Here is a 55620-nt window from a genome sequence, read left to right on the forward strand (position 1 = left end):
CCGTGCAGGTCGTCGTCCTCGACGTGGATCGCCTTGTCGGCGCCCATCGACAGCGCCTTGCGCAGCGCGTCCTTGGCGTCCTCGGGACCCACGGTGACCACAGTGACTTCGGCATCGTCCGCCGCGTCGGCGATCTGCAGGGCCTGCTCGACCGCGTACTCGTCCAGCTCGGAGAGCAGACCGTCCACGTCGTCCCGGTCGACGGTCAGGTCATCGGCGAAGTGCCGGTCGCCGGTGGCGTCGGGCACGTACTTCACAGTGACAACGATCCTCAAACTCAAGGTCTTCTCCTGATTCGTGCGAGTGGGAAGGCATCAGCGTCCGCTGCGCCGCAGCCGTACGCGATACGAGTAGTGCTCGGGCAGGAAGTGACTGACGGCCAGCTCCACGAGCCGTCCGGCCGCCGACTGGTAGACCCGGTCGATACGCAGCAGCGCACGGCCCGGTTCGCACCCGAGGTGTCCGGCGATCCCGGCGTCGGCCGCCGCGACCGTGATGCTCTGCTCGGCCTCGGCGATCGGCTCGGGCAGCCGCTCGTCGAGCAGTCCGATGACGGTGGTGGCACCGGCGGTGCCGGGCTCGGCCAGTTCCGGGACCGACTCCAGCAGTCGGCCCACCTCCGGCGGCAGGAACACCGACGTGTGGCAGAACGCGGTGTCCTCGTGCAGCCGTAGGAAGGCGACCTGGTGCACCCGGTCGCTGTGCAGGCCCAGCCGTCCCGCCGCGCCGACGTCGACCCGTCGGTGCAGAGGTGCGACGACCTGCATGCGGGTGTCGATGGACAGACCCATCAGGTCGTCCACCGAGCCGAACTGACGCAGGTACTGCTCCTCGCGGGGGGTGGCGAAGGTGCCCCGGCCCGGCACCCGGTGCACCAGCCCTTCGGCGACGAGGTCCTGGAATGCCCGCCGTACGGTCTGGCGGCTGATCCCGAACCGGTCGGCCAGCTCGGCCTCGGTCGGCAGCCGCACCCCTTCCGGGAAGTCCTGGCGCAGGATCGCCGCCCGCAACTCCCGTGCCAGCCGCAGGTAGATGCTGTCCCGCTGGGTCTGCTCAGCCATCCAGACCACCCCGTGCCACCAACTGGGCCGCGATCACGTTGCGTTGGATCTCGTTGGTGCCCTCGCCGACGATCATCAGCGGCGCGTCCCGGAAGTACCGTTCGACATCGAACTCGGTCGAGTATCCGTAACCGCCGTGAATGCGGATGGCGTTGAGCGCGAGTTCCATCGCCGTCTCGGACGCGAACAGCTTGGCCATGCCGGCCTCCATGTCGACCCGGCGTCCGGCGTCGGCCTCCCGGGCCGCGTACAGCGTGAGTTGGCGGGCGGCCGTCAGCTTGGTCGCCATGTCGGCGAGGTAGTGGGCGATCGCCTGATGGCGCCAGATCGGCTTGCCGAAGCTCTCGCGCTCCTGGGCGTAGCGCAGCGAGTCCTCCAGAGCGGCCCGCCCCACTCCCAGGGCACGGGCGGCGACTTGGAGCCGTCCGGTCTCCAGCCCCTTCATCATCTGGGCGAAGCCGCGTCCCTCCGTGCCGCCCAACAGGGCGTCGACGGGGGCCCGGTAACCCTCGAAGCTCACCTCGCAGCTCTCCACGCCCTTGTAACCGAGCTTGGGCAGGTCACGGGAGACGACCAGGCCGGGGCCGTGATGGGCGAGCAGCACGGAGATGCCCTTGTGGCGCGGTTCGGCGGCCGGGTCGGTCTTGCAGAGGAGGGCGATCAGCCCGGAGCGGCGGGAGTTGGTGATCCAGGTCTTCACCCCGTCGACGACGTACTCGTCGCCCTCGCGGCGCGCGACGGTGGTGATCGACTGGAGATCGCTGCCACCACTCGGCTCGGTCAGCGCCATGGTGGCGCGGAGCTCTCCGGTGGCCATCCTCGGCAGACAGCGCCTCTTCTGCTCCTCGGTCCCGAAGTGGAGGAGCAGCTTGGCGACGACGGTGTGCCCGCCCATCGCCCCGGCCAGGCTCATCCAGCCGCGCGCGAGTTCCTCGGTGACCAGGACGAAGCAGGGCGTGGAGACGGGGTTGCCGCCGTCCTCCTCGGGGATGGCCAGGCCGTAGACGCCGAGTTCCTTCATCCTCTCGATGAGGTGCTCGGGGTAGGTGTCGCTGTGCTCCAGCTCCCGGACGACGGGCCGGACCTCCTTGTCGACGAACTCGCGCACGGTCCGTACGACGAGACGCTCGTCGTCGGAGAGGATGTCCAGGACGCTCATCGCTCGTGTCTCCTCCGGTCCAGTGCCTCAGACGACCGCGTCGGCACGCAGCGCCGCGATGTCGTCGCCGGTACGGCCGAGCTCCGTGAGGATCGCCTCGGTGTGCTCGCCCACCGCCGGGACCGGGTTCATACGTGCGGGCAGTCCCGCGAGGTCGGCCGGGGGCAGCAGCGCCTCCACCGTTGCCCCGCCGGGAACGGCGACCTCCTGCCAGCGGCCGCGGGCGGCCAGGACCGGGTGGTCGAGGAACGCGGCGACGTCATTCACCCCGGCGCAGGCGATCCCGATGTCCTCCAGGTCCTTCAGGACCTGCGCGGCCTCGGAGCGCGCGATCCGCTCGGCGACCACGGCGTTGAGTTCCTCGCGGTGGGCGACCCGGGCGGAGCCGGTGGCGAAGCGCGGATCCCCGGCCAGCTCGGGCCGTCGTAGGAAGTGCGTACAGAGGGCGAGCCACTCGCGTTCGTTCTGGATGGAGAAGAGCACGTCGTTGCCGTCGGCGGCCGTGAAGGCGCCGTACGGGGCGATGGTGGCGTGCTGGGTGCCCAGACGCGGCGGCTGGCTTCCGCCGTACCGCGTGTAATGGGCCGGCTGGCTCATCCACTCGGCCAGTGCCTCGAACAACGACACCTCCACCGGGTGGGCCCGGCCGGTGGTGGCCCGGGTGTACAGGGCGGTGAGGACGCCGCTGTAGGCGTACATCCCGGCCGCGATGTCGGCGACCGAGATCCCGACCCGCGCGGTCTCCTCGGCGGTCCCGGTCAGCGACACCAGGCCCGTCTGGCACTGGACGAGCAGGTCGTACGACTTGCGGTCCGCCCACGGCCCGTCGGTGCCGTATCCGGAGATCGTGCACGGGATCAGCCGCGGCCACCGCTCGGCGAGGACGTCCACGCCCAGGCCCAGCCGGTCGGCCGCGCCCGGAGCGAGGTTCTGTACGAACACGTCGGCGCCGTCGAGGAGTTGGTGCAGGATCTCGATTCCGCGCGGGTCCTTGAGGTCGAGGGTGAGCGACTCCTTGGACCGGTTGAGCCACACGAAGTAGCTCGAGTGGCCGTGCACCGTCGTGTCGTAGCGGCGGGCGAAGTCACCCTCGCCCGGCCGCTCCACCTTGATCACCCTGGCGCCGAGGTCGGCGAGCTGCCGGGTGGCGTAGGGCGCGGCCACGGCCTGCTCCAGGCTGACCACCGTGATCCCGGACAGGGGAAGCTGCGGCACGCTCATGGGCCTTTTGTACGGCCAAATCCAAGAGAGTGTCAACGGCCGCCGCAGCCCCACGACCTGTGCTCTTCACCACCTCGGGACTGTCGGCGAGATCACCCCCGCCACTTTGTACGGCCTTTCGGCCGTGGGCGCGGCTCAGCTCTGACGACCCGGATGGCACAGGACCATGACCGCGCGGGCGACGAGCTCACCCGCCCCGCCGAGCTCCTGGCGGTAGCGGTCCGTGATGTCCCGAACGGCCTCCACGAAACCGGGGTCGACGGCGCGGGCCCGGGCCGGGGCGGGGAGTTCCCGAGCCATCTCGCGTCGGCGCGCGAGCAGCGCGATGATCTCCTCGTCGAGACGCTCCAGCCGAGTGAGTGAGATGTCCTCGCCCGGGGCGGTGGCCTGGTTCGTCGTCACGCTGAATCTCCGTTCGTCGGCGCGAAACGCGGCGCTTTCCCTCACCGCTGGTCCTTCAACACCTTGCCCGTGGCGGTCCGCGGGAATTCCTCCGTGAACTCGACGGTCCTCGCATTCTTGAGCCCGGCGGTGCCCTTGCGCCGAGGCGCCGGCCGATGCCCTGCGCCTCGTCCGCCCAGCACCCCGCCGGAAGCCCAAGGCCGCGGACGACGATCTCGGCGTCTCGCGGCGGGTCGGTCGCGTTCAGATGTCGCTGGGCCGGCCGATGCCCTGCGCCTCGTGCTCCCGGCAGTCGGTGTCGCCCGGCACCCCGCCGGAAGCCCAAGGCCCCGACGATTCCGAAGGTGAGGTGCAGTGGGCCGCGGGACGAGGCGGTCGCCTTGATGGACGGCGTTCGCGTCAGGCCGGCACGCCGTGGGCCTCGAGGGCCCGTACGAGGGGGGCGAGTTCGGGGTTGGTGGCTGCCTGGTCGAGGGCTTCGCGGAGGGCCTTCTCGTTGGTGGGGCGGGCTTGTTCGAGGAGGGTGCGGCCGGCGTCGGTGACATCGGTGTAGATGCCTCGGCGGTCGGTGGGGCAGAGGTAGCGGGAGAGCAGGCCGCGGTCCTCGAGGCGGGTGACCAGGCGGGTGGTGGCGCTCTGGCTGAGGACGACGGCGTCGGCGACCTGCTTCATCTGCAGATGCCCGCCCTCGCCGTCGTGCTGGCGGCCCAGGACGTCGAGCAGGGAGTACTCACGCACACTGAGGTCGTGTCCGGCCTGCAGGGCGCGCTCGATGTGGGCCTCGATCCGTCCGTGCAGCAGCGACAGCGCGCACCAGCCCTGGGCGAGGGCGGTCAGTGCGGGGTCTGTGGCGGTCATGGGGCCTGCTTCCTCCGTCCGATACGGATCCGTCCCGATACGGATACGCCCAGGATATTGCATCGCCGAAACTTCCAGCGTCTGCTTCTATAGTGCGCGCGCAAGCAACCGGCCCGCACCCGCAGAGAGCGACTCCGATGACGACCCGGCCCTCCACCACGACCCTCTGGCGCCCGACCGGCCCCAAGGAGCTGGACCTGGTCCGGGAACTCGACTGGCGTGCCTGGCCGCCGAGGCTGCCCGAGCAGCCGATCTTCTACCCGGTCCTCAACGAGGACTACGCGATCAGGATCGCCAGGGACTGGAACGTCAAGCATGACGGCGCCGGCTTCGTGACCCGCTTCGATGTCGAGTCGGATTTCCTGAGCCGCTATCCCGTCCAGCAGGCGGGTGGCCGCACGATCCTCGAACTGTGGGTCCCGGCCGAGGAGCTCCACGAGTTCAACGCGCACATCGTCGGCGTGATCGAGGTCGTGCACGAGTTCCGCTGACCCCTGAGTTCCCGCTACGACCGTGCCAAGTGCCGCATCGTCAGGGCCAGTTGCAGCCGCAGTCGCCCCTGAGGTGTGCGCAACGGCCAGCCCAGCAGCTGCTCCGCGTGGGACAGCCGGTCCTGGAGCGTGGAGTGGTGGACGTTGATCTCGGCGGCAGCCGCACGCAGGCTCGCCGTCGACACCACGGCGTGCAGCGTGCCGAGCAGCCAGGGCGTGGCCGCCCCCGCCGCCTCCAGCGCCTGGACGTCGGGCGGCGGCTCGGAACCCGGCGCGACGAGGCCGGCCAGGAGCGCGACGCCGCCCAGTTCGTCGGCGTACACGATCTTCGGTCCAGGATCCTGAGCCGTACCCTCCGCGGTGAACCGCAGCGCGGTACGGGCATCAGCCCAGGACCGCGGCAGATCGAGCACCGGTACGGCGGGCCCCACCCCGACCCGCCCCGCGGGCAGTACGGCGTCCGCCCGCCCGGCCACGATCCGGGGCCGCCCGTCGAACGGGGCCAGCGCACGCGCGGACGCCGTGATCTCCAGTCCGAGCCCACGCGTGGCGTGCAACCGGGCGGCCTCCGGGGCCGAGGCATCCAGCGCGGTCTCGACCAGCGCCGGATCATCGACGGGCGCGCGTCCCCGCGTACGGTCCAGCACCAGCCGTACGGCCCCCGCGGCCCGTTCCAGGATCACCGCGTCGACCACACTGGGCGCCGCCTCGGTCCGCTCCAGCCACAGAGCGGCGGTCCCACCGGGGGCGAGCGCGGTCGTGGGCCAGCCGGGATCCGGCGGCGCACCGGAGTCCCGGCGCGTCCCGTCGGCCTCGACGCGAACCTGCACCCGCCGCTCGGCATCGACCAGCCGGGCAGGCACCCCGGCCAGTACGGCGGCCCCGCGAACCAACGCCTCCAGCCCCGCGCGAGCCTCGGACAGCCGATCGAAGTAGGCGATGACCCGGACGGCGGCACCGGCATCCGGATCCAGCGCGGTGAGGCGCCCGGCCAGCTCTTTCATACGCCCATGGTGCGCCATGGGGCACGCCGAGCGCCCCCATGGGACGCGCGACTGTGACATGGCTGGTCGCGCGCCCCCGTGGCGGAGTCACACGTCCCCCGTGGCGGAGTCACACGTCCCCCTGGGTGGAGCCGCACTGCAGCCGCCCGATGGCCGCGCGAGGAGCTTCCTTCCGCGCCTCCGCCCGCATCAGCCCTAACTGCCCAGCAACCTCCGCAGCCATCCCACATGCGCCGCCCGCGCCGCCTGGGACAACGCCGCCTGGGGAGCGAACCCGTCGAACCCGTGGAAGCCTCCAGGCCACACATGCAGCTCCGCCACCCCGCCCGCCTGCCAGATCCGCGAGGCGTACGCGACGACCTCGTCCCGGAACGTCTCCGCCGACCCCACGTCGAGGAAGGCCGGCGGCAGTCCCGACAGGTCCTCGGCCCGGGCCGGCGCCGCGTACGCCGGAACGTCGGGACCGCCCCGCAGTTCACCCAGCAGCGCCGTCCAGCCCGTCTCGTTGGCCGTCCGGTCCCAGACACCCAGCCCCGCCATCTGGTACGTCGACGGACTGTCATTGCGGTCGTCCAGCATCGGGCACATCAGCAGCTGCCCCATCGGCCGCGGCCCCTTGCGGTCCCGGGTGAGCAGCGCCAGCGCCGCCGACAACCCGCCACCCGCGCTCGCACCGGCGATCACGATCCGCTCGGGATCGCCGCCCAGCTCCTCGGCGTGCTCGGAGGTCCACACGAGCCCGGCGTAGACGTCCTCGACCGGCGCCGGATGCGGATGTTCGGGCGCCAGCCGGTACTCCACCGACACCACCACCGCGTCCAGTTCCTTCGCCCAGGCCAGCGGACCGTCCACCCCGACCCGGTTGTTGCCGAGGATCATGCCGCCGCCGTGGACGTGGTAGATCACCGGACGCCCGGTGCCCGCCGGCACCGGACCGGCGGGACGGCAGATCAGCAGCGAGATCTCGGGGGCGCCCTCAGGTCCCGGCACCGACCGGTCCTCCACCTCGAAGAACCCGTCCAGCGTCAGGTCCAGGTCGGCCAGCATCTCGATGCCCGCTCCCTGGCGCACGACGTCGATCTCGTCCACGGTGAGACCGGGCGAGATCACGTCCTTGATCAGATCCAGGGCGGCACTGAGCTCGGGGTCGAACGGGGGCGGCACATGGGTCATGGCTTCTCCTCACGCGGGGCGCGGCGGCTCGTGGCGTCATGATCGGGGCAACAGCGTCCGTTCCGGACGCCGCCGTACGGCGGAACCTGCCCGCCGTACGGCGGGTGGTGAGCGGCGAGATTCCGCCATGTTCCCGCGTGACCTGCGGCTCCTTGTCATCGCGTGACCTGTTGTTCACCTGTTGTAGGTGGAAGGAATCCGCGGTGGTGACAACGCTGTCGATGCCCCCCACGCATCAGGAGAACCAGTGAACGTCTCTCTCACCGTCTGGTTGCTGACCATCGTCGCCCTGTGCGTCCTGGTCGGCGCCGACTTCTTCATCGGCCGCAAACCCCACGACGTGTCGGTCAAGGAGGCCGGCGTCTGGACCGTCGTCTGGGTCGTGCTGGCATGTCTCTTCGGACTCGGGCTGCTCCTCTTCGGCGGCGGGAAACCCACGGGCGAGTTCTTCGCCGGATACGTCACCGAGAAATCCCTGAGCGTCGACAACCTCTTCGTGTTCGTCCTGATCATGGGGAAGTTCGCGGTGCCCTCGCAGTACCAGCAGCGAGTGCTGATGGTCGGCGTCGTGATGGCGCTCGTGCTGCGCGCCGGGTTCATCGCGGCCGGAGCGGCGATCATCTCCGCGTTCTCCTGGGTGTTCTACCTCTTCGGCGCCTTCCTGATCTGGACCGCCTGGAAGCTCGTCCAGGACGCCCGCAAGGACGGACACGACGAGGAGTACGAGGAGAACAAGCTGCTGAAGATGGTGGAGAAGCGTTTCGGCGTGGCGGACCGCTACCACGGCACCAAGCTGTGGATCGAGGAGAACGGCAAGCGGGTCATGACCCCGATGCTGGTCGTGATGCTCGCCATCGGCTCCACCGACGTGCTGTTCGCCCTGGACTCCATCCCCGCCATCTACGGGCTCACCCAGGACCCGTACATCGTCTTCACCGCCAACGCGTTCGCCCTGATGGGGCTGCGCCAGCTGTACTTCCTCATCGGCGGCCTGCTGAAGAAGCTGGTCCACCTCAGCTACGGCCTGTCGATCATCCTGGGCTTCATCGGCGTCAAACTCGTCCTGCACGCCCTGCACGAGTCCGGCGTCCACGTCCCCGAGATCGGCATCCCCTTCTCCCTCGGCTTCATCGTCCTCGTCCTGACGATCACCACACTGACGAGCCTGCGGGCCGCGAAGAAGCAGGGGGAGACGGAGGCGGCACGGGTGGCGTGAGAGGCGCGGTGGCCGGAGCATGCATGCGCACGTCACCCCTTGACTTCGAGAGTGCTTCAAGTTCTACCGTCGGGCTGGTCGGCAAAAGTCCCGTGAACGGAGACGGACATGCGTGTGGGCGTGCACATCAACCGGTTCGACCACCCCGCGGGCGCGCCCGCTCTCGGTGCCGAGCTCGCCGCCGCGGGTGCCGCGGCGGAGGCGGCCGGGGTGAGCTGGCTGTCGGTGATGGACCACTACTTCCAGATGGAGTTCAACGGCGGCGCCGAGGACCCCATGCTGGAGGCCTACACGACCCTGAGCTTCCTCGCGGCCCACACCGAGACGGTCCGGCTCGGCGCGCTCGTGACCGGAGTGACGTACCGCCACCCCGGACTGCTCGCCAAGATCGCGACCACGCTCGACGTGCTCTCCGGCGGCCGGGCCACCCTCGGCATCGGAGCCGCCTGGTACGACCGGGAGCACGAAGGGCTCGGCGTGCCGTTCCCGCCCCTCGCGGAGCGCTTCGAACGGCTGGAGGAGACCCTGCGGATCTGTCTGCAGATGTGGGACCCGGCGGCGAACGGCCCCTTCGAAGGCACCCACTACCGGCTCGCCGAGACCCTGTGCGTACCGGCCCCGGTCAGCCGCCCGCACCCCGAGATCATGATCGGCGGCGGCGGCGAGAAGAAGACCCTGCTCCTGGTCGCCCGCTACGGCGACGCCTGCAACCTCTTCGCCACCTCCCCGGAGGAGGTCACACACAAGCTCGACGTACTGCGCGGCCACTGCGACACCGAGGGCCGGGACTACGACGAGATCCGCAAGACCATCGCCTACACGGGCGAACCGGCCACCGAGGGCGACCTGGAGGCTTTCACCCGGGACATCACCGGCTACGGCAAGCTCGGCATCGACACCGTCATCCTCGCCCCGCGCATCGGCGCCCCCGCGGCGTGGATCGAACACTTCGTCGCACCGGCCGTGGAGCGGCTCGCGGAACTGGACTAGAGCCTGGCCGGCGGATCAGGCCGACTTCAGTCAACGGGTGCCTGATCGGTCCAGGTGAGCGGGTTAGAGGGCCCCGCTCGACAGAAACCGAGTGTGGGGGAGCGCGCATCTGCAAGGCGAGGGTGAGCCGGCGCGGGGCGATGGGGCCGCCCCTCCGGCGCGAGCGAAGTCGAGAGCGGAAGAGAGTGACGACAGCGCGGCTGGGGCCCCCTCCGGGGCAGTGCGTGCCAGGCCCGCGATGTCGGCATGATCCGCCGGACCGGCCGTGGGCCTGTTGCGAAAGTGGCCTCTGCCGCGCGAGGCCCGGCACGCTCCCCCACTGCCCTAGGCGTGGGAGGTACCCCCACTCGCCGCACCGCCCGAAAGCCCGAGTACGCCCCGTACGAGGGCTTCCGTGCGGCACTTCCCCCAGCCTTCGGCCGGTGGGACCCCCAGAGCACGTACCGGACGCCGCGCGGCCGCCCTCCGGGCGACGAGGCCACTTTCGCAACAGGCCCTAACCGGCCCGCGCGGCGGAGGGCCTGCTGCGGGAGACGACGCGGGTTCCGCAGCCGTCGGTCACGCGGACCTGCAGCGAGCCGCACGCGCAGCGGGTCCACACCGTCCCGCCCGTCGCCGTGCCGTGCCGGGACACCACCTGGAAGGGCTCGGCGCCGTCCGGCCAGCCGCAGTGGGGGCAGACGGCGCGGATCGTGCTGGTCATGGTGACTCCTCGTACCTCGTGGCTGTTACGGCCGTCGCGACACAGCCCAGAGTGCAGCGGAGTCTTCGTTCACGTCCAGGTTGACTTCCTGGACCCAACCTTGAAGCGTGGGCTTCATGATTGACCTCCGCCGGCTCCACGTCCTGAGGGCGGTCGCCCACTACGGCACGGTCACCGCGGCCGCCCGCGCCCTGCACTTCACCCCGTCAGCCGCCTCCCAGCAGATCCGCCAACTCGCCCGCGACCTGGGCGTCGACCTCCTCGAACCCCAGGGCCGCGGAATCCGTCTCACCCCGGCCGCCGAGAGCCTGCTCGCGCACGCCGACGCCATCCAGGCCCGCTGGGACCAGGCCGAACTCGATCTGCGCGCCGACCACAGCGAGCCCGCCGGACCGCTCAGGGTGAGCGGTTTCCCGGTGGCCGTGTCCGTGCTGCTCGCCCCGATGGCGGTCCGGCTGCGCGAGCGGCATCCCCGGCTGACCGTCGGCATCCAGGAGTTGGGCGTGACGGAGAGCTTCGACCTGCTCTTCGAGGGGGAGATCGACCTGGCGGTCGTGGAGGCGACCCCGTACAACCCACCCATGAGTGACGTCCGCTACGACCAACAGCCCTTGCTGGACGACCCGTTCGACCTGGTCGTCCCCGCGGACCATCCCCTCGCCGGACGCGAGCGCGCCGACCTCGCGGACGCGGCGCACGAGGACTGGATCGCACCGGTCCCCGACAGCCCCTGCCGCCCCCATGTGCTCTCGGCCTGCGGCGCGGCCGGCTTCACGCCGAGCGTGGTCCACCACGCCCTGGACTGGAACGTCACGGCGCACCTGGTGGCCCATCGCCTGGGCGTCGCCCTGATCCCCCGCCTGGCCCACCTGACCCCCCACCTGCCGATCACACGGGTGCGCTGCGAAGGCAACCCCCACCGAAAGCTCCTCACCTGCACCCGCGGCGGAGCACACGAACGCCCGGCGATCACGGCAGCGCTGAGAGTTCTCCGGGATCTGGCTCCTACGGCAGTAGCTTGATGCGGCGCGCCCCCGAAGGGGCGCGGGGCTGGGTCGATATGCGGCTCCGCCGCGTGGGCGCGACCAGCCCCCACCGGCCCGCGGCCAACGAACAAGCGGGGCCGGAGTACCAAGACTCCAGCCCCTCAAGAAACGCCGCTCTGCTGCCGCAGGCGTCAGGCCGCGGCGACCTCACCCGCGTTGCTGTGCAGCTGCGCGACGACCTCGGCCAGCTGCGCGGCGACCTCGGCGTCGTCGGCCGGGTGCGTCTCGGCGAAGCGCACCAGCGAACCCGGGATGGACAGCTTGACGTCCTCGAGCACCTTGCCGCCGGCGATACCCACGGACTTGCGGGTCTCGTCCTGCGCCCACACGCCGCCGAACTGACCGTAGGCGGTACCGACCACGGCGACCGGCTTGCCGCCGAAGGCGCCGGCGCCGAAGGGACGCGACAGCCAGTCGATGGCGTTCTTCAGCACGGCCGGGATGGTGCCGTTGTACTCGGGGGAGAAGAACAGGAACGCGTCGGCGGCCTGTGCGGCCTCACGCAACTTGGCGGCGGCCGCGGGGACGTCGCCCTCCACGTCGATGTCCTCGTTGTAGAAGGGGATCTCGCCGAGGCCCTCGAAGAGCACGACCTCCGCGCCCTCGGGGGCGTGCTTGACGGCCGCCTCGGCGAGCTGGCGGTTGGTCGAACCGGCGCGAAGGCTTCCGACGAGCGCGAGAATGCGAACAGACATGCGAACTCCAAGGGAGGGTGAAACATTGCCGTTACGATGCGGACCGAGGTCCGGTTATTAGTTGTACCCCTTTAACCGGACCCTGGTCCAGTTTTCTTCCCGCTGCTTTACGCTTATTTCATGTCCGCCGTCCTGCCGCCCCTGCCACCGCTGCCGACTCCACCTGATCGCACTGAGCCCGAGCTGCTCCAGCTGGGCCTCCCCGAGGACGAGCCCTGCCTGCGTGCCGACGCCGCGCGCAACCGGGCCCGGCTCCTGGAGGCGGCCACCCGCCTGGTCGCGGAGCACGGGGCGGCCGGGGTCACGATGGAGGCCGTCGCCGCGGCCGCGTCGGTCGGCAAAGGCACCGTCTTCCGCCGTTTCGGCGACCGCACCGGCCTGCTGACGGCACTGCTCGACCACTCCGAGCGCAACTTCCAGGCGGCCTTCCTCAGCGGCCCCGCCCCGCTCGGACCCGGCGCACCGCCCGTCGACCGGCTGCGCGCCTTCGGCCACGCCCTCCTGCGGCGGTCCGGCGACGAGATGGACCTGATGCTGGCCGCCGAGCCGAGCCCGGAGCGCCGCTTCACCCCCGCCCCGCGCCGGGTGCACCACAGCCATGTGACCCTGCTGCTGCGCCAGGCACGCCCGGAAGCGGACTGCGAACTGCTCGCCCAGGCCCTGATGGGCTACCTCGATCCCGCCACCATCCATCACCTCACCCGCAGGTGCGCCATGCCGCTGGAGCGCCTGGAGAAGGGCTGGGACGACCTCGTCGCCCGGCTCACCTGCACCGATCCGCCGCGGTGAGGTCGGGCCGCCCCCGGTCCGGTACACCGTCACAGCTTCTGCAAAGATGACGACCGTCATGGTGCAGATACCGAAAACGCCCGCGCCCGTTTCCCCGGCGACGCGCTCGGTTCCCACGAGCGCCGATGTGGCCCGCCTGGCCGGCGTCTCCCGAGCGACCGTCTCCTACGTCCTCAACAACACCAGCGCCGTCCGGATCAGCGAGCCCACGCGCCGCCGCGTCCACCAGGCCGCGAAGGAACTCGGGTACGTGCCGCACGCGGCCGCCCGGAGCCTGCGCGCCGGCCACAGCCGGATGGTCCTGATGCCCGCCCCGTCCATCCCGGTGGGCCCGCTCTACAGCCAGTTCATCAGTGAACTCCAGTGGGCCCTGGGCCGGTTGGACTACACCGTCGTGCAGTACGGCAGTGTCGGCCTGCAGGGCGACGAGGCCGCCCGCGCCTGGGCCGAGCTGCGCCCGGTGGCGGTCCTGGTGCCCGGCGCGGGACTCGGCCCGCAGGGCGTGGCCCTGCTCCGGCGCTCCGGTGCCCGGGCGGTGGTCACCCTCGGTCCCGAGGCGGTCGAGGGGGCCCACGCCCTCCTCATGGACCACGCGGGCGTCGGCCACAGTGCCGCCGGCCACCTGTACGCCCGCGGCCGGCGCCGCATCGGTGTGGTGGTGCCCGAGGAGTCCGGCCTGGAGGCCTTCTCGCTGCCCCGCCTGGCAGGTGTGCGCAGGGCCCTGCACGGCACCGACGCCACGCTGACCGAACTGCCCCTCGCCTACGAGGAGCAGGCCGCGGCCAAGCTCGCCGTCCGCTGGCGGGACCTCGGCCTCGACGCCGTGTTTGCGTACAACGACGAGTACGCGATGCTGTTAATGCGTGCCCTCCAGGACGAGGGCATCCGCATCCCGGAGGACACCGCGATGATCGGCGCCGACGACCTGCTCCTCGGCCGGCTGCTGCGGCCCCGGCTGAGCACGGTCCATCTCGAGCTGCCGTCCGGCCGCGACCTCGCCGAACTGGTCGACCGCGCGGTGCGCGAACCGGGCGCCGCGACCGAGACGCACACGGTGCTGGGTGCCACGGTGGTGCACCGCGACTCCAGCTGACGCAGGGAGGCCTGCCCATGCGCACCACGGTCGGGATCATCGGTGGCGGCCCCGCCGGACTGCTCCTCGCCCGCATGCTGCATCGCGCGGGGATCGACTGTGTGGTGCTGGAGAGCAGGACGCGGGAGTACGTCGAGCACCGTCAGCGTGCCGGGATGCTGGAGCAGGGCACGGTCGACGCCCTGCGCGCGTGCGGCGCCGCCGGGCGTCTGGAGACCGAGGGGCTGGTCCACCAGGGCATCGAGCTGCGGTTCGCGGGGGAGCGGCACCACATCGACTTCCCCGTCCTCACCGGTGGCCGTACGGTCACGATCTACGCCCAGACCGAGATCGTGAAGGATCTCGTGGCGCTCCAACTGGCCGAGGGGCCACCGCTGTTGTTCGAGGCGGAGGCGCTGGCGGTCGAGAAGCCGGAGAGCGACACCCCCGTCGTGCGGTTCCTGCACGAGGGCCGCGAACAGACGCTGACCTGCGACTGGATCGCGGGCTGCGACGGCTTCCACGGCATCTCCCGGGAGGCCTTCCCGGCGGCGACGAGCCGGACGTACGCGCACGACTACCCGTATTCCTGGCTCGGGATCCTCGCCGATGTCCCGCCGTCCTGCGAGGAGTTGATCTACGCCCGGGGCGAGCGCGGCTTCGCCCTGCACAGCATGCGCTCGCCCGCCGTCTCCCGGCTCTACCTCCAGGTCCCGAACGGTACCGATCCCGACGACTGGCCCGACGAGCGGATCTGGGACGAGCTCGCCGCCCGCTTCGCGATCGACGCGGACTGGGCCCTGGAACGCGGACCGATCACCGCCAAGTCGGTGACGTCCATGCGCAGTTACGTCCACGAACCGATGCGGCACGGCCGTCTCCTGCTGGCCGGCGACGCCGCGCACATCGTGCCGCCGACCGGGGCCAAGGGCCTCAACCTCGCCGTGTCCGACGTATCCGTACTCGCCCGGGCCCTGACCGAAGCGCACCGCACGGGATCGACACAACTGATCGATGAATATTCGACATTGTGTCTTTCTCGTGTGTGGCAGGCCACGCGGTTCTCGTACGACATGACTAGGATGTTGCACGCTCAACCAAATGGGGATGCGTTCGAGAGCCGGATGCAGCTCGCACGGCTGCGCCGCATCACCGCATCCCGCCACGCGGCCGCCGAACTGGCCGCCAACTACACGGGGCTACCGCTCCCCGTGTGAGTCCCACCGGTGATCGAACGGAGAGCCGTCATGTCATTGCTCGACCCCAAGAGCTGGCAGCCCCACCCCCTGTCGGGACCTGAGTACGCCGTCACCGAGCCCGCCACCGGCGACACGCTCGCCACCGTCACCCTCGCCGGCGCCGAGGATGTGGAGCGCTCCGCGGCGGCCGCCCGCGCCGCCCAGACCGAATGGGCCCGGCTCCCGCACTTCGTGCGGGCCGGGGTGCTGCGCAAGGCCGGTGATCTGTTCTCCGCCCACGCCGACGAACTGCGCGAGTGGCTCGTCCGCGAGTCCGGGTCCATCCCCGGCAAAGCCGACTTCGAACTGCACGTGGCCGCCCAGGAGTGCTACGAGGCCGCCGCCCTCGCCTCCCGCCCGGCGGGCCAGGTCCTGCCCAGCGAGGCACCCCGCCTGTCCTACACGCGCCGGGTCCCGGTCGGCGTCGTGGGCGTGATCGCGCCCTTCAACGCCCCGCTGATCCTCTCGATCCGCTCCGTCGCCCCGGCCCTGGCGCTGGGGAACGCGGTGATCCTGAAGCCGGACCCGCGCACCGCGGTCTGCGGCGGCCTCTCGCTCGCCGCCGTCCTCGCCGAGGCCGGGCTGCCCGAGGGGCTGTTCCATGTCCTGCCCGGCGGACCCGATGTCGGCCAGGCCCTGGTCGCCGACCCGCGCGTCCCCGTCATCTCCTTCACCGGATCGACCGCGGCGGGCCGCGCGGTGGGCGAGGCGGCGGGACGACACCTCAAGCGCGCCCATCTGGAACTCGGCGGCAACTCCGCGCTGATCGTCCTGGAGGACGCCGACATCGAGGCCGTCATCTCCACGGCGGCCTGGGGATCCTTCTTCCACCAGGGCCAGATCTGCATGACGACCGGCCGCCACCTCGTCCACGACTCGCTGTACGAGGAGTACGTCGAGCGCCTGGCCGCCAAGGCCGACTCCCTCGCCGTCGGCGACCCCAACCGGGAACAGGTCCACCTGGGCCCGATCATCGACGACAACCAACTCGCCAAGATACGCGGACTGGTCGAGGCCAGCACCGCCCAGGGCGCCAAGCTGGCCGCCGGTGGCACGCACGAGAAGCTCTTCTACCGCCCGACGGTCCTCGCGGGCCTCGACGACAGCACGCCCGCCTACGTGGAGGAGGTGTTCGGCCCTGTCGCACCCGTACGGTCCTTCAGTACGGTCGACGAGGCCGCCGCCCTGGCCGCCGCGGGGCCGTACGGCCTCTCGCTCGGCATCGTCACCGGGGACGCGGCCCGCGGTCTCGACCTGGCGGAGCGGATCCCCACCGGCATCGTGCACATCAACGACCAGACCGTGAACGACGAGGCGGTCGCGCCCTTCGGCGGTATCGCCGCGTCCGGTACCGGCGCCCGCTTCGGCGGTGAGGCCAATGTGGAGGCCTTCACCGACGTGCGCTGGACGACGGTACGCGCGGACGTGGCGACGTACCCCTTCTGACCCGGGGCGTTACTCGCCGTTCTGCTCGGCCTGGGCCTGCTGCTCGGCCACGGACTTGCGGACCTCGTCCATGTCCAGCTTGCGGGCCTGCCCGATGACGTCCGTCAGGGCGGATTCGGGCAGCGCGCCCGGCTGGGCGAACACCGCGACCTGGTCGCGGACGATCATCAGCGTCGGGATCGACTGGATACCGAAGGCCGCGGCCAGCTCCGGCTGTGCCTCGGTGTCCACCTTGCCGAACACCAGGTCGGGGTTGTCCTCGGCGGCCTTCTCGTAGACCGGCGCGAACTGGCGGCAAGGACCGCACCAGGCAGCCCAGAAGTCGATCAGGACGAACTCGTTGTCCGTGACCATCTGGTCGAAGTTCTCCTTGGTGAGCTCCACGGTGCTGCTCATGACGTGATCCCTCTTCCTGGTCTCGGAGCGAAGCCGTCGGCACAACACGGCCTGTCCGCCGGGTATTCCACAGCTGTCACCACTCGGTATTGCGGCGCGCGTACCCCTGGTGGCCCGAGCGCACACCACCCACCAGACTGGGCCCATGACGGAAACGGAAAACATCTCGAGCAGCGTCTACGACGTCGTGGTGCTCGGTGCCGGACCCGTGGGGGAGAACGTGGCCGACCGCACCCGTGCGGCCGGCCTCTCCACCGCGGTCGTGGAGAGCGAGCTGGTCGGCGGAGAGTGCTCCTACTGGGCCTGTATGCCCAGCAAGGCCCTGCTGCGGCCGGTGATCGCCCAGGCGGACGCGCGCCGCCTGCCGGGCCTGAGCGCCTCGGTGCAGGGCCCCCTCGACACGGCCGCGGTCCTCGCCCGCCGGGACTACTTCACCTCGAACTGGAAGGACGACGGCCAGATCGGCTGGCTGGAGAGCATCGGCGCCGACCTCCACCGCGGCCACGGCCGTCTCACCGGAGAGCGCACGGTCACGGTCACCGGGCCCGACGGCGTACGGAAGGTGCTGACCGCCCGGCACGCCGTGGCCGTCTGCACCGGCACCCGCGCCGTCCTGCCCGACCTGCCGGGCCTCGACGAGGTCAAGCCCTGGACCAGCCGCGAGGCCACGAGCGCCAAGGCGGCGCCCGGACGGCTGGTCGTGGTCGGCGGGGGAGTGGTCGCCACCGAGATGGCCACGGCCTGGCAGGCACTCGGCTCGCGGGTCACGCTTCTCGTGCGCGGGAAGGGCCTGCTCAACCGCATGGAGCCCTTCGCGGGCGAACTCGTCGCCGAGGCGCTCACCGAAGCGGGCGTGGACGTCCGCACCGGCACGTCGGTCGAGTCGGTCAGCCGCCAGAACGGCACGGTCGTGGTCGTCACCGGCACCGGCGACCGTATCGAGGCGGACGAGATCCTCTTCGCCACCGGACGCGCCCCGCACACCGACGACATCGGCCTGGACACCATCGGCCGGGAGCCCGGCACCTGGCTGGAGGTCGACGACAGCCTCCGTGTCACCGGCAGCGACTGGCTCTACGCGGTCGGCGACGTCAATCACCGCGCGCTCCTCACCCACCAGGGCAAGTACCAGGCGCGGATCGCGGGCGCGGCGATCTCCGCCCGGGCCTCCGGAGCGCCGGTCCAGGAGGACCCCTGGGGCGCGCACGCCGCGACCGCCGACCACGACGCTGTACCCCAGGTCGTCTTCACCGACCCGGAGGCCGCCGCGGTGGGCCTCTCCCTGGCGGAGGCCGAACAGGCGGGCCACCGGGTCCGCGCGGTCGACTACGACCTCGCGTCGGTGTCGGGCGCCGGCCTCTACGCCGACGGCTACCGGGGGCGGGCCCGCATGGTCGTCGACCTGGAACGCGAGATCCTCCTCGGCGTCACCTTCGTCGGCCCCGGCGTCGGCGAACTGATCCACTCCGCGACGATCGCGGTCGCGGGCCAGGTCCCGATCAGCAGGCTCTGGCACGCGGTCCCGTCGTACCCGACGATCAGCGAGGTGTGGCTGCGGCTCCTTGAGGCCTACCGGGACAACTAAGGCAGCTCGAAGCCGAGGGACGCGGCCGCCTGCTCCGGCGTCGGCTGCGTCCACCGCTCGGCCATCGCCTGGTTCGAGGACAGCGAGCGCAGCTCGGCGCGGTCGAGGTACAGCATGCCGTCGAGGTGGTCCGCCTCGTGCTGGACGATCCGCGCGGGCCAGCCGCCGAACACCTCGTCGACCGGGCGGCCGTTCTCGTCCTCGCAGGTCAGCCGTACCTGGGCAGGCCGTGCCACCACGGCCTGCCAGCCCGGCACGCTCAGACAGCCCTCGAAGAACGCCACCCGCTCGGTGTCGACCGGCTCGTACGACGGATTGACCAGGACCCGGAACGGCTGCGGAACCCGACCGCGCGCCTCCCGCACCTCCTCCGGTACGGGCGCCGGGTCCTCGATCACCGCGATGCGCAGCGGGACACCCACCTGCGGGGCGGCCAGCCCCACGCCGGGCGCCGCGTGCATCGTGATGCGCAGGGCCTCGACGAAACGGGACAGGAGGACGGCGTCCAGCTGGCCGTCGTAGCGCTCGGTGGGGCGCCGCAGGACCGGTTCGCCGGCCGCCACGATCGGCAGCGGACCGTCGGTGGCCAGGAGTTCCTCGACCAGCTCGGCAAGGGGCGCGCGATGACTCGGAGTTGCCATCGCGCCAGGATGCCATGGCACCGGGCGAGCCGCGTGCTCCTTATGTGATGCAGGTCACTTCACGCCCCGGGAACTCGACGCCCCCTTCCTCCGACTACTGGACCGCCACCGTCCCCAGCCCTCGGAGAAGCCGCCGATGTCCATCGCCCCCTCGACGACCACCGACGAGGCCCCGCAACCGGCCGCCCCGGCGCCGGCCCCCAGCAGCTGGGCCCCGCTGCGCCCGCTCGTGCTGCGCCTGCACTTCTACGCCGGCGTGTTCGTCGCGCCCTTCCTCCTCATCGCCGCCGTCACCGGCTTCCTGTACGCCGGTGCCTTCCAGGCCGAGAAGATCGTCTACCGGGACCAGATGACCGTCGCCGCCGTCGGCGACAGCAAGCTGCCCATCTCCACGCAGGTCGCCGCGGCCCGCAAGGCCCACCCCGAGGGCACCGTCTCGGCCGTACGTCCCTCCCCCGAGGACGACGCGACGACCAGGGTGCTGCTGGCCGGGGTGACGGGAGTCGACCCGGACCACACCCTCGCCGTGTTCGTCGACCCGTACACCGGCAAGGTCCGCGGCGCGCTCGAGCAGTACGGCTCCACCGGCGCGCTGCCGCTGCGTACCTGGATCGACGAGTTCCACCGCGACCTCCACCTCGGCGAGAACGGCCGCCTCTACAGCGAGTTCGCCGCCAGCTGGCTGTGGGTGATCGCGGGCGGCGGCATCGCGCTGTGGTTCTCCCGCCGCCGCGCCCTGCGCAAGGTCCGCGGTACCAGCGGGCGGCGCCGCACCCTCGGACTGCACGGCAGCGTCGGCGTCTGGGCCGCGGCCGGCTTCATCTTCCTGTCGGCGACCGGACTGACCTGGTCGACGTACGCCGGCGCCAACATCGACGAACTCCGCACCTCCCTGGGCCAGTCCACGCCCTCGGTCTCCGCGGCCGCGGGCGGCGACCACTCGGGCCACGGCGCGTCCGCCTCCGCCGGGGCCGCCGAGCACGGCGTCGGCCTCGACAAGGTGCTGGCCGCCGCCCGCACCGAAGGGCTCGGCGATCCCGTCGAGATGGTCCCGCCCGCCGACGAGTCGTCGGCCTATGTCGTACGGCAGGTGCAGCGCAGCTGGCCCGAGAAGCAGGACGCGGTCGCCGTCGACCCCACCAGCGGTGAGGTCACCGACACGGTGCGGTTCGCGGACTACCCGCTGCTCGCCAAGCTGACCCGCTGGGGCATCGACCTGCACACCGGCGTCCTGTTCGGGCTGGTCAACCAGATCGCCCTGATGCTCCTGGCGCTGTCGCTGGTCCTGCTGATCGTGTGGGGCTACCGCATGTGGTGGCAGCGCGGCCGCGGCTCCGCCTTCGGCCGGCCGATCCCGCGCGGCGCCTGGCAACAGGTCCCGCCGCAGATCCTGGTGCCCGGCGTGGTGGTCGTCGCCGTCCTCGGCTACTTCGTGCCATTGCTCGGCGTTCCGCTGGCCGGCTTCATCGTCGCCGACGTGATCCTCGGCGAGGTCGCCCACCGGCGGGGCAGGAAGGGAGTGACGGCGACCTGACACGTACGTGCCGTTCGCTACGTGTTCAGGGCGGCGAGCTCCTCGTCGGCCCGCTCGGTGATGAGGCTCAGTACACGTCCGGCGACCGCGAGGTCCTCCTCGGGAATGCCGGCGTAGACCCGGGCGGTGAGGGGGGCGGTCTCGGCGGACGTCGTCTCGAACAACTGCCGTCCGGTGTCCGTGATCCGCACCTGGGACGGCTCATGGCCGGCCAGCAGTCCCGCGGAGATCAGCTCGTCGACCACGGAGTGCGCCTCCGTCGCGTCGATCTTCAGTGCGCCGACGAGGTCCTCGACGATGCGGTCACGCTCGACCGGCCCCTCCGCGACGGCGGCCAGTCGCAGGGTGACGGACTGCTGGAAGGTCGCGCCGTGACGGGCCAGGACGCGCTCGAGAAGTGCACGGGCGGCGTAGTGGGGCAGGGCGATGACTCGGGGGTTGAGGACGGGAGTGGTGGTGGTCATGACTGCTCCTCGATGTTCGCGTTCGTCGGGTCGAGAGGTGCGTCGAGCAGGGTCGCCAGCTCGCGCTTGAACTCCCGCGTGCGCGCGCTGTCCAGGCCTCCGAGCGGTGCCAGCAGTTGCTCCAGCAGCCCCTGGACGACCTTGATGGCCCGCAGGGTCCGCTCACGGCCCTCCTCGGTCAGCGCCAGTTGCACCGCGCGCGGGTCGCGGGGGTCCCGGGTGCGTTCCAGTAGCCCGGCGCTCTCCAGGGAGCGCGCCAGCTTGGATACGTAGAGCGGTTCGAGGCCGGTGTGGTCGGCGAGGCGTCGCTGGCTCGGGCGTTCGCCGCCGCGCTGCATGCCGTACAGCGATGCCATCAGCGAGTACTGGGCGTGGGTCAGGCCGAGCGGCGCCACCGCGCGGTCGACCGCGACCCGCCACTTCATCGACAGTCGCCAGACCAGAAAACCGGGCGTCGCGCCCTCGGATGCCGTACTCATGCTCGATACGGTACATGGCTACTATGTCCATGGCTACTATTTTTGGGCAGGGCGCCTGACGGGGATCGCCTCACGGGTCTAGGTTGGGCGACATGAGCAATCTTGATCGCGAGCCGGTTCCCGCCCGGTGCGGCGGCCGCGGCTTCGTGGTGGCGGAACCCGTGCGCGAACTCCTCAGCCCTCGGCGCGTCAAGCTCGGTGAGTCCAGTGAGGTACGCCGGCTGCTGCCCAACCTGGGCCGCCGCATGGTCGGCGCCTGGTGTTTCGTCGATCACTACGGCCCCGACGACATCGCCGACGAGCCGGGCATGCAGGTGCCCCCGCACCCGCACATGGGCCTGCAGACGGTGAGCTGGCTGCACCAGGGCGAGGTGCTGCACCGCGACTCCACCGGCAGCCTCCAGACCATCCGCCCCCGTGAGCTGGGCCTGATGACCTCCGGCCGCGCGATCAGCCACTCCGAGGAGAGCCCGAAGTCCCACGCCCGCTTCCTGCACGGGGCCCAGCTCTGGGTCGCCCTGCCGGACGGCCACCGCCACACCGACCCGCGCTTCGAGCACCACGCCGAGCTGCCGCAGATCACGGCACCCGGCCTGACGGCCACGCTCATCCTGGGCGACCTCGACGGCGCACGCTCGCCCGGAACGGCGTACACCCCCATCGTCGGCGCCGACCTGTCCCTCGCCCGCGGCGCGGACGTACGCCTGCCCCTGGTACCGGACTTCGAGTACGCCGTCCTGTCCATGTCCGGCGAGGCCCACGTGGACGGCGTGCCGCTGCTGCCCGGCTCGATGCTCTACCTCGGCTGCGGCCGCACCGAACTCCCGCTGCGCGCCGAGTCGGACGCGGGCCTGATGCTCCTGGGCGGCGAGCCGTTTGAGGAGGAGCTCGTCATGTTCTGGAACTGGATCGGGCGGTCCCAGGAGGAGATCGAACAGGCCCGTGAGGACTGGATGGCCGGGTCCCGTTTCGGTGAGGTGAAGGGCTACGACGGCGCCCCGCTGCCCGCTCCGGAGCTGCCGCCGCTGCCGTTGAAGCCGCGGGGGAGGGTGCGCTGACCCGCAGGAACGCCTGCGTGTTGGTGGGCGGGCAGCGGCTCGACGGTGTGGGCGTCCTGTCGGCACCTGTGGCAGAGCCGTTGCTGACTTTACTGACGCCTCGTCAGTCCAGGTTGCGACGTTCCTTTCGAAGCCCGGTCGCTTGCGCAGGTCACGAGACGCCCCTGCGGGCGCCGGTGTTCACGCCGTCAGCCCGCTGCGGTGATCCTGATCGCGGCCACTATGCCGTCGCCCCGTAGAGTCAGCGCCGCCGGGCCTTCGTGACGCATGCAGTCGAGACGGCCGAGCGTGGTTTCCCGTCCGTCCGGTTCGCCGACGGCGATCCCCTCCGTGACGGCCATGACGAGTAGGGTCTCGCCGTCGGGGCACGCCATCTCTGCCCCCCGCGCGACGGCGAGAGTGACGATCCGCACCGTTGCCGCTGCCCGGCTCCTGCGGGTCATCACATTCATAGTGCGGACCGCGCCCGCCGTCGGCCGACAGTCGGTCGCCGCGTCGCCGGAGAAGGCGAAGGGACTCAACGGTCCGACCGCATGAGGTGCTCCGTCCACAGTCAGCACCATGCCCTCGCCCTCGACGACGGTGATCACGCGGTCGATCCCGGGGAAGGCGGAGAAGGAGCCTCCCGCGTCCACGTCCGCGACGCTCACCCGCCAGTCGAAGCCGTCCGCGGTTTCCGCCGAGGCCGGCGGCGCTTGCACGGTGCCCGACGCAACCTCCCGGGTCCTACCGCCGCCGTTCTTCCACGGCACACTGCGGTATTCGCTCCAGCGCAGAGCATCTCCGCCCATCCGCTGCCGCCTCCTTGCTCGTCACCCAGTCGACCGCCTTCACCTGCGAACCTGGGCCACTGGTCGCTCGGTCGTCGGACGGCAGGAGCGTCCAGGCACGTGATCATCGAGTGTGGGCAAGCCTACGCGTCGACCACGTGCGGAGGTCGGGGGCGCCTCACCGGACGGGCCGGCCCACGACGCTCAGCACGATGGCGAGCGCCGGGCCACATGGAAATGAGGCTCGGCTAGTTCATGAACGTCCCGGTAGTGGTCGTAGAGGCCGACACGGCGACTTCCGGAGCCGGCTCAGCCGGGTCACGCCTCTGTGGGGTGACTGGCTCCTATGCGGCCACCTTGCTCGGTGCGTCGGGAAGCAACCCTGCCTTCGCCTGGCGGTGCAACTCGCGTGCCGATTCGATCAGCTCAACGGCATCAGGTCCCCACATGACCCGCATGATGCGCTGCTCCACGTGAGGCTGCTGCGCCAGCCAGATGAGCGGCAGCATGAATTTTGTCGACGCGACGGCAACCTTGCCCTTCAACGGCCCGACGCCCATATTGCGCCGAGTCTTCCTCGAGACGGCGCCCATGACCGGGTACTCGAACAGCTTTTGGGTGAGCAGGAGCCGGGCCTGTACTCGCAGCTGGGAGATGTGGAAGTTCTGCTTGATGGATTCCTTCTGAATCCGGTGGAAGCTCTGCCCCGTCGCGGGGATGACGTCCATCGTCCAGCTGGGCCTGAACAGCTCGTCGTACTTCTCATACAGCGTCTTCAACTCGGCCATCGTCGTGGGGATCTCTCCCTCGGGCGAGTCGAAGAGGCGGCAGTATTCGGCGACTTCGGCAATGAACCGGTCCCGCTGTTCGGGGGGAAGGCGGTGAGGGGCCTTGCCGTCGCGGAAGGCGAGGTTCTCGTAGACCCACAGCATCGTGTGCATCTCCGTGAGGGCCGCCCACATGGCGTCACGCGGACCATTGGCGTCGTAGCCGCCGAGTTCGGGATGGGCGATGTCGATGACATCCCCGGCCACCTTGCCGTGGATGTTGCGCAGATGCTTGGCGACCCGCTGGGCGGTGGGAGTGTCTCCGAGCCACATGGGCGTGTGGATCCCGGAGTTCCGCTGGGCCCGGTCGAATAGGTCGAAGATGGTGAGCTCGCCCTTTCGGGCCTTGCGGGAGATCGGGTCCCAGTCGCGTACGCCGGCCACGATCGGCTTGTACGTCAGCTGAAGCGCGAACTGCGCGGGGCTCTGGAAAAAGATCACAGCCGGGTGGAGGAGCACTTCCCAGACAACGCTTCCCGGCCCGAAAACGCCGAAGTCCCGCGTCCCGTCTTCCTTCAGCGAGCCGCCCGCAGGTGTGGGCTCACCGAACCGTCGCCACCGCGACTCGGTGCCGAGCAGACGTTGCTTGGTGACGACCCGGTTGACTCGGCCGACCGAGTCAGGGCTCTTCTCTGTGGCAGCCATGTCGGACACTCCTTTGTTCACTGATGGACGACGGAGCAGCTGAAGTTACTTGTTAAGCGTTTAGCAACTGTTTTCAAGGTAGGTAATCTCTTACCATGTCGTCAACCCCCCGGACCTCCGCGACCAGCGCCTTTGAACCCGCCGGACAGGCCAAGACGCCACCCCGCACCAAGCAGGAGCGGCGCGATCAGGCGGAGCAGTCACTTGTGGAGGCCGCCAGCCGGCTCGTCGCCCGCCGCGGGGTCGACCAGACCTCGGTGGCCGACGTCGGAACGGAGGCCGGATACAGCAGGGGCCTGGTGAACCACCACTTCGGTTCCAAGGTGGCGCTGCTTCAGCGCGTGGCCCGAGAGAGTCAGCGCAGTCTCGTCGATGTCGTCGAGGCCCTGACCGGGGACCCGCTGGAGTCACTGGTTGTGTTGATCCGGTCGTACCTCACGTGGATCGACCGGAATCCCGCCGAAGCCCGTGCGTTCTTCGCGCTGTGGGGGGCCGCGCTCCCCGAGGAGTCGGTCCTGAGAGAAGTGTTCGCCGAGTTCGACAGCCGGATTCGCACCCAGATCGAGGAGTACGTGCGCGCTGGCCAAGAGCACGGGATCATCAGGATCGATGTCGAGCCCGCTGGTGTGGCGGCTGCGATCACCGGCATGTTGCGCGGTACGGGTGCGCAGCTCCTGGTTGCCCCTGGGCAGATTGATTTCGAGGCCGCATGCACCGCGTGCGAGCAGTTCGTCCGGCGCGCACTGACGGTGCCTGGTCCGTCCTCGCCCCGGGTTCGGGACTGACCCGGGGCTGTTCGATGGCCGTGAGGCGGCCGATTTCCGGTCAGGCGTACGGGTCGAAGCTGATCCCCGACGGCTTGGCGCGGTCGAGGGCGTACGGGAAGTCACCGTCGTCGATCTTGAGGGTCGCCGAGCCGAAGTCCGCGCCGATGAGCTTGTCGCGGTACCCGGCGGGATAGCCGTTCCAGCCGACGAGACGCGGGAAGAACCAGCCGCCGGTGGCGTTCTCCGGCGGCTCGTCGTTGCCGCTCGCGAACCGGAAGCAGTGGGTCGAGAGACCGTCCTTGTGGTAGACGATCTTCGGGTGGGTGCCGTCGAAACGCACCGCGGAACGGGCCGCCACCTGGTAGCCGGAGTGCTGCGAGACGGACACGTACTGGACCTGGTCGCCGAGGACCCACACCACGACGTGCTCCCAGTCGTGGGTGTGCCCGATGGCCGCCGGACCCAGGGTCGCCTGGTCCTTCTCGAAGTAACTGGCGTACATCACGGCACACCAGCCGTTGTCGCACTTCGCCCGTGAGTAGGTGTTGGCGTTGGCCAGTTGGGCGTAGTCGTGGCACTTGCCGTTGACGTCGCCGCCGAGTTTCAGTCCGGGATTGATCGTGCCGTCGGCGCCGATCGCGGCGGTGGCGTAGCAGCCGTCGCCGTCGTAGTCGTAGGCGGGGGAGAAGGTCTGCTCCAGCCCGTCGGCGTTCTGGGGCAGCAGAGTCAGGACGTTCGCGTGGGCGGTCGCGGGGATCGCCACGATGAGCGCCAGTGCGCCCAGAACCGTGGCCAGGGATCTCAACTTGCGCACGATGTCTCCGTGTTCAGCAGTAGAGGTTGGCGCCGGGGCTCACGCCGAGGATCGAGGTGAAGCGGTTGTAGGCGTCGACGCGGCTCTGGACCTGGGCCGGGCTGCGGCCGTCGCACTCCAGGGAGCCGTTGATGCTGCGGATCGTCTGGCCGAAGCCGGCCTGGTCGACCATGGCGTTGTGCGGGGTCATGGTGCCGGGGCCGGACTGGGTGTTCCAGTACCAGAGGCCGGTCTTCCAGGCCACGGCGGAGTCGTTCTGCACCAGCCAGGGGTTGTTGAGCAGGTCGAGCCCCAACGCGTCGCCCGCGGCCTTGTAGTTGAAGTTCCAGGACAGCTGGATCGGGTCGCGCCCGTAGTACGCGGCCTGTCCTGCCGGGCAGCCGTACGGCTGGTTCCCGTCGCAGTAGGTGGGGTAGTTGGCGGTGTTCTGCTCGACGATGTGGACGAGACCGCCGGTCTCGTGGTTCATGTTGGCGAGGAACGCCGCGGCCTCCTGATTCTTCACCGTGTCGCTGCCGGTGGTCGCGAATCCGGGATAGGCGCTCAGCGCCGCGACCAGGCCGCCGTACGGGTAGAAGGATTCCCGTTCGGGAACGTCTGGTTGAAGTGCGCCTCGGTGACGACGAATCCGGACGGTGTGCCGCCGCCCGAGCAGTCCCAGAGTTGTACGGCGGCTCCGTCGGCGGTGCTGCGGTCGGCGACGTCCAGACACTTGCCGAGCGCCCGCAGGGTCCCGTCACCGGAGTTGGACCAGATCTGCGCACCGGTGCCATTGCAGTCGTAGAGCTGTACGGCCGTGCCGTTGGCGGTGCTCGCGCCCGCCACGTCGACACACTTGCCGGCGAGGCCGGTGATCGTGACGGATGCGGCGTGTGCGGGCGTCACCGTGAACAGCGCGGTGAGCACGGCGGCGAGGACGGGGAAGACCGCGAAGCGACCGCTGCGGAGGGATAAGGACATGGATGAGCACGCTCCTTGAGGGGGTGACGGAGGCCGCCCCCCGACTACGAGGGGCGGCCGAAGGACGGAGCTCTACGGGTAGCTGGTCAGGTTGGCCACGTTGGTCGAGGAGTTGGACGGGCCGCCGGTGCCGTTGACGACGTGCCGGATGGTGCCGGTGCCGCCGAGGGAGACCGTCACCATGCTCTGGAAGCGCACGCCCGCCGTGCTGGGCGCCTCGATGGCCCGTTCCGCGGCCACTCCCGGGTTGACGTTGAAGTAGCAGTAGCTGCCGAGGCCGTAGGCCTGGTGGCTGGTGACCGAGTCGGCGACCTTGTAGGCGGCGTAGCCCTGGGTGGAACCGTTCGTCCAGGCCGCCTGGTTGGGCGGGTCGTAGGGCATCTCGTTCTGGTAGAAGTACGTGCGGCCGCCGTTGCCGTTCCAGACGGTCTGGTACTTCTCGTAGTGCTCGACGAACAGGCCGTATGCCGTGACGTTGTCGCCGTTGACGATCAGGCCCGTGTCCGCGGTGTTGGTGGTCCAGCCGACACCGCTGCCGTGGTCGGCGCGCCAGATCCACATGTGGTCGCCGATGACGTTGTCGCTGTTGATCACGAGGCTGGTGGTCGCCTTGCCGACACCGGCGCCGCCGACGCGGAAGTACACGTCGTGCAGCGAGGTCGGGTTCGCGGCGTGGGAGGCGGAGGAGCCGGCCGGTCCGACCTCCATCAGGGTGGGCGAGTTGGTGGTGCCCGCGTCGAAGAGGACGCCCGCGACCTTCACGCCGTCGACGTCGGCCACCTTCATCGCGGTGATCCCGTTGTCCGGGACGAAGGTGGCGAGGCCGAGGCCGAGTACGACGGTGTCGGGGCGGTTCACCTGGAGTGTCTGGTTGAGGTGGTACACGCCGGGGGTGACCAGGAGGTTCTTGCCCGCCGCCAGCGCCGCGTTGATGTCCGCGGCACTCGCGCCCGGCTTCACGACGTAGAAGGTGTCCAGGGACAGGGAGCTGCCCGGCGGTGAGCCGTTGGCCCAGCTGGTGCCCGAGGAGTTGGACCGCACCGACGGCACGAACACCTTGTACGCGCCGTCGCCGTCGACGTACAGGAAGGGCTTCTCCCGGCTCACCGGGGACTGCGCGACCGTGGTGTGGGGCGGGTTGGGGAAGCTGGTGCCCGGGACGCCCTGGCTGCCGACGAAGACCATGTTCCAGTTGGCGCCGGTCCAGCTGCCGAGTTGGGAGTTGCGGGTCAACCACTGTTGCTGGCTTCCGGAGTTGACCTGTCCGTCGATCTTCGTGTCGGCGAGCAGGCCGCCGCTGGACCAGCCGTTGTCGTCGAGGGCAAGGTTGCCGCGCAGGTGCATCCGGCGGTATGCCGCCGCCTGCGAGACCGCCCAACGGTCGCTGCCGTTCGTGGGGTTGACGGACAGGTTCTCGGCCCCGCGCCAGAAGTTCTGCGTCGCGTTGCCCTGGAACCAGTCGGCCTCGGCGTGCACCGCGCCGTTGACCGTGACCGAGTCCGGGCTCAGGCCGAGCCCCGCGACCTGCGTGTAGAAGCCGACGTTGACGTCCGCGCTGTAGGACCCCGGCTTGAACAGGACGGCGTAGCGCTGGGCGCCGAACTGGTTGGTCTCCTGCTGCTGGAAGATCGAGTTCAGCCGCGACTGGATCGTCGAGGACGACATCGACGGGTCGAAGACGACCACGTTGGGCCCCAGGTCAGGGTTGGTGGCCGACTGGGCCGCGGGGACCACCTGGAAGCGCTGGGCCGCGCTGCCGTTGCACGGGTACTGCACGAACTGCACGCTGTCGGCGGTCGAGGCGCCCGGATCGTCCAGACACTTGCCGCTGTTGCGGTTGACGAAGTGGTAGGCCCCGCCGCCCTCGTGGACGGGAAGCCACTGCTGGTTGGCGCCACCACCGTAGGCCCAGAGGTGGACAGGCGCGTTGTCGGCGGTGGAGACGTCGGCCACGTCCACGATCTGACCGGTCGCGTTGCGGTTGCCGATACGGACGTAGCCGTCGCTCGTGGCGGTGAAGCTCCACTGCTGGGCCGTGGTGCTGTTGCACGCGTACTGCTGGACGACGGTTCCGTTGGCGGTGCCGGCCGACCTGGCGTCCAGACACCGTCCGCTTGCCGCGTTCATGACAGTAGAAAAGCCGGTGGGGAGCGCGGTGGCGGCACCGGCGGGTGTGGAGAGGGAGGTCAGGAAAGACGCGGCGGCCACCGTGACGAGGGTGGCGCCGGATCTGCGGAGGCGCGTGAGGGTGTGCATGCGCAGAGCCCTTCGTGGGGGGTGAGGGTGTCGCGAGGTGTCTGGCTGACCCGTGAACCTAAAGGTATGGACCACTTACGTCAAGAGATGAAGTAAGGTTTGAGGGAAGGAGAGTCACCCTCACGCCTCGGCGTTCTGATTGGGTGGGCGTCCGGGGGTACCCGGCCGGCATGAAGCTGCATCTTCCTATACACAAAGAGAGTCACGGCAGCGACGAGGCTCCGGAACGCGAGGTCCCGCGGGCTGAGGAGGTGGGCCCCGGACCCGCCGTGGAGCGGCGTGCGCCGGATACGCCCTCGCAGCTGCCGAAGCCGGCGTGGGGAGCGGTGCTGCGGGGCAGCGTGCGGGAGTTCAAGGACGACGAGCTGACCGACCGGGCCGCCGCGCTGACGTACTACGGCCTGTTGTCGCTCTTCCCGGCCCTGCTGGTCCTGGTGTCGCTGCTCGGCCTGACCGGCAAGTCCGCCACGGACACGGTGCTCAAGAATCTCAAACAGTTCACTCCGGGTTCCGCCCGCGACATCATCACCGGGGCCGTCGAGCAGCTGCAGAACAACGCGGGTGTCGGATCCCTCATGGCGATCGTCGGCATCGTCCTGGCGGTGTGGTCGGCGTCCGGGTACGTGGCGGCGTTCATCCGCGCGGCCAACCGGGTCTACGACATGCCGGAGGGCCGCCCGATCTGGAAGATCCTTCCGGTGCGGGTCGGCCTGACGGTCGTCCTGATGGTGCTGGCCGTCGTCAGTGCCCTGATCGTGGTCTTCACCGGCACTCTGGCCCGCAAGGCGGGCACGGCGCTCGGGATCGGTGACACCGCCCTGACGGTGTGGTCGATCGCCAAGTGGCCCGTCCTGGTGGTCCTGGTCACGATCATGATCGCGCTCCTGTACTGGGCCACCCCGAACGCCAAGGTGAAGGGGTTCAGGTGGATCACACCGGGCAGCTTCCTCGCCCTGGTCATCTGGCTGCTCGCGTCTGCGGGATTCGCGTTCTACGTCGCCAACTTCGCCTCGTACAACAAGACCTACGGCACCATGGCCGGTGTCATCGTCTTCCTGATCTGGCTGTGGATCAGCAACCTGGCGATTCTTCTGGGCCTGGAGTTCGACGCCGAGACCGTCCGGCAGCGGGCCATCGCCGGCGGCCTGCCGCCCGACAAGGAGCCCTACACGGAGCCGCGTGACACCAGGAAGTGGGACGAGCAGGACCTGCGCCGACTCGACGACTCGGGACCGGCGCACAGCGGGTGACGGATGGATCCGTACTCGGACGGCCTATCTCGGGGAGCATGAGGACAACCGCAGGTCATGAGGTTGCAGACAGACTTGCTCGACGTCGATCGGGCTCTCACACGGCAGGTGGCTTCCCGGATCCCGTCGGGCGTGGCCAAGGCGCTGTCGGCGGTGGAGGAGTCCGCGGAGAGCAGCAAACTGTGGTGCGGTGCCGCTGCCGCGATGGCGTGGCGGGGCGGGGTGCGCGGCCGCAAGGCCGCGGCCGCCGGACTCGTGGCCATGGTGGTCGCCCAACTGGCGTCGAACGGCCTGTGCAAGCAACTGGCCGACCGCCCCAGGCCACCCGCGGAGTGGATCCCGCACGACGAGGTCGCCGACCGCCCCGACTCGTCCTCGTTCCCCTCCGGGCACACGGCGGCCGCGGTCGCCTTCACGGCCGCCGTCGCCCCCACCTGGCCGGCCGCGGGCGCGCTGTGCGCGGTGCCGACCGCCCTGGTGGCCGTGGAACGGGTGCAGTCGGGTGCCCACTACCCCAGCGATGTCGCCGCCGGCGCCGCCATCGGCCTGGCCGGCGCCTGGCTCGCGCGTCGTGCTCCGGCTCTGCTCCTGCGCGTCCTGCTCCACTGAAACGCCAGGCCAGGACCCAGCTCTCAGCGTCTCGCCGCCCCGCTGCTCGCGCGGATCACGAGGTCCACGGGGACGAGTGACTCGGGGTGCGGCGGTTGTGCCGAGTCGTCGATCCGGCTCAGCAGGAGCCGCAGCGACCGGGTGCCGATCTCCGCGAAGTCCGTGCGCACGGTGGTCAGCGGCGGCAGCAGATGCGCGGCCTCGGGGATGTCGTCGTAGCCCACCACGCTGATCTCGCCCGGCACCGAGCGCCCCGCCTCGTGGAATGCGTGCAGGACGCCGAGGGCCATCTGGTCGTTGGACACGAAGACCGCGGTGACGTCCGTACGCCGGGCCAGCCGGCGCCCCAGGTGATAGCCGGAGTCGGCGCTCCAGTCGCCGAACAACGGCTCGGGGATCCGCGCACCGGCCGCCTCCAGCGTGGAGCGCCAGCTCGCCAGCCGGTGGTCGGCGGAGGTCCAGCCGCTCGGGCCCGCGATGTGCCAGACGGTCCGGTGGCCGAGCCCCAGCAGATGCTCGGTGGCCTTGCGGGCGCCCTTGCGGGAGTCGCCGGTGAGCCGCTCGGTCTCCGGGTCGAAGCCGTTCTCCAGCACCACCAGCGGGGTGTCGAACCGGGTGTCCGCCAGGGCGTGGCCCACCCACAACTGCGGGGCGATGGCGATCACGCCGTCCGCGCCCTCGGCCGAGAGCCGGTCCACGGCCTCGACGACCGTGTCGTGCTCGGCGGTGTCCAGGGAGATGGAGCTGAGCAGATAACCGGCCTCCTGGGCGGCGGTGTTGATCGCGGTCAGGATCGCGGACGGTCCGTAGCGCGCCGCGTCGAAGGTGATGACCCCGAGCATCCGGGTCCGCCCGCTGGCCAGCGACCGGGCGCTGCGGCTGGGCCGGTAGCCGAGGGTCCGCATGGCCGTCAGGACCGCCTCGCGGGTCTCGGGGCGGACGGACGGATGCTCGTTGAGTACACGGGAGACGGTCTGCTTGGAGACCCCGGCCAGCCGGGCCACGTCGTCCATCACCGGGCGCGAGCCGGCGAAGTTGCGTCGGCTGCGCCCCTTCGGGACGGCTCCCTCGGCGGCGCTTGGGGTCATGGTGGCGGTTTCCTCGACGTGTGGTGGCGGTGGTACGGCGGTGCCGGCCCGCCCCGGGCCACAGCATAGGCGGGGCGGTCCCGGGGATCCGGCGGCGGCATCCGGCTCCGGGGCAGGTCAGCCCGCCCGGACCGACCAGGTGTGCCGGGTGATCCACTCGGCGTGGGTGACGGCGGCCGCCTCCCGCTCACCACGCGCCTGCTCCGGCAGATACACCGGCGCCCCGGCGTGCAGGGGCAGCACCCGCAGCCGCAGACCCTCGGCCCGCAGGGCGTCGGCGGGCAGCCGGTCCAGGCCGATGTCCCAGACCTCTCCCGAGCAGAACTGGTCGGCGACGAGCGTGTCTCCCACGTACGCCCGCCCCACGTCCCCGCTCCAGTGCAGCCGCAGCAGGGTCCCCGGCGGCAGCGCGTCCGGCACCTCGACGCGGTACTCGGCGGCCACGGTGTCGACGTACTTGTCGGCCGGCGCGCTCGCCCGGCCCAGGACCCCGGTGACGGTCTCGGCAGGGGGCCCGGCGGCCCGGACGAGGGTCACCTTCACCGCGGAGCCCTCGCCGGCCGACGCCTTCGGGGCCGCGTACCGGGTGAACACCCCGTCGGTGACCGCCTCCGCCGTCACCCCGTCCACCACGGGCGCCCGCTCGGGTGCGGGCAGCACGGCGAACGACGTCGCCGTCCCCGAACCGTGCAGCCGTACCTCGTCCCGGTCGAAGACCACACCGTCACCGCACAGCACCAGCCGCTCGGCACCCCACGCCCGGCCCCGGTAGGCGGTACGGGCCGTCGCCGGGTCCAGCACCAGCAGGCCGACCCGCCCGCCGTCGGCGGTGTCCACCTCCACCAGGGCGTCGGTGCCGGGACGCAGCCCGGTCACCAGGAGCCGGTCGCCGACCGGGGTGACGTCGCCGCTGGGCGTGCGCAGAGCGGATACCGTGACCGCGTCCAGGGCGAGTTCGGGCGCGATGCCGTCCGTCGCGGCCAGCACCAGGACCGTACGGCCGCCGACGTCGACCGTGCAGACCGGCTGGGCGGTGGCCCACTCCAGCCGCAGACCGGCCACGTCGAGACGCAGCGGCCAGCAGAAGTACGCGCCGCTCGGAACCGTGACAGGAACGCTGGGCAGGGTCAACTCGCCACTGCCATAGGGGAACTCGACCGTGAACGAGGTCTCCGGGTGCTCCGGGAGCTGTTCGTGCGGCTGGTGGTTGTTGACGAACAGGAAGCCCGAGGTGCCGTCACCGCGCACCGCCCAGCGCAGGGTGTCCCGGTCGAACTGCCCCTCCGGCCGCCGCTCGGGCAGTGCCGACTCCATGGGGGCGATCAGATGCCCGAAGTCCGCCAACAGCAGGTGCTGCATCCGGAGTTCGTGGTAGGTCCGCCGGTACTGGCCGTACTCGCCGAGCGGTGCCTGGAAGTCGTACGTCAGGACGGGCAGGTCGTTCGGATAGCCGGTGGCGTGCGACTCCTGCAGGGTGCTGAGCTCACCCGCGGGGTTGGTGCCGCCGTGGAACATGTAGTAGCCCTGCCAGACCGAGCCGCAGCCGATCTTGGTGAGGCCGAGCGCGCCGATGTCGTCGGGATCGACGTACGGCCGGCGGTGGTACGAGACCGCCATGCCGCCGCCCAACTCACAGGTGGCCCAGGGGAACCGGTCCGCGAAGGCGTCGGGCTCGCTGCCCCGCACGCTGACCGGGCGCAGGTCGGATCCGATGCCCTCGTCGTCGCGCTGGTGGGTGAAGAAGAAGTGCTTGCGGCAGGTGTCGGGCCAGCCGCCGTCGGCCTCGGTCCAGAAGGCCTCGGTGTAGCCGCCGTACAGCGGAAGCAGCTCGTCCGGCGGGAGTCGGACACCGCCCCAGGCGGTCGACGTCCACAGGGGCGCGCTGAGGCCGGCCTCCTGGGCCATCCGCTTCAGCGTGAGCAGATGGCCGGGCTGGTCGTAGAGCTCGTTCTCGATCTGGATCGCCACGATCGGGCCGCCGTGGGCCCGGTCGAGGCCGCTCAACTGCTCGGCGATCGCCGCGAACCAGGGGCGTACGGCGTCCAGGTACACCGGGTCGTCGGTGCGGGGGGTGCAGTCGCGGGCCAGGACCCAGTCGGGCAGGCCGCCGTTCCGGACCTCCGCATGGGACCAGGGGCCGACGCGGGGGATGAAGTCCAGGCCGTGGCGGGCGCACAGCTCGGCGAAGCGGCGCAGGTCACGGTCGCCGTCGAAGCGGACGCGGCCCTCGATCTCCTCGTGGTGGATCCAGATGAGGTAACTGGCGACGGCCGTGACCCCGCCCGCCTTCATCTTCAGCAGCTCCTCCTCCCACTCCCTGGCCGGATAGCGGGAGTAGTGGAACTCGCCGGACACCGGGAACCAGGGATGGCCGCCGCGGGTGAGCCAGCGGCTGGTCACCTCGATCGGGTCGGGCACCCCGGGAGCGTCCGCGAAGGGCAGGTGCCCGGTCAGCGGAGGCCCGGCGGGAGACGGGATGCGCAGGTGGTGCGGGCGGGTCATCAGTCGCTCTCCGGTCCGAGGTCGGGCGTGTCCGTGAGCCGGGCACGCGTGCCCGTGGTGGCGTGCAGTTCCAGCAGGACCAGTTCGTTGGTGCCGGGGCGGAGGACGGGCGCGGGGACGTACAGCGTGTGCTGCGGGCCCCGGTTCCAGTAGCGGCCGAGGTGGAAGCCGTTGACCCAGGCCTGGCCCTTGGTCCAGCCGGGCAGGGCGAGGAAGGTGTCGGCCGGGGTGTCCACCTCGAAGGTGCCCCGGTGGAAGGCGGGTACGGCGTCCGTGGTCGCCCCCGACGGGCCGAACGGCACGGCGGTCAGGTCGTCCAGCGGCACGGCCCGGCACTCCCAGCCGCGCAGGTCGGTGCCCTGGAAGGACACCGGGCCGAGCAGCCCCTTCGGTGCCCCGATGCGCGGCCCGTAGTTGACGCCGCCCATGTTCTCCACGAGCACTTCGAGGACGGCACCTGTGTGCGGGACGCGCACGGGCAGTGTCTCGTCGTGCCGCTCCCGCTCCAGTACGCCCACCGAGGCGCCGTCGACGAAGACCTGAGCCCGGTCGCCGACCCCGCCGGGGAAGTGCAGCAGACCGTCACCCGAACCGGGAAGCGTGGTGCGGTACAGGACGTAACCCGTGTGCACGCCCAGCTCGTTCATCGTCGCGGGGGTTTCGGTGCTGGTCGGCGGAAGTCCTCGGACATACGACAGCAGCGGCGCCCGGTGGTCCAACTCGACCTCCGTGAGCGGGAGTTTGGGCGCTGGTGCCGGAGCCGGCTCGTCCGGTGCGGCCGTGTGCCGGGCGATCACCTCGCGGAACGCGTGGTACTTGGGGCCGGGGTCGCCGCTCTCGGTGAGCGGGGCGTCGTAGTCGTAGGACGTGACGGTGGGCTCGTAGGCGTGCTTGTGGTTGGCGCCGTTGGTGAAGCCGAAGTTGGTGCCGCCGTGGAACATGTAGATGTTGACCGACGCGCCGGCCGACAGCAGACGGTCCAGGTCGGCCGCGGCGTCGGCGGCGGGCCGTACGTGGTGCGGGCCGCCCCAGTGGTCGAACCAGCCGACCCAGAACTCCGAGCACATCAGCGGACCCTCGGGCTGATGGGCGCGGAGCGCGGCCAGGTTCTCCTCGACCCGGCTCCCGAAGGTGACCGTGGCGAGCGTGCCCGGGAGGGTGCCGGCCGCCAGGTGCTCGGGGTTGGCCTGGTCGCAGGTGTACAGCAGCTCCTCGACGCCGCGGTCCCGCAGTGCCTGGTGGACGTGCTTGAGATACGCGGTGTCGTCGCCGTACGCCCCGTACTCGTTCTCCACCTGCACGGCGATCACCGGACCACCGTGCGCGGCCATGAACGGCCGTAGTGCGGGCAGGAGTCGGTCCAGATAGCCGTCGAACGCCGTCGTGAAACGGGTGTCGCTGCTGCGCAGCCGGATGTCGGGGTCAGCGAGCAGCCAGGAGGGCAGACCGCCGTCGTCCCACTCGGCGCAGATGAACGGCCCCGGGCGCAACAGGACCTGCAGACCCTCCTCCTGGGCGAGGTGCAGCCAGCGGGGCAGATCGAGGAAGCCGTCCAGGACCAGGGTGCCGGGTTCGGGCTCGTGCAGGTTCCAGGGCAGATACGTCTCGATCGTGTTGAGACCCATCAGACGTGCCTTGCGCAGCCGGTCGGTCCACTGGTCGGGATGGATCCGGAAGTAGTGCATGGCCCCGGAGATGATCCGGAACGGCTCGCCGTGCAGGAGGAAACCGTCGGAGGTCGTCGTCAGAGCGGGCATGCGGGGCATCCCTTCGAGTCAGCGGGAGTTCAGCGGGTCCGGGTACTGCGGATGAGCCAGAGGGTGGCGGCCAGACACAGTGCGGAGACTCCGCTCAGCAGGAGCGGAACGGCCCGGATCCCGGACCATTCGATGGCCTTGCCCAGCGCCGGTCCCGCCGCCACACCGCCGATCATCGAGGCGGCGATGACCAGCGCGCCGGCGCGTCGGGCGCCGGGGGCGGCCCGGTGCAGCCAGGGCAGCCCGGTGGGGAAGATCGGCGCGATGAACAGACCGACACCCGCGTACGCGTAGGGCGCCAACTCCCGTACCGACGCCAGGAGCAGACAGACCGTCATGCCCGCGCAGGACACGGTGATGATGGCCTGTGCCGAGTACCGCAGGGCGATCGGGGCGACCAGGAAGCGGCCCAGCGTCATCATCAGCCAGTAGACGGAGGTGGCGGTCGCGGCCACCCCGGCGCCGTATCCCACGGTCTCCAGATGGGTGGGCTCCCAGCCGCCGACGCCCGCCTCGATGCCCACGTGCAGGACGTAGAGGGCGACGAACACGGAGAGCACCGAGGCCAGGCTGCGGCCGAGAGCGCCGGGGGAGTCGGGAGCCGTGCCGGACGGCTGGGGCGCCCGGTTGCGTACGCCCTTCAGGCACAGCAGCAACGGCAGGTTGGCGAGCGCGAAGCCGAGGAAGACCGCCGGATAGTGAGCGGCACCCACCACACCGATCAACGCCGGACCGAGGATCGCGCCCACCCCGAAGTGCGCGTTGAGGATGTTCAGCATCGCGGTGGAACGGTGGCCGAAGCCGACCGCGAACAGCTGGTTCAGACCGTAGTCGATGCCGCCGAAGCCGAGACCGGCGAGCAGCGCGGCGGTCAGGGCTGACGGCCAGTTCGGCGCCAGCGCGAAACCCGCCGCGCCGAGCGCCATCAGCAGGTAGGAGGCGCCCAGGATCCGCCGGTTGCCGATCCGGCCGAAGAGCCGGTCGAACAGCAGGACCCCGGCGACCCCGCCGACGAAATGGGCGCTGAGACCGAGTCCGGCTCCCGAGGGAGACAACCCGAACTCCTCGCGGAACGCGGGGATCGCCGGGCCGTACAGCGCCTGGAGTGCGCCGATGAGCACGAAGCCGACGCAGGAGGCGACCACGGCGGCCGGGCTGAAGACCGGAGCGCGCGGGGGCGCCAGTGTGGAGGACATGGATGTCGATGTTACCGGTAACATGCCGACCGTCAAGATCTCCGGACAAACAGGGAGCGGGGAGCGGTCTTGGACTGGTGGTCCAGTGATTGGATTGCTAGTCTAGAGTTGCTGTCGGAGGCGGGAGGACGCGATGGAGGCCGAGCGGGACGCGATCGTCGCCGCGCTCAGATCGGTGGTCGACGGGATCGCGGCGACCTTCGGGCCGGTGTGCGAGGTGGTGCTGCACGACTACCGCAGGCCGGAGAAGTCGGTGGTGGCCATCGCCGGCTCGGTGACCGGGCGTACGGTCGGCGGGGCGATGAGCGAGATCGGCATGCGGATGGTCGCCCGTGGCGACGAGGCGGCCGACGAGCTGAACTACGTCACCCGGACCGATGCCGGCAAGCTGGTCAAGTCGTCGACGATGCTGCTGAGGGACTCCTCGGGCGCGGTCTTCGGCGCGCTGTGCGTCAATGTCGACGTCACCGCGGCGAGCGAGGTCCATGCCTTGCTGGGAGCCCTGGCCGGGATCGGCACAGCCCCCGAGGAGCCGCCCGTCACCACCTTCGGCGACGACATCGACTCCGTCGTCGACGTCATGCTCGACGCGCACCGCCATCAGTCGTGGGCGCTCCTCGACCGCGCCGGGCGCCTGGACCTGTTCCGCAGCCTGGACGAACGGGGCGTGTTCGCGGTCCGGCGGGCGATCGAGCAGGTGGCCGGACGGCTCGGGATCTCGCGCGCCTCCGCCTACAGCTACCTCTCCCAGTCCCGAAAACAGGCGAACACAGGAGGGCACTCGTGACGATCATTGGAGGGCACTCGTGACGACCACCACCCCGCCGGTCACCCTGGACGCCGTCCGGGATGCGGCCGCCCGGCTCCGGGGCGTCGCGCACCGCACACCGGTGCTGCGCTCACGGACCCTCGACGCGCTGGTCGGCGCCGAGGTCTTTCTCAAGTGCGAGAACTTCCAGCGGGTCGGCGCCTTCAAGTTCCGCGGCGCCTACAACGCGGTCTCCCGGCTGACCCCGGAGCAACTGGCCCGGGGCGTCGCCGCCTACTCCTCGGGGAACCACGCCCAGGCCGTCGCCCTGGCCGCCCGCGAGCTCGGCACCACCGCGGTGATCGTCATGCCCGAGGACGCCCCGCCCTCCAAGCGGGCGGCCACCGAGGGCTACGGCGCCGAGATCGTCACGTACGACCGCTACACCGGCGACCGCGAGGCCATCGCCGAGGCCCTGGCCGCCGAGCGGGGCCTGGCGCTCATCCCGCCGTACGAACACCCGCACGTGATGGCGGGACAGGGTACGGCAGCCCTCGAACTCCTGGAGGAGACGGGCGAGTTGGGCGCGCTGCTCACTCCGGTCGGAGGCGGCGGACTGATGGCGGGCAGCGCCACCGCCGCCAAGGGGCTGCACCCGGGTATCCGCATGGTCGGCGTGGAACCGGAGGCCGGCGACGACACCAAGCGGTCTCTGGAGGCGGGGCGGCGCATCAGTGTCCCGGTACCGAAGACCATCGCCGACGGACAGGCCCTGCACACGCCCGGGGAGCTGACCTTCTCGGTGAACAGGCGGCTGGTCGACGAGATAGTGCTGGTCTCCGACGACGAGATCCGCGACGCCATGCGGTTCGCGTTCGAGAGGCTGAAGATCGTCGTCGAGCCGAGCGGCGCGACTCCGCTGGCCGCCCTGCTCGGCGGCCGGGTGAGCGGCCTGCCGGACCGGATCGGTGTGATCGTCTCCGGTGGCAATGTCGACGCGGAGCGCTTCGCGCGGCTCTGTGCGGGTGGCATCTGAGGCGGCGGGGTCAGGGCGGGCGTCGTCACTCGAATGGCAGTCCGGACTGGACAGGCGGACGATGGGGTGGTGGGGCTCGGCCGCCGCCGGTGCCGTCCAGGAAGGGCGGGAGACGGAGACCGGCCCCGGCCGTACCGCAACACGGCCGGAAGGGAGAGCCGTCATGTTTGAGGTGAAGACGCTCGACAAGCCGGACGAGCGCCGCGATTTCCCGCGTGGCCACCTCGAGGCGGTCCACATGAGCGGGCTGGACTTCGCCGTGGGCACCTTCGAACCGGGCTGGCGCTGGTCCGAGTCCGTGGCACCCATCGCGGGCACCAAGAGCTGCCAGGTCCACCACAACGGCTATGTGGTCCAGGGCCGTATGCGCATCGCCATGGACGACGGCGGCGAGGGCGAAGTGGGCCCCGGCGACATCTTCGTGGTGGCACCCGGGCACGACGCCTGGGTCGTCGGCGACGAGCAGTGCGTGGTCTACGACTTCGCGGGCGGCATGGCGAAGGACTACGCGAAGGGCAAGTGAGGCACAGCCGTTCCGTACCGTCACCTCTCACACCGTGACGACGATCTTCGCGCGGGCGTGCTCCACCTCCAGATGCCGGATGGCCTCGGCCGCCTCGCCGAGCGGATACGTCCGCTCGACGGCCGGGGCGATCTTCCCTGCCTCGGCGAGTTCGCGCAGAGCGGTGAGGTTCTCTCGCCCTGCCATCGGAAACCGATCGGTCTAACTCTACCGACGTAGGTAAACCGATCGGTTTCTCGATGTTCCTGGAGACTCGTATGACCGCCACACCGCGCTGTACCCGCAGTTGACGTCCTGAGTCGCGTGGAGGCGCGCGGCGCGGTCCACCGGTGGAAGCCCCCTCCGAGGGTGGCGACGGTACGGGTGTTGGTGTGGACGAAAGTGCCGCCGAGCGGTGGCCCTGTCCCGCACCCGCGGACCGGGATCGCCGCCCAGGTGCCGCCTCCGCACCGACCGCACGCCGGGGCGTGGAACGCGGCGATCCGACGAGCCGCGACCCGGCCTGGACGGCATCGAGCGCGCCCGTCTCCCGCCCGAGCGGTTTGTCAGATCGGCAGCAGGCGCCCCACCAGTGCGCTGAGCTGCCGGACGTTACGGCACTCGTGCATCTCCACCAGCTCGGCGTACTCGTGCGCGGCCGAGTCGCCCGTGCCCCACTGCGCACGTGCCTCCGGGTTCAACCAGTAGACGCGGCGCGCCCGTTCAGTGATCTCCCGTACGGCGGGCAGGTTCGGGTCGCTCATGTTGGTGCGGGCGTCACCGAGCACGAACACCGTCGTGCGCGGGCTCAGCGCATCCCCGTACAGCGACGCGAACTCGCCCAGCGCCACGCCGTAGTCGCTGCTGCCGTGCCACCCCGTCAGCGTCGCCTCGGCCCGGATGCGGGCGCCGAGCCCCTCCGGGTCGGCCGCGCCGTGTTCGAGGAGCCGGGTGATCTCGTCGAGGCGGTTGACGAAGGCGAACACCCGCACCTTGCTGAACTGGTCGTGCAGCGCCTGCACCAGCAGCATGGTGAAGTCCGAGAACCCCGACACCGAGCCCGACACATCGCACAGCAGCACCAGTTCGGGCCGGGCCGGCCTGCGTCGCCGCAGGACCGGTTTCATCGGCACCCCGCCCGTCGACAGCGAACCGCGCAGAGTCCGCCGTAGATCGATACTGCCCCGCGCGGCACGGCGCCGACGGGCCGCGAGCCGGGTGGCGAGCTTGCGGGCCAACGGCTGCACCGTGCACCGTAGTTCGGCCAGCCGGTCCTTCCCGGCGAACAGGAAGTCGACCCGGTCCGTCGTCGGGGCCACCGCCCGCCGCGCGAGCTCGTCCCTGCCCCGCCGCTCGGCGACCCGCCGCCGGGCCTCCGCCGCCACCAGCGCGCGGAACGCCTCGATGCGCCGCCGGAGCTCGTCCTCAAGGAGCCGGTCCGTGAACCCGGACATCCCCTGCTGCCCCCGGACGTCGTCGCGGACACGCGCGAGCAGCGTCTGCGGGCGCAGCCGGTCGAGGGTCTGGTACGACGACCAGCCGTCCGAGGACGGGGAGTTGCCGTATCCGCCGAACCCGTCGACCGCCTCCGCGGCGAGGCGGGCCATCAGTGTCTCGTCGTTCGCGGCGAGGGCCTTGGCGAGACGCTCGCGCAGTTCCTCGCGGTCCACGGGGCCGGTGCCGGGCGCACCGACGCCCCGCGGGAAGTACAGGTCGAAGACCGGGTCGAACACCTGCCGTTGGGCCGTGCCGTGCAGCAGGGTCGCCGCCAGGCCCTCCCGCAGCCGCTCCCGGTCCGCCAGGCCCAGCGCCTCGACCGCCTGAGCCGCGTCCACCGTCTCGCCGGTCCCGATGCGGACACCGTGCGCACGCAGGGCGCCGACGAGGGAGGTGAGCCGCTCGGCGGTGCTCACACCGCGTCCAGGTCGAGCTTGGCCCCCGCCTTGAGGATGTCGTCCTGGTGCTTGAGGAGCACGCCCAGACTGTCCCGTACGACCGTCTCGTCGAGGTGGTCCGCGCCGAGCGCGAGCAACGTGTGCGCCCAGTCGATGGTCTCCGCGACCGAGGGCACCTTGCGCAGGTCCATGGCCCTGAGCGCCCCCACGACCCGGACCACGGACTTCGCCAGCGCCTCGTCCAGGCCCGGCACCCGCAGCCGTACCATCCGGCGCTCCAGCTCCTCCTCGGGGAACCCGATGTGCAGGAACAGACAGCGGCGGCGCAGGGCCTCCGACAGTTCGCGGCTGGCGTTGGAGGTGAGGACGACGAAGGGCCGGCGGGACGCGGTGATCGTGCCCAGCTCGGGGACCGTGACCTGGAAGTCGCTGAGCACCTCGAGGAGCAGGCCCTCGACCTCGACGTCCGCCTTGTCGGTCTCGTCGATCAGCAGCACCGTGGGCTCGTCGCCGCGGATCGCCGTGAGCAGGGGCCGGGAGAGCAGGAACTCCTCGCTGAAGATGTCCGTGCGCGCCTCGTCCCAGGTCTCGTCGCGCCCCGCGCTGATCCGCAGGAGCTGCTTGGCGTGGTTCCACTCGTACAACGCCCGGGACTCGTCCACGCCCTCGTAGCACTGGAGGCGGACCAGCCGGGCCTGCGCGACCTCGGCCACCGCCTTGGCCAGCTCCGTCTTGCCGACCCCGGCGGGGCCCTCGACCAGGAGCGGCTTGCCGAGGCGGTCGGCGAGGAAGACGGTGGTCGCCACCGCGGGCGAGGCGAGGTAGCCGGTCTCGGCGAGGCGTGCGGAGACGTCGTCGACGGATGTGAACAGCAACGGGGCCTCCTGCGCGGCGCGAACTCGTGTCCGTCAACTATCTAAGCGCTTGTTCACCTCTTCTGTCACGTGCTCCGAGGGAAGGCGGACCCGGCCGGAGAGCAGCGAGAAGGGGGCGTCACCGAAGTGACGCCCCCTCGCCGGTGCTCCTCACGCCGCGAGCCCCACCGCCTCCACCGCCGGAGTGCGCAGCACCCTGTGGGCCGTGGCCAGGCTCGTCCCGATCGTCGCGGCCGCCGCGATCGACGCCACCGCCAGCCAGATGGCGAGGCCCTGGTGGGGCAGCACCGAGTCGCTGCGGACCACGGTGAACGGAATGATCCCGGCCAGCGCCGCCACCGTGCCGAAGAACAGCCCGACGGCCGTGAGGACCAGCCCTTCCACGCCCACCGTGCCCAGCACCTGCCCCGGGGTCGCCCCGGAGAGGCGCTGCTGCCCGAACTCCCGTCCGCGGTAAGTCGTCGCCGCGTACAGCGAGTTGACCAGCATCACGCAGACGAACACCACGATGATGCCGACGACCGTGAGGTTCAGTGTCTGAAGGTTCTTCGCGTCGATGGTCTTCACCGCACCCGAGTCCTTCATGGCGTCGCTCTCCACACCCTGCATGTACAGCGTGGCGACGGACACCGCCGTGAACAGGATCAGCGACATCAATATCCCGGACAGATGGTCCGCCCGCCGGCGGAGGTTCCGCACGGCCAGCCAGCCGCTCGAACCGGTCAGCGGCAACCGGTCCAGGACACCCTTCAGCAGCCGCGGCGCCAGCAGTGCGAACCCCACGGACAGCAGGATCGCCCCGTACGCCGGTGTCGCCATGAGTGCCTCGTCCGTCGCCGAGAAGGCGAAGGTGGAGATCGCCGACACGGCACCGATGCCGAGAGCCGCGTAGGCGAGGAACGTCCGGGCCCGGCCGCGCCGTCGACCGGTGCGCGTGGCCCGCCGTACGGCGAGGAAGGCGGCGCCCGCCGCGGCGACCAGCGTGATGTCGACACCCGACAGCAGCGCGACGGGGCCGAAGGAGTGGTCGACCGAGCCGGCGACCTGCCCGCTGTCCTGGAAGACGTCCAGCAGGGCCTGTCCGCCGAGCATCGCCGGACCGATCGCCAGCACCGCACCGATCAGGGCGACGGCCACGGCCTCACCCACGACCATCCGCCTGATCTGCCCCGGAGTCGCCCCCGAGCAGCGCAGCAGCTCCAGCTCACCCGCGCGCTGACGGATGTTGACCGTCAGCGTCGAGGCCACGGCGAAGAACACCAGGAGGGTGCCGTAGCCGCCGACGACACTCGCCGAGGTGGTCAGGGTGTCCGAGCTCACCGGATCGACACCCGGCTGCCCCGCCGTGTCGTACAGCGAGTTGAACGTCATGATGATCCCCGCGCCCAGGAAGGCGGCCAGCAGTGTCGCGAGGAACCGTCCGGGCCGTTGCCCTATCGACCGCATCGCCAGCATGAACATCGCTCACACCCCCGCCGTCACGTCGTCGCCCAGGTGCGCGAGGCGCTCGGCCACCGCGTCCGGTGTCGGTGCGTCCATCCGGCCCGCGAGCCGGCCGTCCGCCAGGAACACCACGGAGTCGGCGTAGGAGGCGGCGACCGGGTCGTGCGTCACCATCACCACGGTCCGGCCGTGCACCTGCACCGCCTCCTGGAGCAGCCGCAGCACATCCCGCGCGCTACGGGTGTCCAGGGCGCCCGTCGGCTCGTCCGCGAAGATCACCCGAGGGTCCGTGACCAGTGCCCGGGCGATCGCGACCCGCTGCTTCTGACCGCCGGAGAGCTGGTCGGGACGATGGCCCAGCCGGTCGCCGAGCCCGACGGAGGTGAGGACCTGCTCCGCCCTCCTCCGGTCGACCTTCCGGCCCGCGAGCTTCAGCGGCAGCACCGTGTTCTGCGCGACCGTCAGCGTCTCCAGCAGGTTGTACTGCTGGAACACGAACCCGACCCGCCCGCGCCGGAACCTGGTCAGCTCCGCCTCGCCACCGCCCGTCAGCTCCGTGCCGTCCACCCGCACGATCCCGCTGTCCGGCCGGTCGAGACCGGCCGCACACTGCAGCAGCGTGGACTTGCCGGACCCCGACGGCCCCATCACCGCGGTGAACGTGCCCCGGGCGAGGCTCAGCGTGACCCCGTCCAGGGCGGTCACGGCACTGTCGTCGGTGCCGTAGGTCCTGGTGACCTTCACCAGCCGCAGCGCCTCTGCGGCGGGTCCCGTGTCGTGCGTGCGTCGTGAGCCTGTGCGAAACATCGTCGTCCCCCTTCGTCCGGCACGCCGTGTGCCTTGCTGAAGAAACTACGGAGCCGCGGGCCGGGGCACATGGGGCGCAGAACCCGTCTTCCGGGGTGTACTCAGTGACACCCCCCGCGCGGATACGGCAGGGTTGATCGTCATGACCGACGGAACAGCCTGGCTCGCCGAGCCCCAGTCCATCGCCTACGGCGGCTACAGCGTGGTGATCGCCCCCGACCTCGAGTCGGAATCGCTGGCGCGACGGATCGCCGAGACCGCAAGCAGGCCCTTGAAACCCCGCCCCATCGGAGAACTCACCGGCCGCCAGGTGCAGGACCTGCTGGAAGGCCTCTACGGAGAAGTCCGCCAGGGCATCGCCCTGCGCCACGGCGAGCTCGACGAATGGTCCTACGTCATCAAGTACGGCGGCTGGCAAGGCGAGTTCGGCTCCGGGGGCCGACCGGTCGACCGGGGCGGGCTGCATGTCTTCCACCTGGAGTACGAGGAGGAGAACGGCAAGCCCGTGCCCCCGCGCTTCACCTACCGCCACGACGGGGACCTGATGTGCACATTCAACCTGCACCTCGACGGCAGTTGGGCGCACGGCAGCCCCGAGGGCGACCCCGAGGTGGCCGCCGCAGTCCAGGAACGGCTCACCGCCGCCGGACTGCCCGACGACGACCTGGACCGCCGTGCCGTGCACCGGGCCTGCCTGCAGGTCATCCAGCAGCACTTCGGCCTCACCCTGCCCCGCGAGCGGATCCTGGAGGACACCCTGCCGACGCTCCTGCTGACCGCACCGTGACCCGCGAACGCCTGCGGGGGCCTGCGTTGTCAGTGGGGCGCTGTACGTTTCCGGGCATGGGGATCTATCTGGTGAGCGTGGGTGCGCGCGAGTGGTTCGACGCGGACGAGGAGGAGGGCCGGGGGGCCGTCGCCGCGGGGCTGAACGAGGAACTGCGCCGCCGGGGGCTGCCGCCGTACGAGTCCGTGCCCGAGGACACGGAGTTCGTCCGTGGGTCGGGTCTGCAGTTCGAGGAGAAGCTCGTGCCCTCCATGGACGGCTTCCTGCGGCTGGCGCGTGACCACCTGGCGCCCTCCGAGCCGGAGGCCCTCCTCGACTGGTCGGTGCTGGTGCCGGTGTCGCTCGACGTAGAGGTCGAACTGCCCGTCGAGTCCTCCTACTCGGACACCACGGTGATCGCCGGAGCCCCGCAGATCCTCGACCTCGCGCGACAACTGGCCGAGGCCGTCCGCCTGCCCCTCGACGAGATACCCGAAGCCTGCGACAACCTCGACCTCACCACGTGGTTCCTCGACGGCGAGGCCAAGCGGGTCGCGGCCGCCCGGCCCGGACCATGGAGCGAGGACCTCGACGCGGCGTTCTACGCGGCGCTGTATCTGCGCGCCGCCCAGCACTCGCTGCGGCGCGGGTGTCCGATCGTCTACTGCTGACGTCACCCCGGCTGTGCAGCAGAAGCAGAGACACCTCCGAGCAGCCGAAGGGACAACGGCATGACCGACGGAGTCGACAGCACCAACCCGGCCGCCGACCGCACCGCCGTCGAGGGCCTCACGGTGGAGCACCGCACCAATCCGCTCGGCGTGGACGCGGCCCGCCCGAGATTCGGCTGGCGCACCACGTCCCGGGTCCGTGGCCGGCGTCAGACGGCGTACCGCCTCCTGGTCGCGTCCACCCCCGACCGACTGGCCGAAGGACGCGCGGACGTCTGGGACAGCGGCAGGGTCGACTCGGCGGACTCGGTGGCCGTGCGCTACGCGGGCCCCGGGCTGCACGCCTCGACCCGCTACCACTGGACGGTCCAGATCTGGGACGAGAACGGCCGCAGGCTCCCCGAGGCCCCGACCGCGCGCTTCGAGACCGGCCTGCTCGGCACCGACGGTGTGACCGGCTGGGACGGCGCGAAGTGGATCAGCATGGCGGGCAAGGCGCCGAACAGCGCGGGCTCGCCGCTCCTGAGAAGGCAGACGGCCCTGAAAGCCGGCCGGGTGCGCGAGGCCCGGCTCTACGTCTCCGCGCTCGGCGTGTACGACGCCTACGTCAACGGCCGCCGGGTCACCGTGCCCCAGGACGGCGCCACCACCCACGAACTGCTCACCCCGGGCTGGACCAACTACGGCACCACCGTCAGCTACTTCACCTACGACGTGACGGGTCCGGTGGTGGGGGAGCAGCAGGTCACCCTCGCGGCGGTGCTGGGCAATGGCTGGTTCAACGGCCGCGTCTCCGCCAACAGCGTCTACCGCTCGGAGGACGGCAACCGCCTCGCCCTCAAGGCCAAGCTCCTGATCCGTTACGAGGACGGCTCGACCCAGACCGTCGTGACCGCGCCCGGCGACGACTGGAGGGCCACGGACACCGGCCCCTACCGCGCCGACGACATCTACGACGGCCAGACCTACGACGCCCGCAGGGAACTGCCCGGCTGGACCGCGAACGGCTTCGACGCCTCCGCCTGGTCCGGCGTCGAGGAGCACGACTTCCCCACCCGGTTCCCCGAGTCCCGGCTGGTCGCCTACCCCGGCGAGTCGGCCCGGCTGATGCCCCAATGGGACCGCAGGCCGCGGTCGATCACCGTCTACACCGGCGGCGGCGCATTCGTCCCCGACCCCGCCCGCACGGTCACCGATCCCACCCGGGCCGCCACCACCCACACCACCCTGCACCCCGGCGACACCGCCGTGATCGACCTCGGCCAGAACCTGGTCGGCGTCCCCCGCTACACCCTCCGCGGCCCCGAGGGCGCCGAAGTGGCCTTCGCACCGGGGGAGATGCTCAACGACGCCGGCGCGGGCGCGGACGGCCCGGAGGGGTCCGTCTACCGGGCCAACCTCCGTACCGCCGAAGCCACCAGCACGTACATCCTCAAGGGCGACCCGAAGGGCGAGACCCACCAGGACTCCCTGACCTTCTACGGCTTCCGCTACGTCTCCGTCACCACGACCGCCACCGTCACCCTCACCGAACTGACCGGCAGGGTCGCCACCTCCGCCCTCCACGACATCGGCACCGTCGAGACGGACGACGCCGACGTCAACCGGCTGATCAGCAACGTCCGTTGGGGCCAGCGCGGCAACTACCTCTGGGTACCCACCGACTGCCCGCAACGCGACGAACGCTGCGGCTGGACCGGCGACACCCAGGTCTTCGCCCACTCGGGCCTCTACAACGCCGATGCGGTCGCCTTCCTGAGCCACTTCCAGGACATCCTGATCGACTCGCAGCGCACCTATGGCGCGGACGGTGCCCAGTTCACCTGGATCGCGCCCGGAGCCCGCTTCAACGAGCCGGTCCCGGCGAGCGGTTGGGCGGACTGTGGAGTCGTCGTCCCCTGGACCGTGTGGCAGATGAGCGGTGACACCACCATCATCGACCGCAGCTGGGACGCGATGACGGCCTACATGGACTGGATCCGCGCGCGCACCGGCGACACCTACGCCGGGCAGGGCGCGATCTTCGGCGACTGGCTGGCCTTCCAGGTGACCAGCACCCAGCTCATCAGCGACGTCTACTACGGCTACAGCGCCCGGCTCATGGCGGACATGGCGCGCGCCACCGGCCGCACCGCCGAGGCCCACGCCTACGAGGAACTCTTCTCCCACATCAAGCGGGCGTTCATCACCACGTACCTGAGCACCGAGGACGGCCGCCTCACCGTGCGGTCCAGCCTCGGCTCCCCGCCGCCGTGGACCCCGGGAGACAGTCCCACCCAGACGGAGGACGACAGCCAGACCGCGCTGCTCTGGGTCCTCAAACTCGGCCTGTACGACACCGAGGCCCAGCGGCGCGCCCTCGTCGAGCTCCTCGTCCGGAACATCCGCAACGACGCCGCCTACAAGGCCGCCCACCCCGACAGCACCCGTGTCGGACACGCCGAGAACACCCTCTCCGTCGGCTTCCTCGGCGTGAACGTCCTGGCCCCCGTCCTCACCGAGGAGGGCCAGGCGGAGCTGGCGTACGAGCTGTTGCACCAGGACGCGATGCCGTCCTGGCTGTACTCGGTGAAGAACGGCGCGACGACGGTCTGGGAGCGCTGGAACTCGTACGCGAAGGAGGAAGGCTTCGGGCCGGTCGAGATGAACTCGTTCAACCACTACGCCTACGGCGCGATCATGGAGTGGATGTACGAGAGCATGGCCGGCATCGCCAAGGACCCGGCCCACCCCGGCTTCAAGCACTTCTTCCTGCGGCCCCACCTCGACCCGACCGGCAGGATCACCCGGGTCTCCGGCTCGCACCGGTCGCCCTACGGCGAGATCGTCAGCGAATGGGCGGTGTGGGAGAGCGAGTTCAGGCACCGGGTCGCGGTTCCCGCCAACAGCACCGCGACCCTGCGCATCCCCACGTGCGACCCCGACTCCGTGCGTGAGAGCCGCACACCCCTGTCACGCGTCAAGGGGGTGACCTACCTGGGCTTCGAGGACGGCACAGCGTCCTTCGAACTACCCTCCGGACGCTACGAGTTGACCTCCGCGCTCGCCTGAGTGTCCACCAGTACCACCTCGAGGGTGCGCGGACCGTGCACCCCCTCGACCCGGTCCAGTTCGATGTCACTGGTCGCCGAGGGACCCGAGATCCATGTCAACGGGCGTGCCGGGTCGAGGCGTTCGAGGGCCTGCGGCACCGAGGAGACGACCTGGTCCGGGACCCGTACGACACAGATGTGATGGTCCGGGACGAGGGTGATGCGGCGGCGGCCCTGGTCCGGGCCCCCGTCCAGCACGATGGTGCCGGTCTCGGCGACAGCCACCGCGCACGCCGTGACCACACTGTCGACCCGGTCCAGTTCGTCCGGCGTGCTCTCGACCTGATCCGGAACCTGCTCGGTACCGGCCTCCGCCAGCCATGACGGCTCCAGCCCCGACGGTACGAGGACCGTCTTCGCGCCCCGTGCCGCCAGCATCCCGGCTAGCGTCGCCGGCAGGTCGGCCGCCGTGCAGCGGTGCACGATCGCCCGGTAGTCCGCGAGGTTCTCGGCCAGCAGTTCCACCGTCTCCTCGACGCTCCGGTCGCCGTGCTCGCGCAGATACGCGCGCTCGATCGGGGTGTCCTCGCTCGGGGCATCGGCCAGCGCGCGCCGCACCCGGCCCAGGATTCGTTCCCTGCTGCTCACTTGCCGCCCTCCTTGCCGCCGCCTGTGCGCTGCCACCAGTCGCGGAAGGGTTCCGCGGGCACGGCGGGCAGATCCCGGGTGCCGCTCCATGCCTTGCCGGGACCCGGCAGACTGCGCGGATGCAGGCGCCGGGTGCGCGAGGCCAGCCGCTGTCCGGTGCGCAGGGCGCCAGGGTGGGAGAACGCCCAGCGGGCCGCCCGCATCGCCGCCCGCTCGGCCGCGTGTCCCTTGGCGGGCTTCAGCACCACCTTGTTGCCCTCGCGGACCACCGGCCCGCCCTCCACGACCCGCTCCCGCAGATGCACCAGCACCTCCGGGATGTCGATGGCGACCGGACAGACCTCGTAGCAGGCCCCGCAGAGACTCGACGCATACGGCAGCGAGGCGTCGATCTCGCTTGCCGTACCCCGGAGTTGGGGGCTGAGGATCGCGCCGATCGGGCCCGGGTAGACCGAGCCGTAGGCGTGTCCGCCGGCCCGCTCGTACACCGGGCAGACGTTCAGGCACGCCGAGCAGCGGATGCAGCGCAGGGCCTGGCGGCCGACCTCGTCGGCGAGGGTGTCGGAGCGGCCGTTGTCGAGGAGCACCAGATGGAAGTTCTGCGGGCCGTCCTCGTCGGTGGTGCCGGTCCACGTGGACGTGTAGGGGTTCATGCGCTCGGCGGTCGAGGAACGGGGGAGCGTCTGGAGGAAGACCTCCAGGTCCTGCCAGCTCGGCACGATCTTCTCGATGCCGACGACCGAGATCAGCGTCTCGGGCAGGGTCAGACACATCCGTCCGTTGCCCTCGGACTCCACGACCACCAGAGTGCCGGTGTCGGCGACCATGAAGTTGGCGCCGGAGATGCCGACCTTGGCGCGCAGGAACTTCTCCCGCAGGTGCAGCCGGGCGGCCTCCGCCAGTTCGGCGGGCGTGTCGGTGAGGCCCTCGGGGGCCGGGCGGCCCCACTCGCTCATCTCGCGCTGGAAGATGTCCCGGATCTCGCCCCGGTTGCGGTGGATGGCCGGGACCAGGATGTGCGAGGGCCGGTCCTTGCCCAACTGCACGATCAGCTCGGCGAGATCGGTCTCGTAGGCCCGGATGCCCTCGGCCTCCAGAGCCTCGTTGAGCCCGATCTCCTGCGTGGCCATCGACTTGACCTTGACGACCTCCGACTCGCCGGTCATCTTGACGAGCTTGGTCACGATCTCGTTGGCCTCGTCGGCGTCGGCGGCCCAGTGGACGGTGCCGCCCGCCGCCGTGACCGACTCCTCCAACTGCACGAGATAGCGGTCGAGATGACGCAGCGTGTGGTCCTTGATCTGCTTGCCCGCCTCGCGCAGCTCCGCCCAGTCGGAGACCTCGGCGACGGCCTTCTCCCGCTTGGCGCGGATGGTGTGCGTGGCGTGGCGCAGATTGCCGCGCAGGGTCTGGTTGTTGACGGCTTCGTGGGCGGCCTTCGGGAAGGCCGGCATTCCTACGAACGTTCCGCTCATACGGCCGGTTCCTCCTCCGTGCTCGCCAGGATCTCGGCGATGTGCACCGGCCGCATGCCCGACTCCAACCGGCCCATCGTGCCCCCGATGTGCATCAGGCACGAGTTGTCGGCGGCGCACAGCACCTCCGCGCCCGTCGACTCGGCGTTGCGCACCTTGTCCGCGCCCATCGCCGCCGAGACATCGGCGTTCTTCACCGCGAAGGTCCCGCCGAAGCCGCAACACTCGTCGGCGCCCGGCAGTTCGGCCAGCTCCAGCCCCTTCACCGCCTGGAGCAGCCGCCGGGGCCGGTCACCGAGCCCGAGGCTCCGCAGCCCGTGACACGTCGGGTGGTACGTCACCGTGTGCGGGTAGTACGCCCCGACATCCGTCACCCCCAGCACGTCCACCAGGAACTCCGTGAGCTCGTACGTCTTGGGCACCACGGGCGCCAGCACGGCCGCGAGGCTCTCCCCGCGCCCCTCGGCCCGGGCCCGCTCACCCATCCGCGGATACAGCTCCCGCACCATCGCCCCGCACGATCCGGACGGCGTCACGATCGCCTCGTAGTCCCGGAAGACATCGGAGAAATGCCGGGCCAGCGGTTCCGCCTCATGCCGGTAGCCGGTGTTGTAGTGCGCCTGCCCGCAGCAGGTCTGGGACATCGGGAAGTCGACGTCGACGCCCAGCCTGTTCAGCAGTTTCACCACGGCGCGCCCGGTGTCCGGATAGAGCGTGTCGTTGACACAGGTCAGGAACAGGGCGACACGCATCGCGGCTCCTTGTGGTCGATCATCGGATGAGTGAAGCGTAGTCCGGGGTGCGAGCCCGGGGGAGACCCCGGTCAGTCCCGGGCGAGCCGGGCCTGCGCCTCGCGCCAGCGCGCGGAGTCACCCTGCGGCTCGTACCGCGTGAGCGGCTGCGTACGGGTGAGCAGCTCGCGCCCGCCCGCGAGGTCACGCACGAGTCCGTGGGCCCGGGCCTGCACCAGGACGTTGCCGAGCGCGGCGGCCTCGGTCGGCCCCGCCACCACCGGCAGCCCGCAGGCGTCGGCGGTCAGCTGGCACAGCAGGGCGTTGCGCGTTCCGCCCCCGACGACGTGCACGACGTCCACGGGATGGCCGGCCAGCCGCTGCGCCTCGTCGACGGCCTTGCGGTGGGCCAGCGCGAGGGAGTCGAGGATGCACCGCGTGACCTCGGCGGGGGAGACGGGCACCGGCTGCCCCGAGGCACGGCATGCCTCGGCGATCCGCTCCGGCATCCGGCCCGGCGCGAGGAACATCGCGTCCCCGGCGTCCACGACCGACCGCAGCGCCGGCACCTTGGCCGCGTCCAGCAACAGTTCGCCGAGGTCCGGGTCGCCCCAGGCCCGTACGCACTCCTGGAGCAGCCACAGCCCCATGATGTTCCGCAAGTACCGGACCGTGCCGTCCAGCCCCAGCTCATTGGTGAAGTTGGCGGCCCGGCTCTCCTCGGTCAGCACCGGAGCGTCGAGCTCGAGGCCCGCGAGGGACCAGGTGCCGGTGCAGATGTAGGCGAACCGCTCGCCGGACGCGGGCACGGCGGCCACCGCGGAGGCGGTGTCGTGCGAGCCGACGGCCGTCACGGGCACGGGCCCGCGCAGTCCGGTCTCCTCCAGCACCTCGGGCCGCAGCAGCCCGGCCGGATCACCCGGCTGCCGCAGCGGCGCGAAGAGCTCCAGCTCGATCCCGACCCGCTCGGCGATGTCGTACGACCACGCCCGCGTCCGGGGATCGATCAGCTGGGTGGTCGAGGCGTTGGTCAGCTCGGTGCCCTGCTCGCCGGTCAGCCAGTAGGCGAGCAGATCGGGGATGAGCAACAGGCGCTGTGCGCCCATGAGTCGGTCCGCCACGAGCTGGTACAGCGTGTTGAACGGCGCGTACTGGAGCCCGGTCGCCGCATAGAGCTCCGGCGCGGGCACGGTCGCCCACACCTTCTGCGCGACCCCTTCGGTACGGGAGTCCCGGTAGTGCACCGGGTTGCCGAGCAGCGCCCCGTCGGCGTCCAGCAGCCCGTAGTCCACGGCCCAGCTGTCGATGCCGACGGAGTCGATCTGCCCGGCGGCCCTGAGCCCGTCCAGGACACCGCCGTACAGCGAGAGGATGTCCCAGCGCAGGCCCTCGGGGACCCGGACCGGACGGTTCACGAACCGGTGTGCCTCGGACAGCTCCAGGCTGTCGGGGCCGACGCGGCCGACCATGACACGCCCGCTGGACGCGCCGAGGTCGACCGCGGCGTACGACTTCACGGACGCGCTCATCGCAGGAAGGCGGCCGCGACGCCGGCGTCGACCGGGACGTGCAGCCCGGTGGTGTGGGTCAACTCCCCACCGGTGAGGGCGAAGACGGCATTGGCGACATGCTCGGGGAGCACCTCGCGCTTGAGGATGGTCCGCTGGGCGTAGAACTCGCCGAGCTTCTCCTCCTCCACGCCGTACACGGCGGCCCGCTTGGCGCCCCACCCACCGGCGAAGATGCCGGAGCCGCGCACCACACCATCGGGGTTGACACCGTTGACGCGGATGCCGTGCTCGCCCAGCTCGGCGGCCAGCAGCCGCACCTGGTGGGCCTGGTCGGCCTTGGTGGCGGAGTAGGCGATGTTGTTGGGCCCGGCGAAGACGGCGTTCTTGGAGGCGATGTAAACGATGTCGCCGCCCAGCTTCTGCGCGATCATCACCCGGGCGGCCTCCCGCGACACCAGGAAGGAACCGCGGGCCATGATGTCGTGCTGGAGGTCCCAGTCCTTGGCGGAGGTCTCCAGGAGCGGCTTGGAGATGGAGATGCCGGCGTTGTTGACCACGAGGTCCACGCCGCCGAAGGCCAGTACCGCGGCCCGGAACGACTCGGCGATCTGCTCCTCGGAGGTGACGTCGACGGTCACGGCGACGGCCTTGTCGGGCCCGCCGAGCTCCTCGGCGACGCTTTCCGCGTTCTCCGTGTTGAGGTCCGCGACCACGACACACGCGCCCTCGGCGACCAGGCGCTGCGCGATGGCCTTGCCGATCCCGCTGCCGGCACCCGTCACGAGCGCGACCCGGGTGGCGAGCGGCTTGGGCTTCGGCATCCGCTGAAGCTTCGCCTCCTCCAGCGCCCAGTACTCGATGCGGAACTTCTCGGACTCCTCGATGGGGGCGTAGGAGGAGACGGCCTCGGCGCCCCGCATCACGTTGATCGCGTTGACGTAGAACTCACCCGCGACCCGGGCGGTCTGCTTGTCCTTGCCGAAGGAGAACATGCCGACACCGGGGATGAGCACGATCGCCGGGTCGGCGCCGCGCATGGCGGGGGAGTCGGGCAGGGCGTGCCGCTGGTAGTAGGCGGCGTACTCGTCCCGGTACTCGACGTGCAGTTCCTCGAGCCGCGCGACGGCCTCCTCCAGCGGAGCCGTCGGCGGCAGATCCAGGACGAGCGGCCGCACCTTGGTCCGCAGGAAGTGATCGGGGCAGGAGGTCCCGAGCGCGGCGAGCCGGGGGTGCTCGGCGCGGGCCAGGAATTCGAGCACCGGCTCCGAGTCGTTGAAGTGCCCGACCTGCGGCTTGTCCTGGGAGGCGAGGGCACGGA

General features: G+C 70.8%; 51 protein-coding genes and 2 pseudogenes (1 of these 53 only partly in view). 20 read left to right on the plus strand and 33 right to left on the minus strand.

Annotated features, from left to right (window positions below):
* The 6 genes from ACIBJB_RS09900 to ACIBJB_RS09925 all read right to left on the minus strand — a co-directional run.
* Window positions 1–281, minus strand: a 281-nt coding sequence (locus ACIBJB_RS09900) for an electron transfer flavoprotein subunit beta/FixA family protein (protein WP_398928464.1), incomplete at its 3' end; no start/stop codon positions are given.
* 33 nt (window positions 282–314) lie between these two features.
* The gene (locus ACIBJB_RS09905) at window positions 315–1061 is read right to left on the minus strand and encodes a GntR family transcriptional regulator (protein WP_398928468.1); all 747 of its coding nucleotides are present in this window, start codon (window positions 1059–1061) and stop codon (window positions 315–317) included.
* Entirely contained in the window at window positions 1054–2220 is a 1167-nt protein-coding gene (locus ACIBJB_RS09910; protein WP_398928470.1) for an acyl-CoA dehydrogenase family protein, read from the minus strand. Before ACIBJB_RS09910 ends, ACIBJB_RS09905 begins: the two co-directional genes overlap by 8 nt.
* A 27-nt stretch (window positions 2221–2247) precedes the next feature.
* The gene (locus ACIBJB_RS09915) at window positions 2248–3441 is read right to left on the minus strand and encodes a CaiB/BaiF CoA transferase family protein (RefSeq protein ID WP_398928473.1); all 1194 of its coding nucleotides are present in this window, start codon (window positions 3439–3441) and stop codon (window positions 2248–2250) included.
* A 135-nt stretch (window positions 3442–3576) separates the two neighbouring features.
* Window positions 3577–3843, minus strand: coding sequence for a hypothetical protein (locus tag ACIBJB_RS09920; RefSeq protein WP_392664393.1), 267 nt, complete (start codon window positions 3841–3843; stop codon window positions 3577–3579).
* Between the two features lie 399 nt (window positions 3844–4242).
* The gene (locus ACIBJB_RS09925) at window positions 4243–4701 is read right to left on the minus strand and encodes a MarR family winged helix-turn-helix transcriptional regulator (protein ID WP_266511678.1); all 459 of its coding nucleotides are present in this window, start codon (window positions 4699–4701) and stop codon (window positions 4243–4245) included.
* A gap of 137 nt (window positions 4702–4838) precedes the next feature.
* Between ACIBJB_RS09925 and ACIBJB_RS09930 the strand changes: the two genes are divergently transcribed.
* Window positions 4839–5192: a hypothetical protein gene (locus tag ACIBJB_RS09930; protein ID WP_398928476.1), complete on the plus strand. Its 354-nt coding sequence runs from the start codon at window positions 4839–4841 to the stop codon at window positions 5190–5192.
* 14 nt (window positions 5193–5206) lie between these two features.
* Here ACIBJB_RS09930 and ACIBJB_RS09935 read toward each other — a convergent pair whose 3' ends face one another.
* Both ACIBJB_RS09935 and ACIBJB_RS09940 read right to left on the minus strand, forming a co-directional pair.
* Complete coding sequence (locus tag ACIBJB_RS09935; RefSeq protein ID WP_398928479.1) at window positions 5207–6196, minus strand: helix-turn-helix domain-containing protein; 990 nt, start codon at window positions 6194–6196, stop codon at window positions 5207–5209.
* 195 nt (window positions 6197–6391) lie between these two features.
* The gene (locus ACIBJB_RS09940) at window positions 6392–7369 is read right to left on the minus strand and encodes an alpha/beta hydrolase (protein WP_398928481.1); all 978 of its coding nucleotides are present in this window, start codon (window positions 7367–7369) and stop codon (window positions 6392–6394) included.
* Between the two features lie 247 nt (window positions 7370–7616).
* On the opposite strand from ACIBJB_RS09940, the gene ACIBJB_RS09945 reads away from it, so the two are divergent.
* Both ACIBJB_RS09945 and ACIBJB_RS09950 read left to right on the plus strand, forming a co-directional pair.
* Complete coding sequence (locus ACIBJB_RS09945) at window positions 7617–8585, plus strand: TerC family protein (RefSeq protein ID WP_398928484.1); 969 nt, start codon at window positions 7617–7619, stop codon at window positions 8583–8585.
* Between the two features lie 108 nt (window positions 8586–8693).
* Complete coding sequence (locus tag ACIBJB_RS09950) at window positions 8694–9575, plus strand: LLM class F420-dependent oxidoreductase (RefSeq protein ID WP_398928486.1); 882 nt, start codon at window positions 8694–8696, stop codon at window positions 9573–9575.
* A 496-nt stretch (window positions 9576–10071) separates the two neighbouring features.
* Here the strand turns inward: ACIBJB_RS09950 and ACIBJB_RS09955 are convergent, their stop codons facing one another.
* Window positions 10072–10278 carry a hypothetical protein gene (locus ACIBJB_RS09955; protein WP_057618090.1) on the minus strand — a complete coding sequence of 69 codons (207 nt, stop codon included), beginning with the start codon at window positions 10276–10278 and terminating at the stop codon, window positions 10072–10074.
* A 116-nt stretch (window positions 10279–10394) separates the two neighbouring features.
* On the opposite strand from ACIBJB_RS09955, the gene ACIBJB_RS09960 reads away from it, so the two are divergent.
* On the plus strand, window positions 10395–11300 hold the full coding sequence (locus ACIBJB_RS09960; protein ID WP_398928488.1) for a LysR family transcriptional regulator: 906 nt from the start codon (window positions 10395–10397) through the stop codon (window positions 11298–11300).
* Window positions 11301–11455: 155 nt separating this feature from the next.
* Here the strand turns inward: ACIBJB_RS09960 and ACIBJB_RS09965 are convergent, their stop codons facing one another.
* Window positions 11456–12019, minus strand: coding sequence for an NAD(P)H-dependent oxidoreductase (locus tag ACIBJB_RS09965; protein WP_398928491.1), 564 nt, complete (start codon window positions 12017–12019; stop codon window positions 11456–11458).
* 120 nt (window positions 12020–12139) lie between these two features.
* Here ACIBJB_RS09965 and ACIBJB_RS09970 point away from each other — a divergent pair, with 120 nt between their 5' ends.
* From ACIBJB_RS09970 to ACIBJB_RS09985, 4 genes are read left to right on the plus strand one after another with little or no spacing between them, the layout of a single operon-like run.
* Complete coding sequence (locus ACIBJB_RS09970) at window positions 12140–12808, plus strand: TetR/AcrR family transcriptional regulator (RefSeq protein ID WP_398928493.1); 669 nt, start codon at window positions 12140–12142, stop codon at window positions 12806–12808.
* A 58-nt stretch (window positions 12809–12866) separates the two neighbouring features.
* Window positions 12867–13901 (plus strand): LacI family DNA-binding transcriptional regulator, encoded by a 1035-nt coding sequence (locus ACIBJB_RS09975; RefSeq protein ID WP_398928495.1) that lies wholly within the window; start codon window positions 12867–12869, stop codon window positions 13899–13901.
* 17 nt (window positions 13902–13918) lie between these two features.
* Window positions 13919–15097 carry a 4-hydroxybenzoate 3-monooxygenase gene (locus ACIBJB_RS09980; RefSeq protein WP_398928498.1) on the plus strand — a complete coding sequence of 393 codons (1179 nt, stop codon included), beginning with the start codon at window positions 13919–13921 and terminating at the stop codon, window positions 15095–15097.
* A 30-nt stretch (window positions 15098–15127) separates the two neighbouring features.
* Window positions 15128–16564 carry a benzaldehyde dehydrogenase gene (locus tag ACIBJB_RS09985; RefSeq protein WP_398928500.1) on the plus strand — a complete coding sequence of 479 codons (1437 nt, stop codon included), beginning with the start codon at window positions 15128–15130 and terminating at the stop codon, window positions 16562–16564.
* Window positions 16565–16573: 9 nt separating this feature from the next.
* Here the strand turns inward: ACIBJB_RS09985 and trxA are convergent, their stop codons facing one another.
* The gene (gene trxA, locus ACIBJB_RS09990) at window positions 16574–16960 is read right to left on the minus strand and encodes a thioredoxin (protein WP_398928502.1); all 387 of its coding nucleotides are present in this window, start codon (window positions 16958–16960) and stop codon (window positions 16574–16576) included.
* Between the two features lie 145 nt (window positions 16961–17105).
* On the opposite strand from trxA, the gene ACIBJB_RS09995 reads away from it, so the two are divergent.
* On the plus strand, window positions 17106–18545 hold the full coding sequence (locus tag ACIBJB_RS09995) for a dihydrolipoyl dehydrogenase family protein (protein ID WP_398928504.1): 1440 nt from the start codon (window positions 17106–17108) through the stop codon (window positions 18543–18545).
* Here the strand turns inward: ACIBJB_RS09995 and ACIBJB_RS10000 are convergent.
* Window positions 18542–19186: a peptide deformylase gene (locus ACIBJB_RS10000; RefSeq protein WP_398928507.1), complete on the minus strand. Its 645-nt coding sequence runs from the start codon at window positions 19184–19186 to the stop codon at window positions 18542–18544. The genes ACIBJB_RS09995 and ACIBJB_RS10000 overlap by 4 nt on opposite strands.
* A gap of 136 nt (window positions 19187–19322) precedes the next feature.
* Between ACIBJB_RS10000 and ACIBJB_RS10005 the strand changes: the two genes are divergently transcribed.
* Window positions 19323–20720 carry a PepSY-associated TM helix domain-containing protein gene (locus ACIBJB_RS10005; protein ID WP_398928510.1) on the plus strand — a complete coding sequence of 466 codons (1398 nt, stop codon included), beginning with the start codon at window positions 19323–19325 and terminating at the stop codon, window positions 20718–20720.
* Between the two features lie 17 nt (window positions 20721–20737).
* On the opposite strand, the gene ACIBJB_RS10010 is transcribed toward ACIBJB_RS10005, so the two are convergent.
* Both ACIBJB_RS10010 and ACIBJB_RS10015 read right to left on the minus strand, forming a co-directional pair.
* Window positions 20738–21184 carry a MarR family transcriptional regulator gene (locus tag ACIBJB_RS10010; RefSeq protein WP_398928512.1) on the minus strand — a complete coding sequence of 149 codons (447 nt, stop codon included), beginning with the start codon at window positions 21182–21184 and terminating at the stop codon, window positions 20738–20740.
* Window positions 21181–21663, minus strand: coding sequence for a MarR family winged helix-turn-helix transcriptional regulator (locus ACIBJB_RS10015; RefSeq protein WP_398928515.1), 483 nt, complete (start codon window positions 21661–21663; stop codon window positions 21181–21183). Before ACIBJB_RS10015 ends, ACIBJB_RS10010 begins: the two co-directional genes overlap by 4 nt.
* Before the next feature lie 92 nt (window positions 21664–21755).
* Here ACIBJB_RS10015 and ACIBJB_RS10020 point away from each other — a divergent pair, with 92 nt between their 5' ends.
* Window positions 21756–22721, plus strand: a complete 966-nt coding sequence (locus ACIBJB_RS10020; protein ID WP_398928517.1) for a pirin family protein — start codon at window positions 21756–21758, stop codon at window positions 22719–22721.
* Between the two features lie 188 nt (window positions 22722–22909).
* Here the strand turns inward: ACIBJB_RS10020 and ACIBJB_RS10025 are convergent, their stop codons facing one another.
* Together ACIBJB_RS10025 and ACIBJB_RS10030 are read right to left on the minus strand one after the other, a co-directional pair.
* Entirely contained in the window at window positions 22910–23512 is a 603-nt protein-coding gene (locus ACIBJB_RS10025) for a HutD family protein (RefSeq protein WP_398928519.1), read from the minus strand.
* Window positions 23513–23835: 323 nt separating this feature from the next.
* On the minus strand, window positions 23836–24963 hold the full coding sequence (locus ACIBJB_RS10030; RefSeq protein ID WP_398928521.1) for an oxygenase MpaB family protein: 1128 nt from the start codon (window positions 24961–24963) through the stop codon (window positions 23836–23838).
* Between the two features lie 95 nt (window positions 24964–25058).
* Between ACIBJB_RS10030 and ACIBJB_RS10035 the strand changes: the two genes are divergently transcribed.
* A complete protein-coding gene (locus tag ACIBJB_RS10035; protein ID WP_398928523.1) occupies window positions 25059–25748 on the plus strand; it encodes a TetR/AcrR family transcriptional regulator in 690 nt (229 codons plus the stop codon).
* A gap of 40 nt (window positions 25749–25788) precedes the next feature.
* Here the strand turns inward: ACIBJB_RS10035 and ACIBJB_RS10040 are convergent, their stop codons facing one another.
* The 3 genes and pseudogenes from ACIBJB_RS10040 to ACIBJB_RS10050 form a co-directional block, all read right to left on the minus strand.
* On the minus strand, window positions 25789–26544 hold the full coding sequence (locus tag ACIBJB_RS10040) for an NPP1 family protein (protein ID WP_398928525.1): 756 nt from the start codon (window positions 26542–26544) through the stop codon (window positions 25789–25791).
* A gap of 13 nt (window positions 26545–26557) precedes the next feature.
* Window positions 26558–27504: pseudogene (locus tag ACIBJB_RS10045) on the minus strand (glycoside hydrolase family 19 protein).
* Between the two features lie 72 nt (window positions 27505–27576).
* Window positions 27577–29760 (minus strand): RICIN domain-containing protein, encoded by a 2184-nt coding sequence (locus ACIBJB_RS10050; RefSeq protein ID WP_398928527.1) that lies wholly within the window; start codon window positions 29758–29760, stop codon window positions 27577–27579.
* Between the two features lie 170 nt (window positions 29761–29930).
* On the opposite strand from ACIBJB_RS10050, the gene ACIBJB_RS10055 reads away from it, so the two are divergent.
* Window positions 29931–31010 carry a YihY/virulence factor BrkB family protein gene (locus tag ACIBJB_RS10055; protein WP_398928529.1) on the plus strand — a complete coding sequence of 360 codons (1080 nt, stop codon included), beginning with the start codon at window positions 29931–29933 and terminating at the stop codon, window positions 31008–31010.
* A 57-nt stretch (window positions 31011–31067) separates the two neighbouring features.
* On the plus strand, window positions 31068–31619 hold the full coding sequence (locus ACIBJB_RS10060) for a phosphatase PAP2 family protein (protein WP_398928531.1): 552 nt from the start codon (window positions 31068–31070) through the stop codon (window positions 31617–31619).
* A gap of 23 nt (window positions 31620–31642) precedes the next feature.
* On the opposite strand, the gene ACIBJB_RS10065 is transcribed toward ACIBJB_RS10060, so the two are convergent.
* From ACIBJB_RS10065 to ACIBJB_RS10080, 4 genes are all read right to left on the minus strand, one after another.
* Complete coding sequence (locus ACIBJB_RS10065) at window positions 31643–32707, minus strand: LacI family DNA-binding transcriptional regulator (protein WP_398928533.1); 1065 nt, start codon at window positions 32705–32707, stop codon at window positions 31643–31645.
* A gap of 117 nt (window positions 32708–32824) precedes the next feature.
* Window positions 32825–35209: a beta-galactosidase gene (locus tag ACIBJB_RS10070; RefSeq protein ID WP_398928535.1), complete on the minus strand. Its 2385-nt coding sequence runs from the start codon at window positions 35207–35209 to the stop codon at window positions 32825–32827.
* Window positions 35209–36966 (minus strand): beta-galactosidase, encoded by a 1758-nt coding sequence (locus ACIBJB_RS10075; RefSeq protein WP_398928537.1) that lies wholly within the window; start codon window positions 36964–36966, stop codon window positions 35209–35211. The genes ACIBJB_RS10070 and ACIBJB_RS10075 overlap by 1 nt, the downstream gene beginning before the upstream one ends.
* Window positions 36967–36995: 29 nt before the next feature.
* A complete protein-coding gene (locus ACIBJB_RS10080; protein ID WP_398928539.1) occupies window positions 36996–38162 on the minus strand; it encodes an MFS transporter in 1167 nt (388 codons plus the stop codon).
* A 133-nt stretch (window positions 38163–38295) separates the two neighbouring features.
* Between ACIBJB_RS10080 and ACIBJB_RS10085 the strand changes: the two genes are divergently transcribed.
* The 3 genes from ACIBJB_RS10085 to ACIBJB_RS10095 all read left to right on the plus strand — a co-directional run bounded on the left by ACIBJB_RS10085 (window position 38296) and on the right by ACIBJB_RS10095 (window position 40469).
* Window positions 38296–38949: a transcriptional regulator gene (locus tag ACIBJB_RS10085; RefSeq protein ID WP_398928541.1), complete on the plus strand. Its 654-nt coding sequence runs from the start codon at window positions 38296–38298 to the stop codon at window positions 38947–38949.
* Window positions 38950–38968: 19 nt separating this feature from the next.
* Complete coding sequence (locus tag ACIBJB_RS10090; protein ID WP_398928543.1) at window positions 38969–39946, plus strand: threo-3-hydroxy-L-aspartate ammonia-lyase; 978 nt, start codon at window positions 38969–38971, stop codon at window positions 39944–39946.
* Window positions 39947–40109: 163 nt separating this feature from the next.
* Window positions 40110–40469, plus strand: coding sequence for a cupin domain-containing protein (locus tag ACIBJB_RS10095; protein ID WP_398928546.1), 360 nt, complete (start codon window positions 40110–40112; stop codon window positions 40467–40469).
* 27 nt (window positions 40470–40496) lie between these two features.
* On the opposite strand, the pseudogene ACIBJB_RS10100 reads toward ACIBJB_RS10095, so the two are convergent.
* From ACIBJB_RS10100 to ACIBJB_RS10120, 5 genes and pseudogenes are all read right to left on the minus strand, one after another.
* Window positions 40497–40646: pseudogene (locus ACIBJB_RS10100) on the minus strand (zinc-binding dehydrogenase); the annotation flags it as partial.
* A 368-nt stretch (window positions 40647–41014) separates the two neighbouring features.
* The gene (locus tag ACIBJB_RS10105; protein WP_398928548.1) at window positions 41015–42361 is read right to left on the minus strand and encodes a VWA domain-containing protein; all 1347 of its coding nucleotides are present in this window, start codon (window positions 42359–42361) and stop codon (window positions 41015–41017) included.
* On the minus strand, window positions 42358–43215 hold the full coding sequence (locus ACIBJB_RS10110) for an AAA family ATPase (RefSeq protein WP_398929814.1): 858 nt from the start codon (window positions 43213–43215) through the stop codon (window positions 42358–42360). The genes ACIBJB_RS10105 and ACIBJB_RS10110 overlap by 4 nt, the downstream gene beginning before the upstream one ends.
* 153 nt (window positions 43216–43368) lie before the next feature.
* Entirely contained in the window at window positions 43369–44679 is a 1311-nt protein-coding gene (locus ACIBJB_RS10115) for an FtsX-like permease family protein (RefSeq protein ID WP_398928550.1), read from the minus strand.
* 3 nt (window positions 44680–44682) lie between these two features.
* Window positions 44683–45468, minus strand: a complete 786-nt coding sequence (locus ACIBJB_RS10120) for an ABC transporter ATP-binding protein (RefSeq protein WP_398928552.1) — start codon at window positions 45466–45468, stop codon at window positions 44683–44685.
* Between the two features lie 142 nt (window positions 45469–45610).
* Between ACIBJB_RS10120 and ACIBJB_RS10125 the strand changes: the two genes are divergently transcribed.
* Genes ACIBJB_RS10125 through ACIBJB_RS10135 form a run of 3 tightly spaced genes read left to right on the plus strand, consistent with a single transcriptional unit; the run spans window position 45611 to window position 49956 of the window.
* Window positions 45611–46255, plus strand: a complete 645-nt coding sequence (locus tag ACIBJB_RS10125; protein ID WP_398928555.1) for a hypothetical protein — start codon at window positions 45611–45613, stop codon at window positions 46253–46255.
* Between the two features lie 56 nt (window positions 46256–46311).
* Entirely contained in the window at window positions 46312–46905 is a 594-nt protein-coding gene (locus ACIBJB_RS10130) for a hypothetical protein (protein WP_398928557.1), read from the plus strand.
* Between the two features lie 60 nt (window positions 46906–46965).
* Window positions 46966–49956 (plus strand): family 78 glycoside hydrolase catalytic domain, encoded by a 2991-nt coding sequence (locus ACIBJB_RS10135; protein ID WP_398928559.1) that lies wholly within the window; start codon window positions 46966–46968, stop codon window positions 49954–49956.
* On the opposite strand, the gene ACIBJB_RS10140 is transcribed toward ACIBJB_RS10135, so the two are convergent.
* From ACIBJB_RS10140 to ACIBJB_RS10160, 5 genes are all read right to left on the minus strand, one after another.
* Window positions 49929–50585: a lactate utilization protein C gene (locus tag ACIBJB_RS10140; RefSeq protein ID WP_398928561.1), complete on the minus strand. Its 657-nt coding sequence runs from the start codon at window positions 50583–50585 to the stop codon at window positions 49929–49931. The genes ACIBJB_RS10135 and ACIBJB_RS10140 overlap by 28 nt on opposite strands.
* On the minus strand, window positions 50582–52060 hold the full coding sequence (locus tag ACIBJB_RS10145) for a LutB/LldF family L-lactate oxidation iron-sulfur protein (RefSeq protein ID WP_398928563.1): 1479 nt from the start codon (window positions 52058–52060) through the stop codon (window positions 50582–50584). Before ACIBJB_RS10145 ends, ACIBJB_RS10140 begins: the two co-directional genes overlap by 4 nt.
* Window positions 52057–52812, minus strand: a complete 756-nt coding sequence (locus ACIBJB_RS10150; protein ID WP_398928565.1) for a (Fe-S)-binding protein — start codon at window positions 52810–52812, stop codon at window positions 52057–52059. The genes ACIBJB_RS10145 and ACIBJB_RS10150 overlap by 4 nt, the downstream gene beginning before the upstream one ends.
* A 71-nt stretch (window positions 52813–52883) precedes the next feature.
* Window positions 52884–54320, minus strand: a complete 1437-nt coding sequence (locus ACIBJB_RS10155) for a rhamnulokinase family protein (protein WP_398928567.1) — start codon at window positions 54318–54320, stop codon at window positions 52884–52886.
* Window positions 54317–55620, minus strand: partial view of a bifunctional aldolase/short-chain dehydrogenase gene (locus ACIBJB_RS10160; RefSeq protein WP_398928569.1) — the 3' portion only. The gene runs 736 nt beyond the window's last position; 1304 of the gene's 2040 nt are visible here — the last part of the coding sequence; the start codon falls outside the window, past its right edge; it ends in the stop codon at window positions 54317–54319. Before ACIBJB_RS10160 ends, ACIBJB_RS10155 begins: the two co-directional genes overlap by 4 nt.

The sequence above is a fragment of the Streptomyces sp. NPDC050759 genome (genome assembly GCF_044456945.1).
In the GTDB taxonomy this organism is placed as follows: Bacteria; Actinomycetota; Actinomycetes; order Streptomycetales; family Streptomycetaceae; genus Streptomyces.

Excerpts from the sequence above, each read along its gene's own strand:
- ACIBJB_RS09905 (WP_398928468.1), bottom strand. The coding sequence starts at position 1,061 with ATGGCTGAGCAGACCCAGCGGGACAGCATCTACCTGCGGCTGGCACGG.
- ACIBJB_RS09910 (WP_398928470.1), bottom strand. The coding sequence starts at position 2,220 with ATGAGCGTCCTGGACATCCTCTCCGACGACGAGCGTCTCGTCGTACGG.
- ACIBJB_RS09915 (WP_398928473.1), bottom strand. The coding sequence starts at position 3,441 with ATGAGCGTGCCGCAGCTTCCCCTGTCCGGGATCACGGTGGTCAGCCTG.
- ACIBJB_RS09925 (WP_266511678.1), bottom strand. The coding sequence starts at position 4,701 with ATGACCGCCACAGACCCCGCACTGACCGCCCTCGCCCAGGGCTGGTGC.
- ACIBJB_RS09930 (WP_398928476.1), top strand. The coding sequence starts at position 4,839 with ATGACGACCCGGCCCTCCACCACGACCCTCTGGCGCCCGACCGGCCCC.
- ACIBJB_RS09935 (WP_398928479.1), bottom strand. The coding sequence starts at position 6,196 with ATGAAAGAGCTGGCCGGGCGCCTCACCGCGCTGGATCCGGATGCCGGT.
- ACIBJB_RS09940 (WP_398928481.1), bottom strand. The coding sequence starts at position 7,369 with ATGACCCATGTGCCGCCCCCGTTCGACCCCGAGCTCAGTGCCGCCCTG.
- ACIBJB_RS09950 (WP_398928486.1), top strand. The coding sequence starts at position 8,694 with ATGCGTGTGGGCGTGCACATCAACCGGTTCGACCACCCCGCGGGCGCG.
- ACIBJB_RS09955 (WP_057618090.1), bottom strand. The coding sequence starts at position 10,278 with ATGACCAGCACGATCCGCGCCGTCTGCCCCCACTGCGGCTGGCCGGAC.
- ACIBJB_RS09960 (WP_398928488.1), top strand. The coding sequence starts at position 10,395 with ATGATTGACCTCCGCCGGCTCCACGTCCTGAGGGCGGTCGCCCACTAC.
- ACIBJB_RS09965 (WP_398928491.1), bottom strand. The coding sequence starts at position 12,019 with ATGTCTGTTCGCATTCTCGCGCTCGTCGGAAGCCTTCGCGCCGGTTCG.
- ACIBJB_RS09970 (WP_398928493.1), top strand. The coding sequence starts at position 12,140 with ATGTCCGCCGTCCTGCCGCCCCTGCCACCGCTGCCGACTCCACCTGAT.
- ACIBJB_RS09975 (WP_398928495.1), top strand. The coding sequence starts at position 12,867 with ATGGTGCAGATACCGAAAACGCCCGCGCCCGTTTCCCCGGCGACGCGC.
- ACIBJB_RS09980 (WP_398928498.1), top strand. The coding sequence starts at position 13,919 with ATGCGCACCACGGTCGGGATCATCGGTGGCGGCCCCGCCGGACTGCTC.
- ACIBJB_RS09985 (WP_398928500.1), top strand. The coding sequence starts at position 15,128 with ATGTCATTGCTCGACCCCAAGAGCTGGCAGCCCCACCCCCTGTCGGGA.
- trxA (WP_398928502.1), bottom strand. The coding sequence starts at position 16,960 with ATGAGCAGCACCGTGGAGCTCACCAAGGAGAACTTCGACCAGATGGTC.
- ACIBJB_RS09995 (WP_398928504.1), top strand. The coding sequence starts at position 17,106 with ATGACGGAAACGGAAAACATCTCGAGCAGCGTCTACGACGTCGTGGTG.
- ACIBJB_RS10000 (WP_398928507.1), bottom strand. The coding sequence starts at position 19,186 with ATGGCAACTCCGAGTCATCGCGCGCCCCTTGCCGAGCTGGTCGAGGAA.
- ACIBJB_RS10005 (WP_398928510.1), top strand. The coding sequence starts at position 19,323 with ATGTCCATCGCCCCCTCGACGACCACCGACGAGGCCCCGCAACCGGCC.
- ACIBJB_RS10010 (WP_398928512.1), bottom strand. The coding sequence starts at position 21,184 with ATGACCACCACCACTCCCGTCCTCAACCCCCGAGTCATCGCCCTGCCC.
- ACIBJB_RS10015 (WP_398928515.1), bottom strand. The coding sequence starts at position 21,663 with ATGAGTACGGCATCCGAGGGCGCGACGCCCGGTTTTCTGGTCTGGCGA.
- ACIBJB_RS10020 (WP_398928517.1), top strand. The coding sequence starts at position 21,756 with ATGAGCAATCTTGATCGCGAGCCGGTTCCCGCCCGGTGCGGCGGCCGC.
- ACIBJB_RS10025 (WP_398928519.1), bottom strand. The coding sequence starts at position 23,512 with ATGGGCGGAGATGCTCTGCGCTGGAGCGAATACCGCAGTGTGCCGTGG.
- ACIBJB_RS10030 (WP_398928521.1), bottom strand. The coding sequence starts at position 24,963 with ATGGCTGCCACAGAGAAGAGCCCTGACTCGGTCGGCCGAGTCAACCGG.
- ACIBJB_RS10035 (WP_398928523.1), top strand. The coding sequence starts at position 25,059 with ATGTCGTCAACCCCCCGGACCTCCGCGACCAGCGCCTTTGAACCCGCC.
- ACIBJB_RS10050 (WP_398928527.1), bottom strand. The coding sequence starts at position 29,760 with ATGCACACCCTCACGCGCCTCCGCAGATCCGGCGCCACCCTCGTCACG.
- ACIBJB_RS10055 (WP_398928529.1), top strand. The coding sequence starts at position 29,931 with ATGAAGCTGCATCTTCCTATACACAAAGAGAGTCACGGCAGCGACGAG.
- ACIBJB_RS10060 (WP_398928531.1), top strand. The coding sequence starts at position 31,068 with ATGAGGTTGCAGACAGACTTGCTCGACGTCGATCGGGCTCTCACACGG.
- ACIBJB_RS10065 (WP_398928533.1), bottom strand. The coding sequence starts at position 32,707 with ATGACCCCAAGCGCCGCCGAGGGAGCCGTCCCGAAGGGGCGCAGCCGA.
- ACIBJB_RS10070 (WP_398928535.1), bottom strand. The coding sequence starts at position 35,209 with ATGACCCGCCCGCACCACCTGCGCATCCCGTCTCCCGCCGGGCCTCCG.
- ACIBJB_RS10075 (WP_398928537.1), bottom strand. The coding sequence starts at position 36,966 with ATGCCCGCTCTGACGACGACCTCCGACGGTTTCCTCCTGCACGGCGAG.
- ACIBJB_RS10080 (WP_398928539.1), bottom strand. The coding sequence starts at position 38,162 with ATGTCCTCCACACTGGCGCCCCCGCGCGCTCCGGTCTTCAGCCCGGCC.
- ACIBJB_RS10085 (WP_398928541.1), top strand. The coding sequence starts at position 38,296 with ATGGAGGCCGAGCGGGACGCGATCGTCGCCGCGCTCAGATCGGTGGTC.
- ACIBJB_RS10095 (WP_398928546.1), top strand. The coding sequence starts at position 40,110 with ATGTTTGAGGTGAAGACGCTCGACAAGCCGGACGAGCGCCGCGATTTC.
- ACIBJB_RS10115 (WP_398928550.1), bottom strand. The coding sequence starts at position 44,679 with ATGTTCATGCTGGCGATGCGGTCGATAGGGCAACGGCCCGGACGGTTC.
- ACIBJB_RS10120 (WP_398928552.1), bottom strand. The coding sequence starts at position 45,468 with ATGTTTCGCACAGGCTCACGACGCACGCACGACACGGGACCCGCCGCA.
- ACIBJB_RS10125 (WP_398928555.1), top strand. The coding sequence starts at position 45,611 with ATGACCGACGGAACAGCCTGGCTCGCCGAGCCCCAGTCCATCGCCTAC.
- ACIBJB_RS10130 (WP_398928557.1), top strand. The coding sequence starts at position 46,312 with ATGGGGATCTATCTGGTGAGCGTGGGTGCGCGCGAGTGGTTCGACGCG.
- ACIBJB_RS10135 (WP_398928559.1), top strand. The coding sequence starts at position 46,966 with ATGACCGACGGAGTCGACAGCACCAACCCGGCCGCCGACCGCACCGCC.
- ACIBJB_RS10145 (WP_398928563.1), bottom strand. The coding sequence starts at position 52,060 with ATGAGCGGAACGTTCGTAGGAATGCCGGCCTTCCCGAAGGCCGCCCAC.
- ACIBJB_RS10150 (WP_398928565.1), bottom strand. The coding sequence starts at position 52,812 with ATGCGTGTCGCCCTGTTCCTGACCTGTGTCAACGACACGCTCTATCCG.
- ACIBJB_RS10155 (WP_398928567.1), bottom strand. The coding sequence starts at position 54,320 with ATGAGCGCGTCCGTGAAGTCGTACGCCGCGGTCGACCTCGGCGCGTCC.